The sequence below is a fragment of the Pseudomonas sp. SED1 genome (assembly GCF_034044025.1).
In the GTDB taxonomy this organism is placed as follows: Bacteria; Pseudomonadota; Gammaproteobacteria; order Pseudomonadales; family Pseudomonadaceae; genus Aquipseudomonas.
Genome location: NZ_JAXCIS010000021.1, coordinates 1 through 49,022 on the forward strand (window position 1 = coordinate 1; position 49,022 = coordinate 49,022).

39 protein-coding genes and 1 pseudogene are annotated in these 49,022 nt (G+C 61.8%); 8 read left to right on the top strand and 32 right to left on the bottom strand.

Translation table 11 applies throughout. From position 1 onward, the window contains the following. Positions 1 to 27: 27 nt before the first annotated feature. From SNL23_RS02655 to SNL23_RS02685, 7 genes are all read right to left on the bottom strand, one after another. The gene (locus tag SNL23_RS02655) at positions 28 to 1,038 is read right to left on the bottom strand and encodes a Gfo/Idh/MocA family protein (RefSeq protein ID WP_167663850.1); all 1,011 of its coding nucleotides are present in this window, start codon (positions 1,036 to 1,038) and stop codon (positions 28 to 30) included. Positions 1,039 to 1,057: 19 nt separating this feature from the next. Then, on the bottom strand, positions 1,058 to 2,989 hold the full coding sequence (gene iolD / locus SNL23_RS02660; RefSeq protein WP_318301530.1) for a 3D-(3,5/4)-trihydroxycyclohexane-1,2-dione acylhydrolase (decyclizing): 1,932 nt from the start codon (positions 2,987 to 2,989) through the stop codon (positions 1,058 to 1,060). Positions 2,990 to 2,999: 10 nt separating this feature from the next. Next, a complete protein-coding gene (locus tag SNL23_RS02665) occupies positions 3,000 to 3,815 on the bottom strand; it encodes a TIM barrel protein (RefSeq protein WP_318301531.1) in 816 nt (271 codons plus the stop codon). A gap of 28 nt (positions 3,816 to 3,843) precedes the next feature. Further along, the gene (locus SNL23_RS02670) at positions 3,844 to 5,346 is read right to left on the bottom strand and encodes a CoA-acylating methylmalonate-semialdehyde dehydrogenase (protein ID WP_318301532.1); all 1,503 of its coding nucleotides are present in this window, start codon (positions 5,344 to 5,346) and stop codon (positions 3,844 to 3,846) included. 25 nt (positions 5,347 to 5,371) lie between these two features. After that, positions 5,372 to 6,166 carry a 5-deoxy-glucuronate isomerase gene (gene iolB / locus SNL23_RS02675; protein WP_167663854.1) on the bottom strand — a complete coding sequence of 265 codons (795 nt, stop codon included), beginning with the start codon at positions 6,164 to 6,166 and terminating at the stop codon, positions 5,372 to 5,374. Beyond that, positions 6,163 to 7,056, bottom strand: coding sequence for a myo-inosose-2 dehydratase (iolE, locus tag SNL23_RS02680; protein WP_318301533.1), 894 nt, complete (start codon positions 7,054 to 7,056; stop codon positions 6,163 to 6,165). The genes iolB and iolE overlap by 4 nt, the downstream gene beginning before the upstream one ends. 156 nt (positions 7,057 to 7,212) lie before the next feature. After that, a complete protein-coding gene (locus SNL23_RS02685; protein WP_318301534.1) occupies positions 7,213 to 9,150 on the bottom strand; it encodes a bifunctional 5-dehydro-2-deoxygluconokinase/5-dehydro-2-deoxyphosphogluconate aldolase in 1,938 nt (645 codons plus the stop codon). Between the two features lie 303 nt (positions 9,151 to 9,453). Here SNL23_RS02685 and SNL23_RS02690 point away from each other — a divergent pair, with 303 nt between their 5' ends. After that, positions 9,454 to 10,350 (top strand): MurR/RpiR family transcriptional regulator, encoded by an 897-nt coding sequence (locus SNL23_RS02690; RefSeq protein WP_076016234.1) that lies wholly within the window; start codon positions 9,454 to 9,456, stop codon positions 10,348 to 10,350. Positions 10,351 to 10,449: 99 nt separating this feature from the next. Here SNL23_RS02690 and SNL23_RS02695 read toward each other — a convergent pair whose 3' ends face one another. From SNL23_RS02695 to SNL23_RS02745, 11 genes and pseudogenes are all read right to left on the bottom strand, one after another. Then, a complete protein-coding gene (locus SNL23_RS02695) occupies positions 10,450 to 12,153 on the bottom strand; it encodes an AMP-binding protein (protein ID WP_318301535.1) in 1,704 nt (567 codons plus the stop codon). 31 nt (positions 12,154 to 12,184) lie between these two features. Next, positions 12,185 to 13,483 (bottom strand): acetyl-CoA C-acetyltransferase, encoded by a 1,299-nt coding sequence (locus tag SNL23_RS02700; RefSeq protein ID WP_167663858.1) that lies wholly within the window; start codon positions 13,481 to 13,483, stop codon positions 12,185 to 12,187. Continuing rightward, positions 13,480 to 14,370, bottom strand: a complete 891-nt coding sequence (locus SNL23_RS02705; RefSeq protein ID WP_318301536.1) for a MaoC/PaaZ C-terminal domain-containing protein — start codon at positions 14,368 to 14,370, stop codon at positions 13,480 to 13,482. Before SNL23_RS02705 ends, SNL23_RS02700 begins: the two co-directional genes overlap by 4 nt. 3 nt (positions 14,371 to 14,373) lie before the next feature. Beyond that, a complete protein-coding gene (locus SNL23_RS02710; protein ID WP_318301537.1) occupies positions 14,374 to 15,717 on the bottom strand; it encodes a 3-oxoacyl-ACP reductase in 1,344 nt (447 codons plus the stop codon). 23 nt (positions 15,718 to 15,740) lie between these two features. Next, a pseudogene (locus SNL23_RS02715) lies at positions 15,741 to 15,827 on the bottom strand (outer membrane lipoprotein carrier protein LolA); the annotation flags it as partial. A gap of 18 nt (positions 15,828 to 15,845) precedes the next feature. Beyond that, a complete protein-coding gene (locus SNL23_RS02720; protein WP_318301538.1) occupies positions 15,846 to 18,383 on the bottom strand; it encodes an acyl-CoA dehydrogenase in 2,538 nt (845 codons plus the stop codon). A gap of 260 nt (positions 18,384 to 18,643) precedes the next feature. Then, entirely contained in the window at positions 18,644 to 20,089 is a 1,446-nt protein-coding gene (locus tag SNL23_RS02725; RefSeq protein ID WP_076016240.1) for an outer membrane protein transport protein, read from the bottom strand. Positions 20,090 to 20,432: 343 nt separating this feature from the next. After that, entirely contained in the window at positions 20,433 to 20,918 is a 486-nt protein-coding gene (gene praB, locus SNL23_RS02730) for an alkane oxidation protein activator PraB (protein WP_076016241.1), read from the bottom strand. A gap of 131 nt (positions 20,919 to 21,049) precedes the next feature. Next, positions 21,050 to 21,544, bottom strand: coding sequence for an alkane oxidation protein activator PraA (gene praA / locus SNL23_RS02735; RefSeq protein ID WP_017479886.1), 495 nt, complete (start codon positions 21,542 to 21,544; stop codon positions 21,050 to 21,052). A 147-nt stretch (positions 21,545 to 21,691) separates the two neighbouring features. After that, positions 21,692 to 22,972: an alkane 1-monooxygenase gene (locus SNL23_RS02740; RefSeq protein ID WP_167663862.1), complete on the bottom strand. Its 1,281-nt coding sequence runs from the start codon at positions 22,970 to 22,972 to the stop codon at positions 21,692 to 21,694. A gap of 317 nt (positions 22,973 to 23,289) precedes the next feature. Next, positions 23,290 to 24,288 carry an alpha/beta fold hydrolase gene (locus tag SNL23_RS02745; protein ID WP_318301539.1) on the bottom strand — a complete coding sequence of 333 codons (999 nt, stop codon included), beginning with the start codon at positions 24,286 to 24,288 and terminating at the stop codon, positions 23,290 to 23,292. A gap of 303 nt (positions 24,289 to 24,591) precedes the next feature. On the opposite strand from SNL23_RS02745, the gene SNL23_RS02750 reads away from it, so the two are divergent. From SNL23_RS02750 to SNL23_RS02760, 3 genes are read left to right on the top strand one after another with little or no spacing between them, the layout of a single operon-like run. Then, positions 24,592 to 26,127, top strand: a complete 1,536-nt coding sequence (locus SNL23_RS02750) for a flavin-containing monooxygenase (protein ID WP_318301540.1) — start codon at positions 24,592 to 24,594, stop codon at positions 26,125 to 26,127. Further along, the gene (locus tag SNL23_RS02755; protein WP_318301541.1) at positions 26,124 to 27,023 is read left to right on the top strand and encodes an SDR family NAD(P)-dependent oxidoreductase; all 900 of its coding nucleotides are present in this window, start codon (positions 26,124 to 26,126) and stop codon (positions 27,021 to 27,023) included. The genes SNL23_RS02750 and SNL23_RS02755 overlap by 4 nt, the downstream gene beginning before the upstream one ends. Before the next feature lie 15 nt (positions 27,024 to 27,038). Then, positions 27,039 to 27,881, top strand: a complete 843-nt coding sequence (locus tag SNL23_RS02760; RefSeq protein WP_076016246.1) for a metal-dependent hydrolase — start codon at positions 27,039 to 27,041, stop codon at positions 27,879 to 27,881. Positions 27,882 to 27,887: 6 nt separating this feature from the next. Here SNL23_RS02760 and SNL23_RS02765 read toward each other — a convergent pair whose 3' ends face one another. Both SNL23_RS02765 and SNL23_RS02770 read right to left on the bottom strand, forming a co-directional pair. Beyond that, positions 27,888 to 28,526, bottom strand: coding sequence for a ribonuclease T2 (locus tag SNL23_RS02765; protein WP_318301542.1), 639 nt, complete (start codon positions 28,524 to 28,526; stop codon positions 27,888 to 27,890). A 36-nt stretch (positions 28,527 to 28,562) separates the two neighbouring features. Beyond that, positions 28,563 to 29,543 (bottom strand): Gfo/Idh/MocA family protein, encoded by a 981-nt coding sequence (locus SNL23_RS02770; RefSeq protein WP_318301543.1) that lies wholly within the window; start codon positions 29,541 to 29,543, stop codon positions 28,563 to 28,565. 141 nt (positions 29,544 to 29,684) lie between these two features. Here SNL23_RS02770 and SNL23_RS02775 point away from each other — a divergent pair, with 141 nt between their 5' ends. Continuing rightward, the gene (locus SNL23_RS02775; RefSeq protein ID WP_076016249.1) at positions 29,685 to 30,047 is read left to right on the top strand and encodes an NUDIX hydrolase; all 363 of its coding nucleotides are present in this window, start codon (positions 29,685 to 29,687) and stop codon (positions 30,045 to 30,047) included. Here SNL23_RS02775 and SNL23_RS02780 read toward each other — a convergent pair. The 9 genes from SNL23_RS02780 to SNL23_RS02820 all read right to left on the bottom strand — a co-directional run bounded on the left by SNL23_RS02780 (position 30,044) and on the right by SNL23_RS02820 (position 42,620). After that, a complete protein-coding gene (locus SNL23_RS02780) occupies positions 30,044 to 30,757 on the bottom strand; it encodes a transporter substrate-binding domain-containing protein (protein ID WP_318301544.1) in 714 nt (237 codons plus the stop codon). The two genes, SNL23_RS02775 and SNL23_RS02780, sit on opposite strands and share 4 nt — an antisense overlap. Next, positions 30,750 to 33,401: an aconitate hydratase AcnA gene (gene acnA, locus SNL23_RS02785; protein WP_318301545.1), complete on the bottom strand. Its 2,652-nt coding sequence runs from the start codon at positions 33,399 to 33,401 to the stop codon at positions 30,750 to 30,752. Before acnA ends, SNL23_RS02780 begins: the two co-directional genes overlap by 8 nt. A gap of 147 nt (positions 33,402 to 33,548) precedes the next feature. Continuing rightward, on the bottom strand, positions 33,549 to 34,745 hold the full coding sequence (gene rocD, locus SNL23_RS02790; protein WP_318301546.1) for an ornithine--oxo-acid transaminase: 1,197 nt from the start codon (positions 34,743 to 34,745) through the stop codon (positions 33,549 to 33,551). A gap of 164 nt (positions 34,746 to 34,909) precedes the next feature. Next, positions 34,910 to 36,028, bottom strand: coding sequence for a succinylglutamate desuccinylase/aspartoacylase family protein (locus SNL23_RS02795; RefSeq protein WP_318301547.1), 1,119 nt, complete (start codon positions 36,026 to 36,028; stop codon positions 34,910 to 34,912). 207 nt (positions 36,029 to 36,235) lie between these two features. After that, positions 36,236 to 37,489 (bottom strand): OprD family porin, encoded by a 1,254-nt coding sequence (locus SNL23_RS02800; protein WP_318301548.1) that lies wholly within the window; start codon positions 37,487 to 37,489, stop codon positions 36,236 to 36,238. 112 nt (positions 37,490 to 37,601) lie between these two features. Then, positions 37,602 to 39,245 (bottom strand): ABC transporter ATP-binding protein, encoded by a 1,644-nt coding sequence (locus SNL23_RS02805; protein ID WP_318301549.1) that lies wholly within the window; start codon positions 39,243 to 39,245, stop codon positions 37,602 to 37,604. Then, a complete protein-coding gene (locus SNL23_RS02810) occupies positions 39,242 to 40,120 on the bottom strand; it encodes an ABC transporter permease (protein WP_076016256.1) in 879 nt (292 codons plus the stop codon). Before SNL23_RS02810 ends, SNL23_RS02805 begins: the two co-directional genes overlap by 4 nt. Beyond that, the gene (locus SNL23_RS02815) at positions 40,117 to 41,058 is read right to left on the bottom strand and encodes an ABC transporter permease (RefSeq protein WP_003208135.1); all 942 of its coding nucleotides are present in this window, start codon (positions 41,056 to 41,058) and stop codon (positions 40,117 to 40,119) included. Before SNL23_RS02815 ends, SNL23_RS02810 begins: the two co-directional genes overlap by 4 nt. 2 nt (positions 41,059 to 41,060) lie before the next feature. Continuing rightward, on the bottom strand, positions 41,061 to 42,620 hold the full coding sequence (locus SNL23_RS02820) for an ABC transporter substrate-binding protein (protein WP_076016257.1): 1,560 nt from the start codon (positions 42,618 to 42,620) through the stop codon (positions 41,061 to 41,063). Positions 42,621 to 43,009: 389 nt separating this feature from the next. Here SNL23_RS02820 and SNL23_RS02825 point away from each other — a divergent pair, with 389 nt between their 5' ends. Further along, positions 43,010 to 43,924, top strand: a complete 915-nt coding sequence (locus SNL23_RS02825) for a LysR substrate-binding domain-containing protein (RefSeq protein ID WP_076016258.1) — start codon at positions 43,010 to 43,012, stop codon at positions 43,922 to 43,924. Between the two features lie 26 nt (positions 43,925 to 43,950). Then, entirely contained in the window at positions 43,951 to 45,381 is a 1,431-nt protein-coding gene (locus SNL23_RS02830) for a serine hydrolase domain-containing protein (protein ID WP_318301550.1), read from the top strand. A 52-nt stretch (positions 45,382 to 45,433) separates the two neighbouring features. Here SNL23_RS02830 and nadE read toward each other — a convergent pair whose 3' ends face one another. The 3 genes from nadE to SNL23_RS02845 are packed head-to-tail and all read right to left on the bottom strand — an operon-like array spanning position 45,434 to position 48,132. Beyond that, positions 45,434 to 46,246, bottom strand: coding sequence for an ammonia-dependent NAD(+) synthetase (gene nadE / locus SNL23_RS02835; protein ID WP_318301551.1), 813 nt, complete (start codon positions 46,244 to 46,246; stop codon positions 45,434 to 45,436). Between the two features lies 1 nt (position 46,247). After that, positions 46,248 to 47,474: a nicotinate phosphoribosyltransferase gene (gene pncB, locus SNL23_RS02840; protein ID WP_076016261.1), complete on the bottom strand. Its 1,227-nt coding sequence runs from the start codon at positions 47,472 to 47,474 to the stop codon at positions 46,248 to 46,250. A gap of 10 nt (positions 47,475 to 47,484) precedes the next feature. Then, on the bottom strand, positions 47,485 to 48,132 hold the full coding sequence (locus SNL23_RS02845; protein ID WP_318301552.1) for a nicotinamidase: 648 nt from the start codon (positions 48,130 to 48,132) through the stop codon (positions 47,485 to 47,487). Positions 48,133 to 48,279: 147 nt separating this feature from the next. On the opposite strand from SNL23_RS02845, the gene SNL23_RS02850 reads away from it, so the two are divergent. Beyond that, positions 48,280 to 48,987, top strand: a complete 708-nt coding sequence (locus tag SNL23_RS02850; protein WP_318301553.1) for an NUDIX hydrolase — start codon at positions 48,280 to 48,282, stop codon at positions 48,985 to 48,987. Positions 48,988 to 49,022 lie beyond the last annotated feature (35 nt).

Genomic DNA, 49,022 nt, shown 5'->3' on the forward strand with positions numbered 1-49,022 from the left:
ACTGCGTTCCATCAGTGAGGGTTGTGGTTAGCCGTAGAAATGCGGACGCTCTGGCAGCCCCACTTTCACAATCTGCCCACTGTTCTGCGCCTCAATGCACGCATCCGCCGCCACCGCCGCCGCAAAACCATCCCACGCCGACGGCCCACCCACTTGCCCTGCCCTTACGCCGTCGATAAACGCCTGCAACTCAACGTCATACGCCGCGATAAACCGGTCTTTCCAATCCATCAGGATCGCGTTGGACAGCTTGGCCCCGCTGCGCATCTGCACCTGGGACGGCTCCGGCAATTTCGCAATACCGGTCTCCCCCACCACTTCGCACTGAATGTCGTAGCCGTACTGGCAGTTCACAAACACTTCCACATCGATGCGCGTGCCCTTCGCGGTTTCCAGCAGCACGATCTGCGGGTCACGCAGATGGGCCAATGCCTTGCTCGATTTACGCGGGAACACCACTTGCACCGACACATAGTCATCGGCCAGCAACCAGCGCAACACATCCAGCTCGTGGATCAAGGTGTCGGTGATCGCCATGTCGGTCTTGTAGTTCTCACCCACCGTCGGGTTGCGGTGAGCGCAGTGCAGCATCAACGGCTCGCCGATCTGGCCGCTGTCGATCACGGCTTTCAAGGCGCGATAGCCCTGGTCGTACGGGCGCATGAAACCCACCTGCACCAGGCGCTTGCCGTGGGCCACTTCGGCCTCGACGATCTTGCGGCAGCCTTCGGCAGTCACCGCCAGCGGCTTCTCGCAGAACACCGGTTTGCCGGCGGCAATCGCCGCCAACACAAATTCTTCGTGGCTCGGGCCCCAGGAGGTCACCAGCACTGCCTCGACTTGCGGCGAGTTGATCAGCGCGTGGCCGTCCGGATACACCTCGGCGGTGAGTTTCAGGTCGGAGACGACCTTGGCAGCCTGCTCAAGGTTGATGTCGGTCACGGCCACTACCTGGCTGTTGAGCAAGGTCTGGCTGCAACGACGAATGTGATCCTGGCCAATGGCGCCAGTACCGATAACACCCAACTTCAAAGACATGCAAACACTCCTCTTGTTATTAGTACTGCCGGGCCTTGGCCAAGCGTTCATTGAGTTGTTTGGCCACCGCGTCGGTGCGCTCGCTGGTGGACACCTGCGCCACACCGACTCGCCACCACGACAGGTATTTGTGGATCATGGTTTTCGGCAGGACCTTGATATCAATCAGCGTCGACACCGTTTGCGTGCGCGCATCGGCCAGCGCCGCCTGCAGCTGCTCCACGGTGTTGACCTTGTAGGTCTTGCAGCCATAGGCCGCCGCGCTCATGGCGAAGTCCACCGGCACAAAACCGCCGTCGAGCTTGCCGGTCTCGGGATTGCGGAAGCGGAACTCGGTGCCGAAGCTGTCCATGCCGTGTTCCATCTGCAGGTTGTTGATGCAGCCGAAGGTCATGTTGTCCAGCAGCACCACGTTGATCTTGCGCCGCTCCTGGATCGAGGTGGCCAGCTCCGAGTGCAGCATCATGTAGGAGCCGTCGCCCACCAGTGCGTACACCTCGCGCTCCGGCTCGGCCAGCTTGACGCCTAACGCGGCGTTGACCTCGTAACCCATGCACGAATAGCCATATTCGACGTGGTAAGTGTTCACGCCCTTGCTACGCCAGCTGCGCTGCAAGTCACCGGGCAAGCTACCGGCGGCGGCGACGATGATCGCGTCGTCGGCCAGGGTTTCGTTGAGCACACCGAGTACGCGGCTTTGGGTCAGGCAGGAACCGGTCAGCTCGATGAATTCACGCAGCACCGCCGGGTCCATGTGGTCATTGATTTCCGGGACGAAGTTTTCAGTCTGGTATTCGGCCTGGTAGATGCGATCGACCTCGACGTCCAATTGCGCCTTGGCATCCCGTGGTTGATCGCCCCAGCTGGAACGGTAGTCGCCCAAGGCTTCAGCCAGTGCTTCCAGGCCAACCTTGGCATCCGCCAGCAACTGCACGCCATCGAGTTTCAGTGCGTCGCACGGGCTGATATTGAGGTTGAGAAACTGCACCTCGGGATGCTTGAACAGTGACTTCGACGAGGTGGTGAAATCGGTATAGCGCGTGCCGATACCAATGATCAGGTCGGCCTCCGGTGCCAGCAGGTTCGCCGCCAGGCAGCCGGTTTCACCGAGGCCGCCGAGGTTCAGCGGATGGCTTGAAACCACCGCACTCTTGCCCGCCTGGGTTTCCGCGAAAGGAATGTCGAAGCGCTCGGCAAAGGCTTGCAGCGCGACATTCGCGCCGGAGTATTTGACCCCGCCGCCACACACGATCAGCGGCTTGCGCTTGCCCTTGAACGCCGCCACGGCATCCCCCAGCATCGCTTCGGTCGCCGGGCGACGGTCGATACGGTGCACGCGTTTTTGCAGGAAGTAATCCGGGTAATCCCAGGCTTCACCCTGCACGTCCTGCGGCAACGCCAGGGTCACGGCGCCGGTTTCCGCCGGGTCGGTGAGCACGCGCATGGCGTGAATCGCCGCCGTCATCAGCTGTTCCGGGCGGTTGATGCGGTCCCAGTATTTGCTGACCGCACGAAACGCGTCGTTGGTGCTGATGCTCAAGTCGTGGAACTGCTCGATCTGTTGCAGTACCGGATCGGGCTGGCGACTGGCGTAGACATCACCGGGCAACAGCAGCAGCGGAATCCGGTTGGCCGTCGCGGTCGCCGCAGCGGTCAACATATTCGCCGCGCCCGGCCCTACCGAAGAGCTGCACGCGTAGATCTTGCGGCGCAGGTGCTGCTTGGCAAAACCAATCGCCGCGTGGGCCATGCCTTGCTCGTTGCGGCCCTGATGCACCACCAGGTCGCCGCTGTCCTGCTCCAGGGCCTGGCCCAGGCCCAGCACATTACCGTGACCGAAAATCGTGAAGATACCGGCGACAAACTTGCTCTGCACACCGTCGACTTCGATGTACTGGTTATCCAGAAACTTCACCAGGGCCTGGGCCATGGTCAATCGGGTTGTGGTCATGGAGTGCCCCTTATCGTTTCTGCAGGTGGGCGATACTCGCCCCCAACGCCTGCTTGATATCTGCCAGGCCGTGCACGCTTTCGGCGAACGGTTCGAACGACAGGTAACCGCTGTAGCCGGTGCTGAGCAGAGTGTCGATCTGCGCGGCATTGCCCAGGATATCGCCCTCGCCCACCAGCACACGGTGACCGTCGCGAATCGAATTCAGCGGTGCGTCGGCATCTTCCACACCGGAGATGTGCACCAGCCCGGTCAGTTCGGGAAAGAACTCATGTTCGCTGGCCAGGTGGTGGTGGAAGGTGTCGTGCACCACGCGGAACACATCCAGCCCGCCGATGGCCTTGATCGCATCCACTGCCACGCGCTTGCGGCGCAGGGAGCATTCTTCGAACCCCAGAGGTTCGACAAAACCGAGAATCCCGTATTCCCGCAGGATCGGCGCCAGTTCGCTCAATGCAGTGCGCAAACCGGCTGCACGCTGGGCTTCGTTGCGCGGGTCGGCACGGTCGTTCAACGGGCACATCACCAACGCCTGCGCACCGCATTCGCGGGCATAGGCGGCCAGCTTGATCGCCTGGGCGCGGCGCTCGTCATTCCACACATCGAACGGGTACAGCGCGTTGATCGACAGCACGGTGATGCCGTGTACCGCGCACAGCTCGCGCACGCGGCTGGCGGGGGTGCCGTCTTCAATCTCGATGCCCTTGAGGTCGTTACGGATCTCGATGGCGTCGCATTTCAGGGTCACCGCCAGCTGGATAAAGTCCGACAGGGAAAGGCTGGGGGCGACCATGCGGTTCAGGGCAAAACGTAGAGGCGACTTCATTATTGTTGTGCTCCACACTCGAAAAAATTTACTTGGCGGTTGGCATGCTGAATTCAGGGCCCTTGGCGATGCTGTCGGGCCAGCGTTGCATCACGCTTTTGTAGCGGCTGTAAAAACGAATGCCTTCTTCACCGTAGGCATGGTGGTCGCCGAACAGCGAGCGCTTCCAGCCACCAAAGGAATGCCAGGCCATCGGCACCGGAATCGGCACGTTGATGCCGACCATGCCAACCTTGATGGTGCGGGCAAAGGCGCGGGCGATGCCGCCGTCGCTGGTGAAACACGACACGCCGTTGCCGAACTCATGGGCGTTGATCAAGGCCACGGCGCTGGCAAAATCCGCCACCCGCACAATGCCCAGCACCGGCCCGAAGATCTCTTGCTGGTAGATGCTCATCTCGGTGGTGACGTTATCGAACAAGGTCGCGCCGACGAAGAAGCCGCCCTCCGCGCCCGGTACCTTGAAGCCGCGGCCATCGACGATCAGCTTCGCGCCCTGGGCCACGCCCTGGTCGATAAAACCTTCGACCTTGGCCTTGTGCTCGGCGGTAACCAGCGGCCCCATTTCACTGTCTTTCTGCATGCCGTTGCCGACCTTCAACTGATCGATACGCGGCAGCAGTTTTTCGATCAACTGGTCACCGACATCACCCACCACCACGGCAATCGAGATTGCCATGCAGCGCTCGCCGGCCGAGCCGTAAGCCGCGCCGATCAAGGCGTCAGCCGCCTGATCCAGGTCGGCGTCCGGCATCACGATCATATGGTTCTTCGCGCCGCCCAACGCCTGCACACGCTTGCCGCGCTGAGTGGCCTGCTGGTGGATGTACTCGGCAATCGGCGTGGAGCCAACAAACGAAATCGCCTCGATGTCCGGGTGCTGCAACAGGCCGTCAACCGCGCTCTTGTCGCCCTGCACCACGTTGAACACACCGTCGGGCAGCCCGGCTTCGGTCAACAGTCGGGCCATCAGCAAACTGGCGGACGGGTCGCGCTCGGACGGCTTGAGGATGAAGCAGTTACCGGTGGCCAGCGCGATCGGGATCATCCACAGCGGCACCATCACCGGGAAGTTGAACGGCGTGATGCCGGCGCAAACGCCCAACGGCTGGCGCAGGTTCCAGTTGTCGATGCCGCCGCCAATGTTGTCGCTGAAATCGGTTTTCAAAAGATTAGGCGCGCCACAGGCGTACTCGACGATCTCGATACCACGGGTGACTTCGCCCTTGGCGTCGGAGAACACCTTGCCGTGTTCGCGGCTGATGATTTCCGCCAGTTCGTCATGGTGCTGGTCGAGCAATTCCTTGAACTTGAACAGCACCCGCGAACGGCGCAGGGACGATTGCTCGGACCACGCCGGGAAGGCTTTCAGCGCCGACGCGACGGCTTCATCGACAGTCTTCTGGCTGGCCAACCCGACGCGGGCCTGGACTTCACCGGTGGCCGGGTTGAACACATTGCTGAAGCGCTCGCTGGCGCTGTCCTGCACCTGGCCGTTGATGTAATGGCCGATTACCGGGGCGTTGCTCATTGTTCTTGTTCTCCGTCGAAAGTGCTTAAAGATCCAGCAGCCAGCTGTGCTGCGGGTCGTTATGGAAGTGCCAGGCGCGCTTGGGGCCGGCCATCACGTTCAGGTAGTAAGACTCGTAGCCATACGGCACGCTGACCGGGTGATACCCCTTGGGCACCACCACCAGATCGCTGTTTTCCACGGCCATGGCCTGGTCGATGCTGCGGTCGTCGGTGTAGACCCGCTGGAACACAAAGCCCTGGGGCGGGTTGATCTGGTGGTAATAGGTTTCTTCGAGAAAGCTCTGGTGCGGCAAGTCGTCGGTGTCGTGCTTGTGGGGCGGGTAGCTCGACGAGTGACCGGAGGGCGTGCGCACTTCCACTACCAGCAGCGAATGAGCGGGCTCGCTGTCGGGCAGGATGTCGCACACATAGCGGGTGTTGGCGCCCTTGCCGCGTACGCTGCGCTTGCATTGTTCGGGGCGAATCAGACGGGGTGCCAGGCCTGCATCGGTTGAGCCGGGAGCGGCGCAGACGGCGATCTGCACGTCGCTCAACGCGGTGACCTGGGCGTCGGTGCCCGGTGGCAGGTAGGCGGCGAAGGGAGATTTATCTTCGAAGACCGAGTGGCGATCACCGAGGTTTTCCCAGTTGAAGCCTTCGCCCTGGATATTCACCCGGCCGCTGAGCAGTACCAGGCACAGCTCTTTATCACCGGCCGTCACGGGCAAAGTTTCGCCCAGGCTCAGACGGTAGGCGGCGAAGCCCACATATTCCAGGCGCCCTTCTTCCAGGGCGACCATGGTTTGCCCGCGTTTGCTGCTTTTGACCAACAGGCTCATTGTCCAATCCTCTCATTGAGAAGCGCGCGCAGCGTGTCGTAGCCCTTCTTCGCATAGATGTAGCTCGGCGCCACGGCGGGATCCTGTTCCGCCTCCACCACCAGCCAGCCCTTGTAATTGGCGGCGAGCAGCACGTCCAGCAATGCGGCGAAGTCGATATCACCGTCACCGGGCACGGTGAAGGTGCCGTTGACGATGCAGTCCGGGAAGCTCCACATCTGGTTGCGCGCCAGTTGCACCACCGGCTTGCGCACGTCCTTGAAGTGCACGTGGCAGATGCGGTCGATGTGTTTGCGCAGCACCTCGATGGGTTCGCCACCGCCCATGTAGCAATGGCCCGAGTCGAACAGCAGGCCGACTTCCGGGCCGGTGCGGCGCATCAGTTGGTCGATGTCTTCCGGGGATTCGACGTAGGCGCCCATATGGTGGTGGTACGCCAGGCGCACGCCCTGGGACAGGGTGAAGCGCGCCAGTTCGGTGAGTTTGTCGGCGTACTCCTGCCAGGCCTGTTCGCTGTGGAAACGCGGGCGCTCCATCAGGCGTACCGGCGAACCCTGGATCGAATCGGCGACTTCGCCGTACACCAACACGTTGGCGCCGTTTTCGCGCAGCAGTTCGACGTGGCTGGCGATGGCCTCGATTTCTTCCGCCACCGAGCGCCGAGCCAGGCGGCTGGAGTACCAGCCGGAGACCAGCGCGAGGTCATACGGGCGCAAGACATCGCCAACGCCTTTGGCGTCCTTGGGGAATTTGCCGTTGAGTTCGAAACCTTCGTAGCCGATGTCCTTGCCTTCGCTGAGGGCTGTGCTCAACGGCGTTTCGCCGCCCAGGGCCGGCAGGTCGTCGTTGCTCCAGGAGATCGGGTTGATGCCAATTCGGATAGCGGGCATGGCTGCACCTATTATTGTTTTTCAGATAACGTGAAATCGGGCTTTCTGTAGGAGCGAGCTTGCTCGCGAAAAACCTGAGGACGCCGCGTTCATCCAGAATGCCAGCGTCATCGTTAACGACCTTCGCGAGCAAGCTCGCTCCCACAGTGGAATCAATTAACCGCGGGCGCTGCGCCAGGCATTAATCAGCTGTTCAAATATGCCCTGGGCTTGTTGAATCAACCCCTCATCGTCAATCTCCCCCGCCAGCCAGGCACGGCTTGGCTCCTGGAAGATCGTGCGACCCACGGCGAAACCGCGGCAGGTCTGGCTCTGGCTGGCTTGCTGGAAGCCATCGGCCAGGCATTCGGCGGAAGCGTTCAGGCCCAGCAGTACCACGCCCCGGCAGTAGGGATCGCGTTCCTGGATCAGTTCGTCGAGCTTTTTCCAGTCTGCGGCCGACTGCGCCTCGATCTTCCACCACGCCGGGTAGATACCCAGGTTGTACAGGCGCTTGAGGCTGCGGTAGAGCACGTCGGGATAGGTGGACGGATGATCCTTGGGCGGCACGATTTCCAGCAGCAACTCATGCCCGCTGACCAGGGACGCTTGATACAGGGCCTTGAGTTGAGCTTCCTGTTCCAGGCGCAGCAGCGGCTCGTCGTCGGGGTGGAATTGCACCAGGCACTTGATGATTTGCTCTTGGGGCCAGGCAATCAGGTTGCTGCCCACCGAGCGGCCGTGTTCAAAGGCCAGCGGTCGTGAGTTCTGGACTTCAACGGGACGGGCGATCCACCAGCCGCGACCGCTGGCGGCGTTCAGCGCGTCCTGGCCGAAGCGTTGATCGGCCAGAATCCCGACGTCAGCCCCGATGCCCTGCTCCGCCAGTTTGCTTTCAACCCGTTCCACGGCCTGGATAAACAGTTGCTTGAGGGCGCTGATGCGCGCCGGGTCCTGGCCGCCTTTTTGGGCCAGTTCCACCAACTGCCAGCGATGATCGAAGGCAAACACAAACAGCTGCTTCCAGGCTTTGCGCGGCACGCTGACCCGGTGCAGGCGTTGCAGCACCGCGTCCTGGTCCGGACGGGTAATCGGCACCGGGCTGTTGAACAGGTAATCGAGTTCGGCGCGGGTCGGCATCGCCGGTGCGCAGGCATGGCGCGACACCACCAGACCGCCGCAGGCATTGGCCAGCTGGGAGCAGCGCTCGTCGCTGGCGTCTTCAAGCCAGCCACTGAGGAAGCCGGACATAAAGGCATCACCGGCGCCCAGGACGTTGAGCACTTCCACCCGTACGCCAGGGTAGATCGCGCCATCTTCGAGGCGGGCCGGGATGTCGCCGTGGATCACCGTGCAGCCCTGCGGGCCAAGCTTGACCACCAGGGTTGCGGAAGTCAGGCCACGCACCGTGCGCAGTGCAGTGAGCAAATCTTCACTGCCACCGGCAATCAGGAATTCTTCTTCGGTGCCGACGATCAGGTCAAAACGCGGGAGGATTTTCTGCACATGCTGGCTGACATTCTGGTCGGCGACAAAACGGGTTTCACCGTCGGCCTTACCGGCCAGGCCCCAGAGTACCGGGCGGTAGTCGATGTCGAGCACGCGTTTGACGTTGTGTTTCTCGGCGTAGTCCAGGGCCTGGACGCTGGCCTTGTACACGCCGTCGGTGGAGAAGTGAGTGCCGGTGATCAGCAGCGCCTTGCTGGAAGCGATGAACGCTTCGCTGATGTCTTCGGCGCGCAGGGCCATGTCGGCGCAGTTCTCGCGATAGAACACCAGGGGGAAGGTTTCGCGGTCCTTGAGACCCAGCAGCACCAGGGCGGTGAGGCGTTCCGGGTCGACCTTGATGCCGCTGACATCGCAACCTTCACGGGCCAGGGACTCCAGCAGAAAACGCCCCATATGGTCGTCCCCTACCCGGCTCAACATCGCCGACTTGAGCCCCAGCCGCGCGGTGCCGAACGCGATGTTGGCGGAGGAACCGCCGAGGTACTTGGCGAAGCTTGAGACATCCTCCAGCCGTGCACCCACTTGTTGTGCGTAAAGGTCGACGCCCAGGCGTCCCAGGCAAATCAGATCCAATTGACGCCCACTGGCAAAACGAGTCTGGCCCATGCTGGCTCCTGTTATTTTTATCAGCCTGCGTGTGCCGTCGTGGTGGCGGCATACGCTCTTGGTGCAAGCAGACTAGAACGTCTGGCGACGCCAATCAATATTTATTCTATAAATATTTTTTGTGGAATATATTTTCCAATAAGCCACCATTGGCGTGTTCCAGCCACGGTGCATCGTTTCAGCTGCACCGAGGGCCGGGATGCCGAGGTATTTTTTTGCGCCTACCCTGTAGACTTGCGCACATCGACTTATTGTCTGGGGCGACTCAACGCGCCCTATAAGAACAAGCCAGAAGGATTCCCTATGTCCCAGAGCGCCCCGGAAGACGCACTCGCCAGCCCGCCGCTGAACGCCGAGCGGTTGTTGCAGCTGATCACCGATGAGTACGAGAGCCTGCCGCGCCAGCTCAAGCGCATCGCCAGCTACATGAGCCAGCAGAGCGACCGGATCATGGTCGACCGCATCAGCGACATTGCCCGGGAATGCGAAGTGCACCCATCGGCCATCGTGCGGTTTTCCCAGCGTTTCGGGTTCAGTGGCTTCAGTGAGATGCAGGCGTTGTTCCGCGAGGCCTACACCCACAAGACCACGCCGGTGCAGAACTACCAGCAGCGCATCCGCAGCATGATCGCCAACAAGTCACAGAAAGCCAGCGGCGGCGACCTGGCGCGTGAGTGCGTGAATGCCACGCTGTCGGGGATCGAACGCCTGGGGCTGGAACTGGATGACGTGGCCTTCGACAAGGCCGTGGACCTGGTGGTGAATGCCGACAATATCTACGTGGTGGGCGTGCGCCGCTCGTTCGCCGTGGCGGATTACCTGGTGTACAACCTGCAGCACACCAACAAGCGGATTCATTTGGTGTCGGGGTTGGGCGGCAGCTACCGCGAGCAGATGCGCAGCGTGCGGGCGAATGACTTGGTGATTGCCATCAGCTTTACGCCCTATGGCAAGGAAACCCAGCACTGCCTGCGGATTGCCCAGCACCATCAGGCCAAGACGCTGATTATCACCGACAGCAACCTGTCGCCCCTGGCCAAGCGGGCGAGCACGGTGTTGCTGGTGAATGAAGGCTCGTCGTTTGCGTTCAGGTCACTGAGCGCGACGCTGTGCCTGTGCCAGGCATTGTTTATTGCCGTGGCGTATCGGCTGGAATTGAAGGTCGATGAGATACATGAGCAGGTGGGATTCGACGACTGACGGCGATCATGTAGGAGCTGGCTTGCCTGCGATGGCGGTGGATCAGTGCCAGATGTACAGGCTGACACACCGTCATCGCTGGCAAGCCAGCTCCTACATTTAGCGCAGTGCCCGGCGCAGCACCTTGCCCACCGTCGTCTTGGGCAATTCTTGCGTACGAAACTCCACAAACCGCGGCACCTTGTACCCCGTCAGGTATTCCCGGCAATGCGCCAGAATCTGCTCCTGGGTCAAGCTTTGGTCCTTGCGCACCACGATGATTTTCACCCGTTCGCCGGTCACGCCATCCTCAACCCCGATCGCCGCGACTTCCGCCACGCCGGGATGCAGCGCCACCACGTCTTCGATCTCGTTGGGGTACACGTTAAACCCGGACACCAGGATCATGTCTTTCTTGCGGTCCACCAGGCGGATGAAGCCCTGCTCATTCATCACCCCGATGTCGCCGGTGGACAACCACCCTTCGGCATCCAGCACCTCGGCCGTTTCCGCCGGGCGCTTCCAGTAACCCTGCATCACCTGCGGCCCGCGTACTTGCAGTTCGCCCTGCTCGCCCAGCTCCGCCAGTTCACCGTCCTCACGAACAAACCGCACCCAAGTCGACGGCAACGGCACGCCGATGCTGCCGGTGAATTCCATCTCGCGCATGCGTGAGATGTCGATGGGGCTGATGCTCACTACCGGCGAGCACTCGGTGAGGCCGTAGCCTTCGATGATCGGCAAGCCGGTGACTTCCTTCCAGCGCTTGGCCACGGCGGTGTGGGTGGCCATGCCGCCGGCAATCACCATGCGCAAATCGGAAAAGTCCCGGGCGCAGAACTCCTTGTTTTCCAGCAGGCCATTGAACAGCGTGTTCACCCCGGCAATCCCGTTGAAACGTTCCTTGCGCAGGATCATCTGCACCCGTTTCACGTCCCGCGGGTTGGCGATCAGGATGTTGCGCCCGCCCAGGCACATGAACATCAGGCAGTTCACCGTCAGGGAAAAGATGTGGTAGAGCGGCAGCAGCGTGACGTTGGTTTCCTGCTGGTTCTGGTCGAGTTGATCACCGACCCACGCCTTGGCCTGCAACAGGTTGGCGATAATATTGCGATGGCTGAGCATCACGCCCTTGGCATCGCCGGTGGTGCCGCCGGTGTATTGCAGGAAGGCCAGGTCTTCGCGATTCATCGGCACCGCGAGATGGGTCTGCCCGCGTCCCTGCTTCAGCACCTGGTTGAAGCGCACCGCCCCCGGCAGGTTGAAGCGCGGAACCTGCTTCTGCACGCTGCGCAGGATGAAGTTCATCGCCGCGCCCTTGAAGGTGCCGAGCAGATCGCCGATGGCGGCAATCACCACACGCTTGACGGTACTTGCCGCGACCACTTTCTCTAAGGTGTGGGCGAAGTTTTCGAAGATCACAAGGGTCTCCGCTCCGCTGTCCTTGAGCAAATGCTGCAGCTCTCGGGCGGTGTAGAGCGGGTTGACGTTGACCACCACGGCGCCCGCGAGGATCGTGCCCAGCAGGCAGATCGGGTATTGCAAGCAGTTGGGCATCATCAGCGCCACCCGATCGCCCTTCTTCACGCCCTGGGCTTGCAGCCACGCGGCAAAGGCGATGCCCTGTACCTCCCAGTCGCCGTAGGTCATCTCGGTGCCGATGCTGACGTAGGCCACGCGCTCGCGAAATTTGTGCAGGTGCTCCAGGAACACCTCGCGCAACGACGGGTATTCCTCGATGCCTGCATCAATGTCTGCCGGTACGCCGGGCAGGTAAGCGTTCAACCAGAGGCGTTCGGTCTGTTCCAGGCTTACAGCGTTCATGGCAGTCTCCTTGTTGTTTTTATGGTGGGAACTACTTTTCGACAATAGCGGTAATGCCCAGCCCGCCCGCCGCGCAGATCGAAATCAAGCCACGCCCGCCGCCCCGCTGGTGAATGGCCTTGGCCAATGCCGCGAGCTGCCGGCCACCAGTGGCAGCGAATGGGTGACCGCAGCCGAGGGAGCCGCCGTTGACGTTCATTTTGGCGCGGTCGATGCTGCCCAGCGGCGCGTCGAGGCCCAGGCGGTCGCGGCAGTAATCCGGGTCTTCCCAGGCCTTGAGGGTGCACAGCACCTGGGCGGCGAAGGCTTCATGGATCTCGAACAGGTCGAAGTCGGCAAACGTCAGGCCTTCGCGCTTGAGCATGCGTGGCACGGCATAGGCCGGGGCCATCAGCAGGCCTTCGGTGCCGTCGACGAAATTCACCGCTGCGGTTTCGCCGGTTCTCAAATAGGCCAAAACCGGCAAGCCGCGTTCGGCGGCCCATTCCTCGCTGGCCAGCAACACCACTGAGGCGCCATCGGTCAGGGGCGTGGAGTTACCGGCGGTGAGTGTGCCGTTCTGGCGATCGTAGGCCGGGGACAGGCCGGCGAGTTTCTCCAGGCTGGTGTCGGCCCGCAGGTTGTTGTCCCGGGCCAGGCCGCGATACGGGCTGATCAAATCATCGAAGAAACCCTGCTTGTACGCCGCGTCCAGCCGCTGGTGGCTGGTGAGCGTCAGTTCGTCCTGGGCCAGGCGCTTGATCTGCCAACGCTTGGCCATTTCTTCGCAGTGTTCACCCATGGACAGGCCAGTGCGCGGCTCGCCATTGCGTGGCAACAGCGGCTTGAAGAACATCGACGGGCGCACGCTCATCAGTGCCTTCAACTTGGCGCCGGTACCCTTGGCGCGGTTGGCTGAAAGCAAGGTCCGACGCAGGGATTCGTTGATGCCGATGGGCGCATCGGACGTCGTGTCGGAACCACCGGCAATGCCCACTTCGATCTGCCCAAGGGCGATCTTGTTCGCCACCAGCAACGCGGCCTCCAGGCCGGTGCCACAGGCTTGTTGCAGGTCGTACGCCGGGGTTTCCGGAGACAGCGTGGTGGACAGCAGGCTTTCCCGGGCCAGGTTGAAATCCCGGGAATGCTTGATCACCGCACCGGCGGCAAACTCGCCCAGGCGCAGGCCGTGAAGGTTGTAGCGATCCACCAGGCCTTGCAGGGCAGCGACCAGCAAATCCTGGTTGCTGTCATGGGCATACACGGTATTGGAACGAGCGAACGGAATACGGTTGCCGCCGATAATCGCCACGCGGCGGGTCGGGGCCGGGTTGAAGCTGTAGTCACTCATCGAGGGTTCTCATTCCAGATAAACAGCCCACGCATATGGGGTTTGTCACCGGCGAAATTGCGCACTTCAAACTCACGACGCGCGCCGGTTGGCGGGACGTTCCACAAGGCGACCTGGCCGGGCAGGAAGATCGGCAACTTGAAGTCGCAGTGGGCTTCGGCCTGCTCCAACCCACCCGGCGGTTGCTGGGCGGCCAGTGCGCGGCCAAGGGTCCACATGCCGTGGGCGATGGCCCGGCGAAAGCCGAAGAGTTTGGCGCCGATCACCGAGGTATGAATCGGATTGAAATCCCCCGAGACCTTGGCGAAACGCCGCCCGAGGTCGGCCGGCAGCACCCAGCGTTGGGTGCGTAGCAAACCTTCCTCCTGCAACGACAGCACATCGTCCCACGGTTCGCCGACCGGGGCTTTTACGTCACGGCGCAGGTACAGGCTGTCGCTCTCCCACACCAGGGTGCCCGCACTGTAGGCGCGGGTGGCGATGCTAAGGGCCTGGCCCTTGGGATGGGCGACCCAGCGCTCGCAATACACCTCCAGCCGCAGGGCCTGGCCCGCGTCCAGGCGTTGATGCTGACGGATGCGATTGGCCAAATGCACCATGCCGCTGGCCGGGTACGGGAAGCTCGGCCGGGTCAGCAGCATCAGGTGCAGCGGGAACGCCAGCACATGGGGATAGGACAGCGGCACGCCTTGCTCACGGCGGAAACCACAGGCCCGGCCGTAGGCCGCAATCCCCTGGGCAGACAGCTCAACGGCCGACCGTACCAGGCGGTCTTTCGGTAACGTCGGCGTACCTTCCACCTTGGGTTTGCGCAGGGCCAATACCCCGTCCAGCAACAGCCGCGAGCGTGATGGCGGCGGGTCGATAATTTGTGTCACATAGTCCATAGGTCAGGCTCCCAACAGGCTTTGGCCGCAGACCCGCACCACCTGGCCATTGACCCCGCCGGAAGCCGGATGCGCCAGCCAGGCGATGGTTTCCGCCACGTCGATGGGTTGCCCGCCCTGAGACATCGAATTCATCCGCCGCCCCGCTTCGCGAATCATCAGCGGGATCTTCGCGGTCATCTGGGTTTCGATAAAACCGGGAGCCACCGCATTCACGGTCACTTGCTGCGCCGCTGCTTGCGGTGCCAGGCCTTGCACCAGGCCAATCACACCGGCCTTGGACGTGGCGTAGTTGCTTTGCCCGAGGTTGCCCGCAATGCCGGAAATCGACGAGACACACACGATCCGCCCACCCGGCTTCAGGCCCTGGCTTTCCAGCAGCGCCGTGCTCAGGTGCAAAGGTGCTTCCAGGTTCACCGCCAGTACGCTGCGCCACGCGGATTCGGTCATCTTGGCGATGGTCTTGTCGCGGGTGATCCCGGCGTTGTGCACCACCACGTCGAATGCGCCGTGTTGGCTGATATGGGCTTGCAGTTGCTGCGCGGCGTCGGTGGCGGTGATGTCCAGCGCCAGTGCGCTGCCACCGACACTGCTGGCCGCCTGTTGCAGGGATTCCCGGGCTTGGGGCACATCCACGCAGACCACCTGCGCCCCGTCACGAGCCAGCACCTGGGCGATTGCCAGGCCAATGCCACGGGACGCGCCGGTGACCAGGGCACGGCGGCCGCTGAGAGGTTTGTCCCAGTTGATGTCGGCTTGGGTGTCGACTGGTTTCTCAAGGCGCACCACCTGCCCCGAGACATAGGCCGAGCGCCGCGACAGGAAGAACCGCAGGCTGCTTTCAAGCGCACCTTCGGCACCCGGGGCGACGTAGATCAACTGCACGGTGATCGCCCGGCGCAGCTCCTTGGCCAGTGAGCGCACCAGGCCTTCGAGGGCGCGTTGGGCGATGGCCTGGGGCAAGTCCTTGCACAACTCCGGCGCGGTGCCGAGCACCACCACCCGGGCGTGTTGGCCCAGGCGCTTGGCATTGGCGTGGAAGAATGCGTAGAGCTCGTCCAGTTGCTTGAGGTCGGCGATGTCGCTGGCGTCGAACACCGCGCCCTGGACTTTGACCGTAGAGGGCGCCTTGAGCGTCGCGGCAGTGGCGGGCACCGTGTCGGTGGCGCTGAAGATGCGCTGGATTTCAGCAGCCAGGCGCCCTGCCCCGGCGACGATCACCGGGTTGGCCAGGCCTTGTTGGCCGCTGCGATGACGTTGCAGCGCCAGGGGTTGCGGCAGGCCCGCGGTTCGGGCCAGCCAGCGGCCCCAAGGCGAATTGACGAACGAGAGGTAGCTGTCACTCATAAAAGGATCCTGTCGTAATTCTCTGTAGGAGCGAGCTTGCTCGCGAAAAACCGGAGAGCGCCGTTGGGTGTCAGGTTTCCCGCGTTATCGTTAACGACCTTCGCGAGCAAGCTCGCTCCTACAGTGGGTCAGTTGACCGGCGCGTTTTCGCTTTGGTTGGCGCGGCGTTTGGCGGTCGGTTTGGCGGCCTGTTCCAGTGCCTGTTGGCGCTGTTGCAAGGCTTCCAGCAAGCCGAAGTCTTGCGGGAAGTCGTCCACCTGGATCGCGTGATCGCCGTATTCCACATAACGCGCCAGCAAGCTGTCTTCGTCGTCGCTGATCAGGTCCAGTGCCCGTGCCTTGACTCGCCACGGCGTAAACGCCACACCGGAAATCGGCATCGGTTCGATCAGGCCTTGCTTGATCGCACCCTTGAGCCGCGCCTCGATCAGTTCCACTTGTGGCAACAGACGGAAGCCCAGTTCGCCATACGCGAGCTTGTCGATTTCCGGACGCGGAATGTAGGAATTGCCCAGCAAGCGGTCGCGGGTTTCCCCCGGCACTTGCACCAGCTCCGCCACTTGCGCCAGCAGGCGATCCGACGGTTTGCGCAGGGGAATGCCAAACGGGAAGGTCAAGCCACGCACCACCGCCGCTGCGGCTTTCGACGGATAGTTGTCGAGCACTTCAGCCAGGGCTTCATGGGCCCGCAGCAACGCGTCCTGGGCCGCCCAATGCACCAGCGGCAGATCTGCCTGGGGCCGGCCATCATCTTCAAAGCGCTTGAGCACGCAGGACAGGATGTACAGCTGGGACAGAATGTCTCCCAGCCGCCCAGTGATACTTTCCTTGCGCTTGAGGGCACCGCCCAGCACGCCCATGGAAATGTCCGAGATCAACGCCAGTACCACCGACAACCGATTGGCCTGGCGGTAGTAGGACGCCAGCGCGGGATCGGTTTTGCCAGGCACGGAAATCAACCGCCCGCCCGTCAGCGAATGCACCGCTGCACGTACGGTATTGGCCAGCACAAAGCTCAGATGCCCGAACATCGCGCTGTCGAAATCCACCAGGGCCTTGCGCCGGTCGGTGTTGCGCGCCGCTTCCATCTCGCGGAACACATAGGGATGGCAACGAATCAGGCCCTGGCCGTAGATGATCAGGCAGCGGGTCATGATGTTCGCGCCTTCCACCGTGATGGCGATGGGGCTTTGCTGGTAAGCCCGGGCGAGAAAGTTGTTGGGCCCCATGCAGATGCCCTTGCCGGCCACGATGTCCATGCCGTCGTTGACGATGATCCGCGCTCGCTCAGTAACGTGGTATTTGGCGATGGCCGAGATCACCGACGGCTTTTCACCGGCATCCAGCGACGCCACCGAGACCTTGCGCACAGCGTCGCAGGCATACAGATGCCCGGCCATGCGTGCCAGGGGCGCTTGCACGCCTTCGAACTTGCCGATGGGCAGGCCGAATTGTTTGCGCATCGCCGCATAAGCGGTGGTGCCGCGTACGGCCACCTTGCCCAGGCCGACGTTGGCCGACGGCAGCGAAATCGCCCGGCCAGCCGCCAGGCATTCCATCAACATGCGCCAGCCATTGCCGACTTGTTCGCGGCCACCGATTACCCATTCCAGCGGAATAAATACATCCTTGCCGGTGGTTGGGCCGTTCTGGAACACGGCGTTGAGTGGCCAGTGACGCCGGCCGCTGTTCACGCCCGGATGGGAAGTCGGGATCAGCGCACAGGTGATGCCCAGGGAGCCGGGCTGGCCGAGCAAACCCTCAGGATCTTCAGCACGAAATGCCAGGCCGAGCACGGTGGCGATTGGGCCGAGGGTGATGTAGCGCTTGTCCCAGGTCACGCGGAAACCCAGCACTTCCTCACCTTCGTGCAGGCCTTTGCAGACGATGCCCAGGTCTGGAATTGCCCCGGCGTCAGAGCCGGCATACGGGCTGGTCAGGGCGAAACACGGGATGTCTTCGCCACGGGCCAGGCGTGGCAGGTAATAGTTGCGCTGGGCGTCGGTGCCGTAGTGCAGCAGCAGTTCTGCCGGGCCCAGGGAGTTGGGCACCATCACCGAAATCGCCGCCGCCGAGCAACGGGTCGAGAGCTTCATTACCACTTGCGAATGCGCATAGTGGGAGAAGCCTTTGCCGCCATATTGCTTGGGAATGATCATGCCGAGGAAGCCGGCATCCTTGGTGTACTGCCAGCCTTCGGGGGACATGTCTTGCCAGACCTGGGTGGTTTCCCAGTCGTTGGACATGTCGCACAGGGTCTCCACTTCGTTGTCGAGGAAGGCCTGTTCTTCAGCGCTGAGGCTCGCCGGTGCGGCTTGCAGCAGGCGCTCCCAGCGCGGTTTGCCGCTGAACAGCTCGGCGTCCCACCACACGGTGCCGGATTCGATAGCAGCGCGCTCGGTGTCGGACATCGCCGGCATGATGCTGCGGAAAAGGCCCAGGGCCTTGCTGGTCAACAGCGCGCGGCGCAGGGGTTTGATCGTCAGTAGCAACGCGGGCAATACCACCAGCAACGCCACCACGCTGGCGCCGAAACCGGCCACCACGCTGAACAGGTAACCGACCACCAGCCAGACCAGGCCGGCACCCAGCCAGAAGGTGGCAGCGGCTTGTCGATATGCCAGGGCAATCGCTGCTGCGAGTCCCGCCAATAACCAGATAACCATGGGGATACCTCTACTCAATTCAGGGTACGGCAAACGCCCGGGCAGATCGGAATGACCTGTGACGTAAAGCCACACTACAAACTTGAAAAGATAAATTCAAATTTTGTTTTGAAATTTTTATTTAATGCTTGGACGAAAAAATAGCGGCTGAACAAAGTCAGCCTTGCAGGTTAAGCGCAAGGAATCGAAATCGGACGACAGCGTGGAGCCGGGCAGCAAGATGCGCTGGCTGCCCTTCTCCACGACTGCCCTCGACAATCTTAGAACTTATAGGTTGCCGACAAGCTGACCACATCCCCTGAGGATTCAGCCTCGCCATCCAACTGCGCCCCACCGAGACGATCAACGTTCTTGGTCTTCAGGTTGACCTTCTGCACGAATTGGTGCGAGTACGCGGCATCCACCGACAGGCCAGGAACCGCCTTGATGTCATAACCGGCACCAAAGGCCAGGAAGTAACGGTCACCGTCCGGAATGCGCGGGTCCCGGGTAGAGTTGCGGGTAGGTGTCTGGTCGTAAGCCACACCAGCGCGCAGGGTGAGTTCGTCGGTGGCTTTGTAGTCGCCGCCAATCGAGGTCATCCAGGCGTTTTTGTAGTTGTAGGGAATGGCAACAATGGTGGTGCCTTGGGACTTGAGCGTCAGGTCCTGGAAGGAAGACCATTCAGTCCAGGTGGCACTCACCCCCAACGTCCAGCGGTCGTTGAACTGGTGAACCCAGTCAATCGACGCGGTCGCCGGGATATCCAGTTGGGTACTGGCGTGGGCACCGTCCGGGAACAGCTTGAGACCCGGGTAGGCGATTTCAACCAGGGTTTCGCCGTTTGGACCGATCGGATTGGTCATCGCGTTACGGCCGATGGCATCGGTGTAGATATTGTATTTGCCGGTCATCTTGTTTTTGATCTTGGCGTGATAGTTCAAGCCAAGTGTGTCTTGCAGCGTCGGCTTCCAAACCACGCCACCAAACCAGCCCACAGAGATGTTATCGACTTTCACACGCATCAGGGAATGCCCCAGCCCCGTGGGGAAACCCGAGCCTCCCAGCCCAGGAGAAACATCCGCAGCGGCCAGCAAATCAATGTTCTGGCTGACGAACCCTTGACTGCGCTGGACGATGGCACCACCACCGACCGAGAACTGATCATTCACCTTGAACGACAGGGAGCCGGTCAGACCAATGGTCTCGATTTTGGTATCGACCGCGAAATCCCGCAGTTTTGAATCTTCGTTCCAGGTGGTTTTCATACCCTGCGGTACGACTTGGCTGAGACCAAAGGCGAAACGGTCGCCCATGGGAATCACCAGAAAGCCGGTTGGCAGCCAAGCAGTGAAGCCGCCTTGCCCGCCATTATTATTGTTAAGGGCCGGGTCGCCTGTATTGCCCAGGTCATCCAGTACGGGCGTATTGGTCACCGGGTTGCCCGCGTAGTCATAGGCCTGGCCGCTGTATTTGATCTTGACCCGAGCGTAGTCAACGGTCTGTTGCGCGATGGTTGAATCGATAAAGGCCATGGCTGCCGGGTTGTTGTACGCGGCACTGGGGTCATTTTTGAACAGTGAACCGCCACCAAACGCACGACCCCATCCAGGCGCGCCGTAGGTCGGTGTGGAGAACCCACCCGCCTGGACTTGCCCCGCGGTCATCAAGCCCCCCAACAGGGCCAGTCCCAGTAACGTGTGAGCGTGTTGTTTCTTATTGTTCATGCGGCACTCCTTATTATTATTTACACCCGGCCCCTGCCGGTGGGTCGTATAACCACAGAACGTCTTTCAAAGAACGCCTGTCCTGGAACGGTGTATCGGTATTCAGGGATTGCGGGTGAGCGAACCGGTCAGCGTGGCGTTCAACGACACCAGGGTGCAGTGGCCATTCATGGCTTGACGGGTTGCGCTCAACACGTGGGTCCTGTTCTCCCCGACGGACTCAGACCACAGGTCATCGGGGCGTGAAAGTATCCAACCGGCTCCACCGGTGGTTTCCCCAACCGGTGCCTCACACGAGGCACCGGTCTTTGAACGGGGTAATCAGCCCTTTACGGAGTCGCGCTTACGGGTTAACGGTCAGCGTTGGGGCAACAACACTCAGCGAAACCACGGTGCAGTTGCCGGTCAGCGCCTGATTGGCTGCCGACAGCGTTTTGGTGCCTGGCGTCCAGGTCACAGCGATGGTGGTTGGGCCGCAGTTGGTGGCCGGGATCGAGGTGATCTTGTAGCCGACGTTGGTGACGCTACCGGTGGTACCCGTTGCAGCTGTCAGTACCCAAGGCAGGTTGGTCAGCGTTGGCAGGCCACACAGACCGCCACCGGTCAGGGATGCGCCATTGATCGAGGCCACGCCACCGCTAACGTTGCCGGTAAAGGTGATGCCGCAGGTCACGGCGGCACCGAAGGACGAAGGCGACTTCACGACGATGGTGCCGGCGCTGGTCGAGAACGGACCATCCGGTGAGATGGAGGCCGCACTTGCCATGGAAGCTGCGCCGAAGCACATTGCGAAAGAAGTTGCACAAACGAGGGTTTTCAAGCTTTTCATTGTTTTTCCTCACATGTTATGGCGAGTCGTTTCGCCAGGGGTAATGGCCATGATCGAGAGGTCACGGTGAATCTGCAGAACTTCCCTTTCCAGCCAAATTTCAATTCAATTACCGCTACAACGCCTAACTGTTACTCAACAACTTTGAAAGTCGGCGGCATCTTGATCGACACCGTTTTAATCGTGCAGTCTTCGCCGATAGGCACATTGGCAGCCTCTAACTTGCCCGTGGCGTTATCCCACGTGCCATCGGCGGTAGAAGGCCCGCATTTTCCGCCCAAGCCAAAGGCGTGCACATCCACGGCGATCTTCGACATCGAGCCGCTCTTGGTATCTTTCGCCACCAATACCCACGGCAAGTTGATCGCTTCCACCCGGCTGCACTTGAGGCCGCCGTCGAACTCGACTTTATCGACGTTCACAGACGAGCCATCCGCCGCCACCTTGCCGGCGACCTTGATGGTGCAGTCCGCGCTGATCAGCGCGCCCTTGGAAAAGCTGATGGGGCCCTGAGCAGTAAACGCGCTGCCGGCGGGTTCGATACGGGCGGCCTGGGCCTGGTGGTAAACGATCAGGCCCAGGGCGGCCAATACAATGTGCGTGGTGAACTTGGCAGGATTTTGCATGGTGTACGTCCTTCCCTTAATTTTATTTTTGTTCGGGTCAAACAACTTTCTTGCAACTAAGCCGTACTCGAAACCGGTAAAGCCTGGGCGATGAAAACCTGCGCGATACACAGATCCCGAGTACGTCCTACGACTGACCGCTTTACGTTAGAAGGGTTTGGTGGTGTTGCTGTACTTCTCCATGTACTTCAAACGTTGTGAAGGTTGAAGATTGGTCAGGGTAATATCCCCGGCATAATGATTAAGGACTCGGTGGTCCATGCGTCGTCGCCACAAGTACGGCACGTAAGCCCAGACAATCATGCTGGCATAGCCGTATGGCAGTTGCGGCGATTCATCAAAGTGACGCAGGGATTGATAACTTCTGGTTGGATTGGCGTGATGGTCGGAGTGCCGCTGCAGTTGGAACAGAAAGATATTGGTCACAATCCGATTGCTGTTCCACGAATGCCGGGGCGAGCAGCGTTCATAACGCCCGTTCGGCAACTTCTGGCGCTTCAGGCCGTAGTGTTCAACGTAGTTAACCACTTCCAGCAGCGAGAAGCCGTAGATGCCCTGGATGATCAGGAACGGAATCACTGCCGCACCGAGCCAGGCGATCATCGCGCCCCACAACACCACGCTGTACATCCAGGCGCTGAGCACGGCGTTCTTCCAGTGCCAGGCCGGCAGGCCGAGTTTGCGCAGGCGTTCACGTTCCAGGTTCCATGCCGAGCGGGCGCTGAACCAGACCGAGCGCGGCAGGAAGGCCCAGAAGCTCTCCCCCAACCGCGAACTGGCCGGATCTTCCGGGGTGGCAACGCGTACGTGGTGGCCACGGTTGTGTTCGGTATAGAAATGCCCGTAGAAGGTCGGTGCCAGGGTGATCTTGGCCAGGATGACTTCCAGCAGGCGCGGTTTGTGCCCCAGCTCATGGGCGGTGTTGATGGCGATGCCGGTGGCGGCGCCAGTGGACATCGCCATGCCCAGGTAGGTGAACCAGCTGATTTCGCCGTGCAGTTGGGTGCGGGCCGTGATGTATGCGGCAGTTTTAGCCAGCCAGCTCGACGGGTCCAGCGCAGCGGTGGCGTGCAGCAGACCGCCGCTGATGATCCAGTCGATCCCGCCTGCCGCCAGCCACCCGGTGACCAGCACCGAGGCGATGACAAACAGCACGCCGGTGTAGACGATCCAGCGGTAGTAGCTTTGGGATTCGAGGTTGCTGACGGCGGATTCCGGCGGGTTGCTGACATCTTCACCCAGCAGGCCGTCGATCAATGGGATCAGGCCGAAGATCACCAGAACGCCAACCCACCACAGTTGTTGCACACCGGTGGTGATGGCCAGGGCGCCTGAGAGCAAAGGGGTTGCCAGGGGCATGATGCCGAGCCACCAAAGGTGGCGCTTGGCGTCGGTCCAGACGTTCGGGGCAGCCAGGGTCTGATTCATGGCAACCTCCGTACGAGGCGGGTGGGCAGGGAGCAAAAATCAACACTGAACAGGTACACGGAGCGATGACCGCTCCGAGAATTCAACCATGCGATAAAAGGCGTTTTTTTCATTATTTTATTCGCTCTTAGGCATTTCAAAAATTATTTCAAATTAGACATTGAAATATTTTTTTAAATAAATAGCGCGGAATCGTTAGGTCGTCAACTAAATTCTTGAACCCTTATGAACGTGACCGGGCAGTCTCTTTTTCAGCCGATTGGTCAGGTGTCTAGGGCAAGCATTGACGGGGTCGAACCGCGACTTCAGCCGCACAATTATTTACTCACCACGGCAAACGACGGATGCACCACCGTGGCGCTTTCCGGGGGCCGGACACGCTTGGCCACCTGCTCGACCACTGCCGCCACACGCTCTGTAGCGGTGATCGGCAGCATATGCCCACGCCCTTCCACCAACCGCAGCTTCAGGCCCGGCACCAGGCTGGCCAGGGCCTGGCCGTGTTTGCGGAAGTTCAACACCTTGTCTTGCGCGCCATAGATCAGCCCGATGGGCAGCGTCAGTCGCGGGTAGCGCTTGACCATGTCCGGCAGGAACTCGTTGACCAGGTTGATCTCGGTGGAGGCGGCATAGAAGTTGTCGGGGCGCATGCCCAGCAAGCCACCGCCGCGAGTGGCGAAGTCTTCCGGGGCGGGGTCGGGGGCGAACACGCCTTTGACCACCGAGCCTTTGGTCAGCAGGCCGATGGGCATGGTCAGGGTGTGCGACATGAAGCGTCGCAGCCATCCCGGACGTATCGCCAACGACATAAACACCAGCGGCAGCAAGCGCTGGGGATGGGTGAGCGGCGCCACCAGGATCAATCCGGACACCGCGTGGGGATGGTCCAGCGCCAGGGCCAGGGAAATCGCCCCGCCAAGGGAATGCCCCAGCACCAGCGGTTTATCCAGGTCCAGGGTCTTGATAAAGCTGGCGACTTGCCGGGCCTGGCCGGGCAGGTCGGCGGCCGTCCCGGCACGCCGGGTGGAATAGCCCGAACCCGGACGATCCAGGGTGATCACCCGAAAGTGCTCACTCAATTGCGCAGACAAGGCATACGTCAGGTTGCGACTGCTGCCCATCAGCCCGTGGATCATCACCAACGGCGGGCCCTTGCCCTCGTCTACATAATGAAAGCGCTCGCCATTGATCTCCAGAAAGCGCCCGTTGATCGGAACAGCCGCTTCTATACGCCGTGTCATCCGGGCACTGAAGCCCCACAACACTACGCTTAACCCTACAAACACACCCGCAGCGACAACCCACTCGACAGCCATAGCTCGGTCCTCTGCATCCCTGCGTTGCTGGCGGCCCGACCGGTATTGGTCAAGACCTCAGCCATCGTCCACACCCTGGACCTAACTGCGTGCGTAAAAGCCCTCGTCCGTCGGATAAGTCGCACTTGAGGAACTGGGTCGTAGCCTAGACGAAATTTTCAGGTAGATTATTTAAAATCTTTTTTAAAATAATAAATTCAATTTTTCTTTGCAATGGTGTTCTATCTAAAAGCCAAAACAAAAACAAGGAGCACATCCGATGTCGAAACCCGTAAGGCGCCACTGGCCCACGAGGGACAGCCTATGAATGCCCATGACACCGTCGACATCGCCGTCATCGGTTCCGGATTTGCCGGGCTGTGCATGGCGATCAAACTCAAGGAAGCCGGGTTCAACGACTTCTTTATTGCCGAGCAGGCCGATGCCCTCGGCGGCACCTGGCGGGACAACCACTACCCTGGCTGCGCCTGCGACGTGCAATCCCATGTCTATTCGTTTTCCTTTGCGCCCAACCCGGACTGGACGCGGCAATTCGCGCCCCAGGCGGAGATCCGCGCCTACCTGGAACAGTGCGCCCAACGCTTCGAGCTGGCGCCGTTCCTGCGCTTTGGCATGGGGCTGGAGAAGGCAGTGTTTGATGAGGCGCAACAGCGCTGGAGCCTGAGTTTCAGCAATGGCCGCCAGGTCAGCGCGCGGGTGCTGGTGTCCGGGATGGGTGGCTTGTCGCGCCCGGCGCTGCCGGACATTCCCGGCCTGGACAGCTTCAAGGGCAAGCGCTTCCACTCCCAGCAGTGGGACCACGACTATTCGTTGAAGGGCAAACGCGTGGCGGTGATCGGCACCGGCGCCAGTGCCATTCAGTTCGTGCCGCAGATCGCGCCGCAGGTGGCCCACCTGGACCTGTTCCAGCGCACCCCGCCGTGGATCATGCCCAAACCCGACCGGCCGATTTCACGCGTCGAGCGCTGGGCCTTCAAGCATCTGCCCTTCACTCAGCGCCTGGTGCGCGGTGCGTACTATTGGGCGCTGGAAGGCCGCGTCGTGGGCTTCGCCCTGCACCCGCGCCTGATGAAAATGGTGCAGAAAATCGCCGTGCGCCACCTGCACAAACAAGTGGCCCGCCCTTCCCTGCGCAAGACCCTGACGCCGGACTACACCATCGGCTGCAAGCGCGTGCTGATCTCCAACGACTACTACCCGGCACTGTCGCGCAGCAATGTGCAGGTGGTGACCGACAACGTGCTGCGCATCGAGGCCGATGGGGTGATCACCGCCGACGGCATCAAGCACCCGGCCGATTGCATCATCTTCGGCACCGGCTTCCAGGCCACCGATCCCCTGCCCCGGGACTGCATCATCGGCCGCCACGGCATCGACCTGATGGACACCTGGCAAGACGGCGCCCACGCGTACCTGGGTACCACAGTGCCGGGCTACCCGAACCTGTTCCTGATCGTCGGCCCCAACACCGGGCTGGGGCATAACTCGATGATTTTGATGATCGAGGCCCAGGTCACCTACATCCTCGATGCCTTGCGCCAAATGCAGCGCCATCGCATCGCCACGGTGGACGTCAAGCCCGTGGTCGAACTCGCCTACAACGCCAGGCTGCAGGACCGACTCAAAGGCACCATCTGGACCACCGGCGGCTGCAAGAGCTGGTACCTGGACCCGCGCACCGGCAAGAACACCACGCTGTGGCCCGGTTCCACCTGGCGTTTCAAGCAGGTCACCCGGCATTTCGCCCTCAAGGACTACGTCGCCAGCCTGGTGCCGGTGCCGTCCACCCCGCGCCCGGCCGCAAATCCCCACCCCACCGCAGAAGGGAGCCTGTCATGAAGTCATTCAACGGCCGCGTGGCAGCCATCACCGGCGCGGCGTCAGGCATGGGCCGCGCGTTGGCCCTGGCATTGGCGCGTGAAGGCTGCCACCTGGCGCTGGCGGATAAAAACAGCCAGGGCCTGGAGCAGACCGTCGCGCTGATCAAGGCCCAGGTGCTTGCGCCAGTGCTGGTGACCTCGCAGGTGCTGGACGTTTCCGACCGCCAGGCGGTGGAGGACTGGGCGGCCCGCTGCGCCGCGGAACATGGCCAGATCAATATGATCTTCAACAACGCGGGCGTCGCGCTGTCCAGCACTGTCGAAGGCGTGGATTACACCGACCTGGAGTGGATCGTCGGGATCAACTTCTGGGGCGTGGTCTACGGCACCAAGGCCTTCTTGCCTTACCTCAAGGCCAGCGGCGACGGCCATGTGATCAACACCTCCAGCGTGTTCGGCCTGTTCGCCCAGCCGGGCATGAGCGGCTACAACGCCACCAAGTTCGCCGTGCGCGGCTTTACCGAATCCTTGCGCCAGGAACTCGACCTGCAAAAAAGCGGGGTCTCGGCCACCTGCGTGCACCCCGGCGGGATCCGCACCGACATCTGCCGCAGTAGCCGAATCGACGCCAACATGACCGGCTTTCTGATCCACAGCGAACAGCAGGCCCGAGCCGACTTTGAAAAGCTGTTCATCACCGACGCCGACCAGGCCGCCAAAGTGATCCTGAACGGCGTACGCAAAAACAAACGCCGCGTGCTGATCGGCCGCGACGCCTACTTCCTGGACCTGCTCGCCCGCTGCCTGCCGGCCGCCTATCAAGCGCTGGTGGTGTTCGCCAGCAAACGCATGGCGCCCAAACATCGCAGTGCGCCCTCGCCCGTCCTTGAAACCAACGAAGAGCACCGTCTCTGAACTGGAGTACCGACCATGCTGCCGATTCGCCGCGACCTCCGTTTTGCCCTGCCGGCCGAACGCATCAAGAACTGGCATGAACAAGGCCCGTTCATCACGCACTTTTTCAACGCGCTGTCGTTGCTGTTTCCACAGGGCGAACTGTTCTTCATGGACAGCGTGCGCCACTATCGCCAGCGCATCGAAGACCCGGAACTGAAGAAGGAAATCCAGGGTTTCATCGGCCAGGAAGCCATGCACAGCCGCGAGCACGTGGCCTATAACGACCTGCTGCAAGCCGCCGGGCTGCCCGCGCATACTCTGGATCGCCGGCTGAAGATGATCCTCGACGCGCAAAAGAAATACATGCCCGCCTCGTTCAACCTGGCGGTGACCATTGCCCTGGAGCATTACACCGCGATGCTCGCGGAAATTCTCCTCAGCGACCCGTCGCGGTTCGGTGATTCGGTCAAGGGTTATCAGCAGATGTGGTACTGGCATGCCCTGGAAGAAACCGAGCACAAGGCGGTGGCCTTTGATGTGTGGAACAGCGTGATCAAGCCAGGGCCCCTGCGTTATTTGCTACGCACCGGCACCATGCTGACCACCACGCTGCTGTTCTGGGTGGTGATCTTTGATTTCCACCTGCGCCTGCTGTTTGCCGACCGGCGTTCAGGCGGGCATTTGAAGGGCTTCTGGCGGATGCTCAAGTTTCTCTATGGGCCCAAGGGTGTGTTTCCGCGTATGGCGTTGCCCTGGTTGCATTACTTCAAGCCCGGGTTTCATCCCTGGGACCACGACAACCGGGCGCGCCTGGCGGGCATTGACCAATTGGTGGAAGAGATCGAGCAGACCCATAAAAGTTATGGGCCCGCCTGAGTCCGCTTAACGCTGGGTCGGGATACGAATGTCGCCATCCCGGCACTGGCTTTTGAAGCTGCGCGGGCAGCCGGCGAATGCCAGGTCCTTGGTCAGGCACACCCGCACTTCGGTCAACACTGCGCCCTTGCAGATCACTGCAAGGCCATGGTTGCCCATGGCTGGGTTGCTCTCGCGAAACAGCGCTTCGATGTCCCGCGCAGCGAGGCCGCTGGGGACATTGAAGGGTTCCAGTTGCTGCGGGATCTTGACCACGCCCAGCGCCGCGTCGGTCTTGTCCAGATAGGCTGATGCCTCAAGCCCGCTGCAGGTGCCGTGCTTGGCCCACTCGTGCTTGAGCAGCTTGGGCGACGGGAACAACGTCTTGCCCCGGGCATAGTCGGCATCCGACAAGCGCGACTGCGGCGCACAGGACGCCGGCCAGCCACCCTTCGCGTATTGCGGCCACAGCCCATGCAGCACAAACCCGTAGCCCTTGCCCGAACATTGCTGATCGTCCGGGTGCGTCAGGCAGAAGGTCGGCGACCAGGACAACGACAGCACGTAAAAATCAAACTCCCCGGCCTGCCCCTGGGCCCGCGGCGCTGCCGTCGCGGCACTTGCCAGTACCCACCACAACACAATCCAGGCTGCTTTGATTTTCATCCGTTCATTCCTTAAAAACAGAAAATTGAAGCACTGCTAGACCGCCAGGTTGGGGTTACGTTGTAGCACCCGGTCCATGACCCGATCGGTCTTCAACGCCTCGATCGCCAGCGCCGGGTGTTTGCTCTCGCCGCGAATATGCGCGTTCATCCCGAGTACGTGATGCCACTGGATATGCGCATGATTGGGCACCTCCAGCGCTTCGCTGGTCTCGCCCTCAAGCCGCAACGGCGCCTCATCGAACACCGAGAACGTGATGCGGCCGTTGCTGCCGATCATCTCCACCAAGTCCTCGCGACGGTCCGCGACAAAGTTCCAGCAGCCCATGCCCAACGCGCCCGAGGCGAACGTCCAGCAGGCGGTGACGGCATCTTCGGCGGCATAACGCCCGGCCTGGCGCGCGGTAAACCCGGCCACATCGACGATATCCCCGACCAGGTACTGGAACAGGTCAAAACCGTGGCTGGCCAAGTCGGCAAAATACCCGCCGCCGGCAATCAGCGGGTCGGTGCGCCAGTTGGCACTGCTGGCATCGTCTTCAGACGGCGGCTTGCACAAGGTCCAGGTCAGATGGCGCAACTCGCCGATGCGCCCGTCCTGTAGCCAGTCCCGCACCTGCTGGAAGCGCGGCAGGGAACGCCGGTAATAGGAGACAAACAGGTGCAGCCCGGCCTGCTCGAAGGTGCGTTGCATCAACGCGCTTTGCTCGGCATTCAGCGACATCGGCTTTTCGACGCAGCAATGCTTGCCCGCAGCGGCCACCATCAGGCTGTATTCGAGGTGGCTGTCGGGCGGCGTGGCGATGTAGACCGCGTCCACTTCCGGGTCGTCAATCAGCGCCTGGGCGTCGGTGTAGAACCGGGCAATGCCATGGCGTGCCGCATAATCGCGCACAGCTTCCTCGCGGCGCCCCATCACGGCCACCAGCGCCGAACCTGGCGCTTTGTAGAAGGCGGGTCCACTCTTGAGTTCAGTGACACTGCCACAGCCGATCATGCCCCAGCGTACGGTGTTCATCTGCATCTCCTTCAGGTGAGGTTTTTTCGATGGGGCAGTATCGGTGTTTTCCGGCCCCCTCTCCAGCCTGCCGGATAAAGACTGAGCATGACAATTGCATTACACTTTTATGACAATCATCTCACTGCGGGGGCACAGACGATGAAAATAAGGGCCACGGTGATTTGCGAGCACGACGGGCACATCCTGTTCGTGCGTAAAGCCCGATCGAAATGGGCACTGCCCGGCGGCAAGGTCGAGCGCGACGAGCGGCCAGTGGGCGCGGCCGCGCGGGAACTGGAAGAGGAAACCGGGCTGAACGTCGACGGTTTGCTGTTGTTGCAGGAACTGAAGGCCAGCGACACGCTGCACCACGTGTTCGAGGCGTCGGTGGTGAATATCGACGAAGCCCGGCCGCTGAGTGAAATCAAGGAATGCCAGTGGCATCCCTTCACCCAGATGAAAGACCTGGACACCACCCAGGCCACCCAGAAAATCGTCAAATCCTTCCTGCGCCGTCTCTAAGGCGCCGCCAGCTCCGGGCTTTGCCCACTGCGCGACAACGCCTGTTTTACCAAGCCATTGGCTTTCTGCCGTTCGACAAAGGATTTGACGAACGCGGCAGCGGCTGCGTGCGCCACCGGTACCGCGACGGCCTGGCTGATGCTCATGAAGTCATCGTCCAGCAGGCGCCAACGCCCGTCGACCCGGGTTCGCAGGTAATCCCGAACCCCGGCTGCCGCATTCAACCCTTGCTCGATAAACAGGTCCACCGCCCCCGCCGAGGTGGGCGCGCGTACCAGTTCGGCGTGTTGCACCGTGCGGCTCAGGTACAGGTCATACGCGGCGCCCTGGCCGACGGCAATGCGCTGGCCGGGAGCATCGAGTTGCGCAACGCTGCTTAAAGGAGAATTAACCGCCACCAGGTACGTGCCCTTGATGATGACGTAGGGCGCGCTGAAGGCGATTTCCTGCTCGCGCACCGGCTCGATGGCCAGGAACGCCACGCGCCAGATGTCGTCAGCCAGCGCGGCGAAGACCTTGCCTGCGGCTTCAAACGTGACTAATTCAAGCCGCACACCCAACTCATCGGCCAGGGCCGTGGCCAATGCCACCGACACGCCCTGGGGCTCGCCGCCTTCACCGCGCTGGGCCAGCACCGGGTTGCCGAAGTTGATGGCCGCCCTGAGCACGCCCTCGGGGGCCAGTTGTTGCAGTACCTGCGGGTCAATCATTACGCGCTCCTTGAACAGTTCTTTGCACGGTCTTGCGAATCACAAAGGGCAAGACGCCGCCGTGTTCAAGGTAACCAAGCTCTTGCTGCGAGTCGAGGCGCAAGGTCAGCGCGGTGCGCGCTGTTTCACCAGCGGCACGCTCAATCAGCAAAGTAATCGGGTTCTCGCCGACCCGCAGGTGATCCAGGCCAAGGAAGTTCAGGGATTCACTGCCATCAAGGTTCAAGTCCTGCACCGATGCGCCCTCATCGAACACCAGCGGCAACACGCCCATGCCGATCAGGTTGCTGCGATGAATCCGTTCGATACTGCGGGCCACCACCACCTTGATCCCCAGCAGGGTCAGGACCTTCGCCGCCCAATCGCGGCTGGAGCCGGCGCCGTAATTGATCCCCGCAAACAACACCGTCGGCGTGCCGGCATAGCTTTGCGCGGCGAGGTACAGCGGCAGGTAGTCGCTGTGGTCGGCATTCCAGGCCCAGACGCCCTGGCGCGGGGGCTGATCGCTGGACAGCAGGTTACTCAGGCGCGGGTTGGTAAACGCGCCGCGCACCATCACTTCGTGGTTACTGCGGCGGGTCGAATACTGGTTGAAGTCCGCCAGCGCTTCACCGCGCTCACGCAGCCAGTGCCCGGCCAGGCTGTCGGCGGGAATGCTGCCCGCCGGGGAGATATGGTCAGTGGTGACATTATCCCCCAGCACCACCAAGGCCCGGGCGTTGCTGATGGACAACGACGAAGCCGGCGCCGGCGTTACTCCGGCGAGGTAGTGCGGGCGGCGCAGGTAAGTGGAGTCCGGGTGCCAGGCAAACTGCACACTGCCGTCGGCTTCCAGCGCCTGCCAATGGTGAGTGCCTTGCCACAGCAATTCCTGGCGCTGCCGGAACAGCGCCGGGCGCACCACCTGCGCCACTTGCGCAGCCACCTCGGCTTCGCTGGGCATCAGCTCATGGAGGAACACCGGTTGGCCCTGGGCATCCCTCGCCAGGGGCTGGGCCGACAGGTCAATGTCGATGCTGCCGGCAATCGCATAGGCCACGCACAACGCGGGCGATGCGAGGTAACCGGCGGGGACTTTAGGATTGACCCGGCCTTCGAAATTGCGATTGCCGGAGAGCACCACCACCCCCTTCAAGCCCTGCTGGGCGAAGGTTTCCACATGGCTTTCAAGGCTGCCGGAATTGCCGATGCAGGTCATGCAGCCAAAGCCCGCCAGGTCGAAACCCAGCGCGGCAAAATCCTCCAGCAAACCGGCGGCCTCAAGGTAGTCGGCCACCACCCGCGAGCCCGGGGACAGCGACGTCTTGACCCACGGCTTGCGTGTCAGCCCACGGGCGCGGGCGTTGCGGGCGAAGAGCCCGGCCTGCACCATCTGCGCCGGGTTGGCGGTGTTGGTGCAGCTGGTAATCGCGGACATGACCACCGCGCCATGGGTGATGGGCACCTGGAACGACGGCTCGAAGAAATCCTGTGGGTCAGCGCTCACGTGCTGATGAAACGAGGCGCCAGCGTCGGCCAACGACTGGCGCTGATGGGGCTGATGTGGCCCGGCGACGCTTGGTTCCACCTGCGCCAGATCCAGCTCGATCAACTCATCGAACATCGGCTCGGGAACGTCTTCCCGGCGCCATAGCGATTGCGCCGACATGTAGGCCGACACCTTGTTGATCAAGGCTTGCGGGCGCGCACTCAGGTTCAGGTACGCCAGCGTCTCGTCATCAAACGGGAAAAACACCACGGTGGCGCCGTATTCCGGGGCCATGTTCGCCACCGTGCCCCGCGCTGCCCAACTCAGGGACGGCAAGCCCGGCCCGGTGAACTCGACAAACTTGCCGACCATGCTGCGCCGACGCAGCAACTCGGTCACCGTCAACGCCAGGTCAGTGGCCGTCACCCCGTCGCGCAACGCGTTGGTGACACGAATGCCCACCACCAGCGGATAAGGAATCGGCACCGGCTCACCGAGCATCGCCGCCTGCCCTTCCAGCCCGCCGACGCCCCAGCCCAGCACACCGATGGCATTGATCATCGGTGTGTGGCTGTCGGTGGCAACCATGCAGTCCGGATGCAACAGCACATGGCCGTCACGCGGCGCGCTTTCCCACACCACCTGGGCGATGGACTCCATGTTCATCTGGTGAATGATGCCGGTGCCCGGCGGAATCACCTTGAAGTTGTCGAGGCTGGCCTGGGCCCACTTGATAAAGCGGTAGCGCTCGCTGTTGCGGCGAAAGTCGATGTCCAGGTTGGCGTCTACCGCGCCGGCCTCGGCGTAGTGCTCGACGATCACCGAATGGTCGATGGTCAGCACCGCCGGGATCGACGGGTTCACCGCCCGGGGATCACCGCCCAGCTCGGCCACTACGTCGCGCATCCCGGCGAAATCCGCCAGGGCCGGCAAGCAGGTGGTGTCGTGGAACATCAGCCGATTGGGCTGGAATGGCACCTCGCAATCCGGCCCGTCGCCGATGGCCCTTGCCAATACCTGGGGCAGTGATAACGGGGCACAACGGGCGGTGTTTTCCAGGAGGATGCGCAGGGAATACGGCAGCCCCTGCAGTTGTGTCGGGGTTAGCATCTGGTGCAGGTCGATGTAGGCGAAGCGCTGCTGGTCGACATTCAAGTGATTTAGAAAATCAGTCATGCGAAACACTCAAATCTGGGTAAGTCGTAGCAGCTGTCGAGCGAAGCGAGGCTGCGTCCGGCGGCGAAGCGGTCGTGAACCCGGCGAGGACTTCGTCCTCGAACGCAGCCTCGCTTCGCTCGACAGCTGCTACGTAAAAGGGCGTGGTCAGGCAAGCTGTTTGAACACCCGCTCGATACGCTCGAGGCCCCAGTCCAGCTCTTGGCGGGTAATGGACAATGGCGGTGCAATGCGCAGCACGTTTTCGTGGGTTTCCTTGGTCAGCAGACCTTCGGCAAGCAGCGCTTCGCAGATCGGCCGGGCATCGCGGTCCAGCTCCACACCCACCCACAAGCCACGCCCGCGTATCTCGCGAATGGCCGGCGAGTTCATTGCCTTCAGGCGCTCCACCAGGTACTGGCCCAGTTGTGCGCTGTTATCGATCAAACACTCCTCTTCCAGCACCTTCAACGCTTCAAGGCCGATAGCCGCCGCCAGCGGGTTGCCGCCGAAGGTCGAGCCGTGGCTGCCGGCGTCAAACAGATCCATGATCGAGTGATCAGCCACGAACGCCGACACCGGCATGATCCCGCCGCCCAGGGCTTTGCCAAGGATCAACGCGTCGGGGCGAATGCCTTCGTGCTGGAAGGCAAACCATTTGCCGGTGCGGCCCAGGCCAGACTGGATCTCATCGAGGATCAGCAAGGTGTTGGTCTCGTCGCACAGCTGGCGCAGTTCCCGCAGAAAGCCGGCGGGCGGCACGCGAATGCCGGCCTCGCCCTGGATCGGCTCGATCAGCACCGCGCAGGTGTCGGCGGTAATGGCCTGGCGAAAGCTCTCGATGTCACCGAAACGGGCCTCGGTGAAGCCGTTGCAGAATGGGCCGAAGTCAGCTTTGTAGTCAGCCTCCGAGGAGAAGCCGACGATGGTCGAAGTGCGGCCGTGGAAGTTGTTGTCGGCCACCACGATGTTTGCCTGATTGGCCGGGACGCCCTTGATTCGGTAGCCCCAGCGTCGGGCCGCCTTGATCGCGGTTTCCACGGCTTCGGCGCCGCTGTTCATCGGCAGGGCCGAGTCGAAACCAGTGATGCGGCACAGGGTCTTGAGGAAGTTACCCAAGGGCTCGCTGTAGAACGCCCGCGACACCACGCTGATCTTGTCGATTTGCGCCACGGCGGCGGCGCGGATGCGTGGGTGGACGTGGCCGTGACTGACGGCGGAATAGGCCGACATCATGTCCAGGTAGCGCTTGCCATCATCACCAATGGCCCATACGCCCTCGCCCTTGACGATCACCACCGGCAAGGGGGAATAGTTGTGGGCGCAGAATTGGTTTTCGAGGGTGATTGCCGGGTTGGGGTGCATGAGGGATGTCCTGCCAAATAAATAATAAATGAACAACAAAGATCCAATGTGGGAGCGGGCTTGCTCGCGAATACGGTGGGTCAGTCAGCACATGCATTGACTGGCACACCGCATTCGCGAGCAAGCCCGCTCCCACATTTTGCCCCTATTCCATAGCGGGCAAATCAGGCGCTGAGTAACTTGCCGCTGCGAATCGGCGTAGCCCCGGATACCCGGCCCAGCGGATCGCCCGGTTTCACAAAGCGCACGTCGCGGCGCATGTACAGCACGCCCGTGTTATGGCTGACAACAGTCGTGGTCTGCCCACTGTGGGGATCAACAATATCGAACAACGCCTGCCCCGCCTCGATCCGGCTGCCCACCGCCGCGCGGTGCACCAGCACCCCGGCACTCGGCGCGTAGAACTGTTCGCTGCCGGCCAGCGGCGTCGCGGGGTTACGCAGGGCCGGCAATGGCCGTGGCGTACCTTCAATGGCGCCCAAATGCGTCAGGTAATCAATAATTGCCGTGGCGTCATGTTCAGCCAATTCATAAGACACATCGCGCTGGCCGCGATGCTCGACGGTCACCGCCACGCTGCTGTCCGGAATCGGAAACCGATCACCAAGCCGCTCGCGCAGGTTGACCCACAGCAGGTACAGCGCCTCATCGAACGAATTGGCCTGGGAATCGGTGGCCAGCAACGAGGCTTCAGAGCCGATGTAACGCGCCAGCGGCTCCACGGTCGCCCACACCGCTTCGCCGGTGTACACATGCATCGCCGCTTCGCGGGAGCAGTGCAGGTCCAGCACGATATCGGCGTCGTGGGCCAGCAGCATCAGGGTGCGTTGCAGCGACTGGAATTCGTCCAGCGGCCGGGAGTCCTGCAGGCACTCGCCCCAGGCCTGGCGGATCAGTTGGCGGTTGGCGTCGATGTCCGGCCCCAGCAGGTGCTCGATCTTGTCGGCGATCGCCTGGTACGGCACCGGGAAGCCCCGATTGTAGTTGCGCCCGCTGGCCAGTTCGAAACGCCCGCTTGGCGCGCCCATGATGTATTGGCTGAGCCCAGCCGGGTTGGCCACGGCCACCAGCACGATTTCTGCATTCAGGCGGTTGGCATTTTCCAGTTCCGCCAGTTGCCGACGCAGTTGCGCGGCAACCAGCAGTGCCGGGGTTTCGTCGGCATGCAGCGCCGCCTGGATATAGATTTTTCGCCCTGCACCCACTGCACCGTAATGCTCACTGTCCACGTGCCTGTGGGTACCTTGTGTCGCTTGCAGCAAGGGGTGTGATTTAAGTTTCATAAACCGGGAATCTCGATATTCGAGTGATGAACGCTGAAGAAATATTAACGAGCCGGCGTGATCGTCTGTAAGGGCGGCCCACACTATCTTGATCTGGTAATCCGATCAGTGCGGGAGCGGGCTTGCTCGCGAAAACGGAGTGCCAGTCGCCGAATGCATTGACTGATCCACCACCTTCGCGAGCAAGCCCACTCCCACAAGAGCCTGTTACCAGAGCGCCAGGGTGTAACCCAACATCACGCGGTTTTCGTTAACGTCGTTGAAGTAGTTACCTTTGCTCATTGCGTTGCGCCAGCGCATCGACACGCCCTTGAACGGCCCGTTCTGCACCACGTAGCCCAGGTCCAGGTCGCGCTCCCACTCGCGGCCTTCGCGGTTGAAGCCGAGCACCTCGGCCGAATCACCCTTGGCGTACTTGATGCCAACCAGCAGGCCCGGCAGGCCGAGGTCGGCGAAGTTGTAGTCGTAGCGGGCGTGCCAGGCGCGCTCCTTGGTCTGGGTGAAGTTGCTGAACTGGTACTCGGTGAACAGGTAGCTGATGGAGCCATCCAGGTAGGTAAACGGCGTGGTGCCGTATTGCTGCTGGAAGCCGCCGCCGATGCTGTGGCCGCCGTACTGATAGGTCAGGCGGCTACTCAAGGCGCTGTTGTCGACCTTGCCTGCCAGGCCCGCACCGTCCTTGTCGGACTTGAAGTAGCGCACGTCGGTTTTCAGGGTGCCCGGCCCCAGGCCGAAGTTGTTCTTGAAGCCCACGTATTGCTGCTGGTAGATGCTGTCCAGCGCCGCGAAGTGGTAGCTGAGCAAGGTGTTGGGGGTCAGCGAATAGTCGCCACCGGCAAAGCGAAACTGGTCGCTCAGGGCGGTGCTCTTGTAGACCTTGCTCACCGTGGTCAGCTTCATGTCTTCATAGTTGGTGGAGTCACGGTCCTTGGCCTGGTCGATCTGCCCGAGGGTGATTTTCAGGTTGCTGATGTCGTTGGACACCAGCTGGGTGCCGCTGAAGGACTGCGGGAACAAACGGCTGGTGTTGGGTTGCAGGATCGGAAGGTCCGGTACCAGGTAGCCCACACGCAGCTCGCTTTTGGCGAAGCGGGCCTTGGCGGTCACCCCAAGCTTGGAGTACTCGTCGGAGACGTTTTTGTCGCTGTCACGCTGCAGCAAACCGGTGCCGGACAGCCCCGGGCTGGAGTCGAGTTTCACCCCCAGCATGCCCGTCAGGTCCAGGCCAAAGCCCACGGTGCCTTCGGTGAAACCGGACTTGATGCCGAGAATAAAACCTTGGGCCCACTCGGCGCGCATCGACTGGGAGGCCGCTTCCCGGTAGTCACGGTTGAAGTAGTAGTTCTTCAGTTCCAGCGTACCGCTGCTGTCCTTGATGAAGTCCGCATGGGCCAGTGACGGGACCAGCCCGCTGCTGACGACGCCGACGCCGGTGATCAGTTGAGTCAGGGATTTTTTCATTTTTTTAGCTCCTGGCAGTGTGGTGGGGGTTGGTGTTTTTATTGTTCTTCGGGCATGGCTTCGCCGTTCGCGCAAATCAGCGATATGCGCGGCGGGTGATGCCTGTCCTGGGTTACAGCGCTAGCGGTACGGGGCCCTGGCGGATGCGGTAGCCACCGTTTTCAAGTTTCTCCAAAGGGCTGGCAGCGGCCAGCAGCTTGCGGGTGTAAGGGTGTTGCGGGCTGTCGAAGATCTGGTCGCGGGCGCCCATTTCCACCACCCGGCCCTCGCTCATCACGGCTACCCGGTGGGCGATGCGTTCCACCGCTGCCAGGTCGTGGGAGATAAACAGGCAGGCAAAGCCGTACTGCGCCTGCAGGCGTTCGAACAGCTCAAGAATCTGCTTCTGGATGGTCATGTCCAACGCCGAGATCGGCTCATCGGCAATCACCAGTCGCGGGTGCCGCACCAGCGCCCGGCCGATGGCCACGCGTTGACGCTGGCCACCGGACAACTGGTGCGGAAAGCGCTCGACAAACTGCTCCGCCAAGCCGATGTCCACCAGGGTTTTCGCCACCCGCTCACGACGCTGCGCGGGCGTCATACCGGGCACATGGCGCAGGGGTTCGGCGAGGATGTCACCGATCTTCATCCGCGGGTCGAGGGACGAATACGGGTCCTGGAAAATCATTTGGCATTGCAGGCGATGGTCGCGGTTGCCGGCCTTGAGAATGTCCACACCCTCAAACTCGATGGCGCCGGAACACGGGCTGTTCAGCCCGACAATCGCCCGGCCCAGAGTGGTCTTACCCGAGCCGCTGCCGCCCACCAACGCCAGGGTTTCCCCCGGTGCGATGGACAGGTTGGCCGAATGCACCACGCGCTTGAACTGGCTGCGGCCCCAGAGGCTGCGGGGCCCCGGGTGCTCAATGCACACGTCCTTGACCGTCAGCAACGGCCGGTCGGCCTTGGGCAATGGCGCCAGGGTGCCGCGCCGAGGCAGGGCATCCAGCAGTTGCCGGGTGTACTCGGCCTTGGGCGCCAGCAGGATCTGTTCGATAGTGCCCTGCTCCACTGCGCGGCCTTCGCGCATCACCACCACTTTGTCGGCGTAGCGAGCCACCAGTGACAGGTCGTGGCTGATAAACAGGATCGCCGTGCCCTGCTCGCGGGTCAGGTCGAGCATCAGCTTCAACACGTCCAGTTGCGCCAGGCAATCCAGGGCCGTGGTGGGCTCGTCGGCAATCAGCAAGGCCGGGCGCAGCAGCATCACCGAGGCGAGCATGATGCGTTGGCGCATGCCGCCGGAGAACTCGTGGGGAAACGCCGCCAGGCATCGTTCGGCGTCCTTGATGCCGATATGCCCGAGCATTTCCAGGCTGCGCTCACGGATCTGCGCGTCCGTCAGCTTGGTGTGCAGGCGCAACCCTTCGGCCATTTGCTCGCCGATGCTCATGGACGGGTTGAGGGACACCATGGGTTCCTGGAACACCATGCCGATCTTCGCCCCACGCAACTGGCGCAGTTGCTCAGGCGCAAGGCTGCCCAGGTCATGGCCCTGGAAGCGCACCTGGCCGCTGCATTGCTCAAGCGGCGGTGGCAGCAGGCCGATAGCGGCGCGGGCGGCCATGGTCTTGCCGCTGCCGGACTCGCCCACCAGCGCCACGATTTCGCCGGGGGCGATGGTGAAGCTCAGGTCGTTGACCGCCAGCGGGCCGTTGGCCCCCACGCGGATTTTCAGCCGGTCGACTGCCAGAAGGATGTCAGTCATGGTCATTTACTCATCCGTGGGTCGAGACGATCGCGCAAGGCATCGCCACACAGGTTGAACGCCAGCAACGCCATGGCGATGCAGACACCGGGAAACAGCCCCAGCCAACTGGCCGTGGCGATATACGGCCGGCTGGCGGCGAGCATGTTGCCCCAGGTGGCAGCCGGCGGCGGTACGCCCAGGCCGAGGAAACTCAGGGAGCTTTCCGCCAGGATCGCCCAGCCGAACATGCTGGTAGCCAGCACGCACACCGGCGCCACGCAGTTCGGCGCGATGTGCCGCAGCATGGTGTACAGCTCGGAGTTGCCGATCACCCGCGAGGCTTCGACAAACTCCTTCTCCCGCAATGACAGCACCGTGCCGCGCACCACCCGCACCACCGATGGCGTGTAGGCCAGGCTCAAGGCGAAGACGATGCCGTACAGGCTCGGGCCGATGATTGCCATCAAGCCCAGGGCCAGCAGGATTCCGGGAAACGCCAGCAAGGCATCGTTGACCATCATCAGGCCACGGTCGACCCAACCCCGCAGGAACCCGGCCAGCAGGCCAAGCACCGTGCCGGCAGTAATCGCCAGCGTCACCGTCAACACACTCACCCACAGGCTGGTGTGCGCGCCAATCATCAAGCGGCTCAGCACGTCGCGGCCGTATTCGTCGGTGCCCAGCCAGTGCGCGGCGGTGGGCGCCTGCAAGCGCGCCAACAGGTTCAGGGCCAATGGGTCATGGGGCGTCCAGACCAGGCCCAGCAAGGCCATGATCAACAACAAGGCCAGCAGCAGCGCGCCGATCAACGCGTTCAGCGGCGGAACACGCCAGGCCCTGGGGACACGCGCCGGTGCCGGCAACAGCACCTCGGGTGCGGCAGGTAGAGGCTTATTCATAACTTAACCCTGGGGTCGAAGAGCGGGTACAGCAGGTCCACCAACAGGTTGACCAGCACATAGACAAAGGTCACCAGCAGCAGGCAGCCTTGCAGCACCGGGTAGTCCCGGGCGTAGATAGCGTCGACCATCAGCCGGCCGATGCCTGGCAGGGTGAACACGGTTTCGAGCACCGCGATACCGCTGAGCAGGTTGCCGAGGATCAGGCCGATCAGGGTCAGGGTCGGCGCAAACGAGTTGCGCAGTGCATGGCGCCATAACACCGCCCGCTCCGACAACCCCTTGGCCCGGGCGTGTGTGATGTACTCCAGGCGCAGCACTTCGATTGCACTGGCGCGGGCCATGCGGGTGATCGCACCGAGTTCCACCAATGTCAGAGTGACGATCGGCAGCACGATAAAACTCAAGGCTTGCCACGGCGATTGGCCGAACGACACGTAACCCACCACCGGCAGCCAGCCGAGCTTGATGCCGAACGCGTAGAGCAACAGCAATCCCAGCCAGAAGCTCGGGATCGACAGCAACAAAGTGGCGGTAGATACCACGCCAAAGTCCAGGGAACTGTTCTGTTTCCACGCCGAGAGCAAGCCCGCCGGGACCGCAATCAACGCCGCGAGCAACACCGATACCAGTACGATCCCGGCACTCACCTGGAAGCGGTCAAGAATCAGCGGCAACACCGCTTCGTTGGTGGTGATGGAATGCCCGAGGTCACCGCTGAGCACTGCCTTGAGCCAGATCACAAACTGCAGCGGCAGCGGCTGGTCCAGGCCCAGGGACGCGCGGGCGACCTCCAGGCTGTGGGCATCGGCCATGTCGCCGAGCATCAGCAGCGCCGGGTCACCGGGCACCAGGCGGATGATCGCGAACACCATCAGCGAGATCAGCAGCAAGGTCGGGATCGACATCGCCAGCCGTTGGAAGATGAAACGCAACATCCTCAGTTACTCCCGGTCGCAGGCACGCTGACGGTCCACAAGCGCGGCTTGGACACCGGCCAGGTGCGCAGGCCTTTCACGTAATCACGGCTGGCTGCAATCGCATTGCCGTTGTACATCGGGATCATCGGCACGTCCTTGAGCATCTGCTGATGCAGTTGGTCGAACAAGGCCTGGCGCTTGGTGATATCGCCTTCACGCTGGGCTTCACGCAGCCATTCCTGAGCTTGGGGGTTGTCCCAGACCTTGCGCGCTTCCTTGTCCTTGTTGCCGGTCATCGAGTCGAAACTCAGGGCCGGGTCGAGGCGTTCGGAGTACGGGAAAGCCATCATCTGGTAGTTACCGGTCTGGTAGCGCTCCAACTGAGTGCCCCACTCCAGGGTTTCCAGTTCCAGGTTGAGGCCGCTGGCCTTGGCCATGGCTTGCACGAACACGCCCATGTCGAAGATCGCGGCGTAACGTTTGTTGACGATCAGCTTGATCGGCTGGCCTTTATAGCCGGCTTCCCGCAGCAGCTGTGCGGTCTTGGCCGGGTCGAAATCGAAGCCCTGATTCTCGACGGCCTGATGGTAGTGGCTACCGCTGGCGACCATCGAGTTGTTGGCCTGGGAACGGCCACCGGTCAGGGCGGCGACGATTTGTGCGGAGTCCAGCGAGTGGGCGATGGCCTGGCGCAGGCGCACATCTTTCAGTAAGGGGTCGCGGGTCTGGAACAGCAATGCGTTGACCGACATGGTGCCGCTGGAGGTGACCTTGATGCCCGGGTTGGCGGCCAGTTCGGTGGCGTCCAGGGGTGTAACGTCAATCAGCAGGTCGACGTTCTTCGACAGCAACGCCGCCTTGGCCGCCGCCGGGTCGGGGATCACCAGCAGGCGTACACGGTCGAGGGTCGTGGTTTTATTGCCGGTGTAGCCATCCGGTTCTTTCTCGTCACGCGGGGTGTAGTCGGCGTTGCGCAGCAGGTCGATGTATTGACCGGGTTTCCATTCGCCCAAGCGGAACGGGCCGGTGCCGATGGGCGCTTTCCATTGGCCATCGACCACCGAGTCGGGGTGCAGTATGCCGCTGCCACCGCACTCCGGCAACGCGGTGCTGGTGAGGAACAGGCCGTTAGGCTTGTCCAGAGTGAACACCACGGTGAGTGGATCCGGGGCGCTCATGTCGACAATCTTGGCGCCGCCATGGCCGTCGAATTCCGGGGCGCAGCGCCATTGGGTTTTCGGGTCCAGGTAGTGCTTCCAGGTCCATAACACTTCGGCAGAGGTCAACGGCGCACCGTTCTGGAACTTGACTCCGCTGCGCAGATGGAAGGTGTAGCGCAGGCCATCGTCGGACACCTGCACGTCCTTGGCCAGCAGCGGGCCGACGGTGGCATCCTCACGGAAGGCCACCAGTCCTTCGGTAATGTGCAGGATGACGGCGTCGGAGTTGGTGTCACGGTTGACGCCTGGCTCGGTGCTGCGAATGTCAGCGTTCAACGCGACTCTCAACAGATTCTCGGCGTGGGCAGTGCCCATCAGCGCGGCGGACAAGGCGCCAGCCAGGATTAAAGTCTTGTTCATGATAAATGCACCTTGAATGATCCTTACGCTTGGGTTCGGACGCTGGCAGGACCCAAAAAGAGGCACGGCCGAACACCTGAATAGTTGTTGTTGTTTTAGTCGCTGATAACGGTTTGCGAATGTTCCTGGACCGATCTTATTCGCCACCCAATGAGCTTGAGAAGAACGCTCCGAGTGATCGGGCTCGGTTTATCCGATCATCAACCGTCCATGTGCCGCCCTGGGCTTACCGTACCGAGAAACCAGGGCCTGTAGCGGGAAAAAATGCGATTTCAATGATCAGAAATAATGATCGTGATCGTGCATACCGATCTGTGCGCACCTATAGTCATCAGATAAGCTGGCTGGCATTCAATGGTTTAAATGCAGCACTGACTGAGCCGACTGTCATGACCCTCACCCATCTTCGTGCGTTCTGCTCCGTGGTTGAAAAAGGCAGCTTCCGTTCTGCCGCACGCCAGCTGGATGTGGCGCAAAGCACCCTGACCCAATCGATCCAGACCCTGGAAAAGGAACTCGGGGTGGTGCTGCTGCAACGCTCCAACCAGGGCATCAACCTGACCCCCGCCGGCGAGGTGTTCCTGGCCCGTGCCCGCTCCATCACCCTCGACTGCGAACGCGCCCTGCTCGACCTGCAACCCTGGAAAGGCGAACCCGAAGGCCATATTGCCCTGGGCGTGACCTCCGAACCCTTGGCCGAATTGCTGCTGCCCGTGCTGAGCAACTTCACCCAGCGCTTCCCGCGCATGCAGGTACACGTAGCCAGCGGAACCACCAAGGGCCTGGTGGAAAAAGTCCGCGATGGCCGCCTGGATTTCGTGCTGTGCCCGCTGGCGCCGAACGTTGCTGATATCGACCTGGCCATCGACCGACTCTACAGCTCCAACGCCGGCATTATTGCGCGCAAGGGCCACCCGCAAGCCCAGGCAAAATCCGTGCAAGCCCTTACCGACTGCCAGTGGATCAGCGTGCGGCCGGCCGGCGTGGTGGGCGGTGCGGAAAACCGCTTGATCGAACTGTTCCGCACCCAAGGCCTGGCGCCGCCGAAGATCGCGATCACCACCGATTCGTTGCTGGAAACCCTGCACATCGTCTCGGAAACCGATTACCTGACCATCGAGCCGCGCATGCTGCCGGGGATGAAGCTGTTTTCCAGCGCCCTGACCACCATCGCCATCGAAGAACCGCTGGCGACGCGCGATGTGTGCCTGATCAGCCGCCGTTCATCACCGCTCACCAGCGTCAGCCAGGAGCTGACCAGCATGCTGATTTCCTATTCGCGGCTGGTGCACCGCAGCCGTTGACTCCCCTCTCCCCCACGAGCCTGTTTATGCCCATGTCCTACGATGGTTTGTCCCGCGCCAGCGCCAGCAGCGTCGGCGTTGACCCCGAGCACCTGATTGCCTTTCTCGATGAAGTGAAAGCCGCCGGCCTCGACCTGCAAGGCCTGATGCTGCACCGCCATGGCCACGTGGTCGCCGAAGGCTGGAGCTGGCCGGTGGACCCCAACGAGCCGCGGGTACTGCACTCGGTGGCCAAAAGCTTCACGGCGTGTGCCATTGGCCTGGCGCTGGATGAAGGCTTGTTGAAGCTGGATGACCGGCTGGTGGAGTTCTTTCCCGAGTTTCTGCCGGCGGATGCCGACCCGCGCCTGGCAGACATGACCGTGGAGCACCTGCTGAGCATGCGCACCGGCCACGCCGCCAACACCTCGGGCGCAGTATGGCGCGGCATCGAGACCAGCTGGATTGCCGAGTTCTTCAAAATCCCGCTGGCCTATGCGCCGGGTACCACCTACGTCTATACGAGTGCGGCCAGCTACATGCTGTCGGCGCTGATCAACAAGGTCACCGGGCAAACCTTGCACGCGTACCTCAAGCCCCGGCTGTTTGTGCCGCTGGACATCCACAATGAAAGCTGGGACATCGGCCCCGATGGCGTGAACCCCGGCGGCAATGGCTTGAAGGCACCGACCTCGGCGATGCTCAAGCTCGGTGTGCTGCATGCACAAGGTGGCGTGTGGCACGGCCACCAGGTTCTGCCAGCGGCCTGGGTTGCAGCGGCCACTCGCCCACAAGGCGGGCCGGACAGCCGCTACGGTTATCACTGGATGATGAAACCGGCACACGCCTTCAGCGCGGTCGGGGTGTTTGTGCAGATGGCGATGGTGTTCCGCGAGTACGGTGCAACGCTGGTGGTGATCGGCGGGATGAAGAATTCGGCGGAGCTGATTCCGTTTGTCGAGCGGCATTTTCCGGCGGCGTTTGGTGGTGATTGCAGCGTCGACCCAGAAGTAGATGCGCGGTTGGAGCAACGCCTGGCGAACATGGCGCAGCGGCCTGAACTGCTTTCAGTGTGCGCAGCGCCGTTGGATTTCACGGGTGTGTATCAAGTGGAACCTAACAGACTGGATGTGCAGCAAGTGGCGTTTGCCGTTGAGGGCGATGTGCTGCGCTTCCAACTGACCGACAGCACGGCCAGCCATACCCTTGAGGTGGGGATTGATTACTGGATCAGCGGCACCACCAGCATGCCGGGCCGGGCGCTGCACCACGGTTATGAATTCAAGGATGCGCAGCTCGTTGCCGGCTCGCGCTGGCTGGATGCCAGGACACTGGAGATGACCTGGATCTACCCGCAGACGGCGTTTCGCGACCGGGTAGTGTGTGAGTTTGACGGTGACCGCGTGAGTGTTGCGCGTACGGTCAACGTCAACAGTACCGGGAAGGAACAGGAAGTCTTGAGGGGTATGAAGATCTAATGCAGGAGCTGGTTTGCCGGCTCCTGCATTTTGATGTTCGTCGCTCCGGGCATTATGGAACGATAGGCAGCGCCCGCTTGTGAGCGGTCTTGAAGTAGGCGTTCTCGACAATCGTCCTCACCCGCTCACTCACCGCCTCACCCATCAGATAGCTGTCAATCTCGTCATAGCTGCAGCCATAGGCCAGCTCATCCAGCTTGCCCGGGGCCAGCTCTTCCAGGTCGGCGGTCGGCGCTTTCGTCACCAAGTGCGGTGGCCCGCCGAGGGCGCCGGCCAGCAGGCGCACCTGGGTCTTGGTCAGGGCGGACAGCGGTGCCAGGTCGCAGGCGCCGTCACCGAACTTGGTAAAAAAACCCATCAACGCCTCTGCGCCGTGGTCGGTGCCCACCACCAGGCCGTTATACAAATTCGCCACGGCGTACTGCGCCATCATCCGCGCCCGGGCCTTGACGTTGCCCTTGATAAAGTCGATGCGTTCAGCGCTGGCCTGCCCGGCAGACAGGCTGCCCATCAGCCCGTCGACGCAGGCGGCAATGTTCAGCGTCTCGATCTGGTCCGGCGCGATAAAGTCCAGGGAGGCCTGGGCGTCGCGTTCGTCCGTCTGGGTTTTATAGGGCAGGCGCATGGCGATAAACCGCGCCTCGTAGTCCTCGTTGCGCAGTTGCTCCGCCGCCAGTTGGCACAGGCGCCCGGCGGTCAGTGAGTCGACGCCGCCGCTGATGCCCAGCACCAACGCGTGGCAGCCGGACCGGCGCAACGTGCGCTTGATGAAGTCGATACGCCGTTGCAGCTCAGCGCCCTCGCCACCCTTGCCGAGCAGCCGGTTGATATTCAGTGCGTGTGCGATACGTGCCTGTGTGTGCATGTCACACCCCCAATTGCGGATTGACGTTGCTGACGTTGAACACCTGCGCCGCGTACTGCAGGAACGAGGCGTCTTCGCAGACGTTCTTGATCGGGTCATCGGAGAACTTCACCACCGGCTCGCCATGCACCCGCACCAGTTTCATCACGATGCTCAGCGGTTCTACGCCGTCCACATCGCAGGCCAGGCTGGTGCCCATGCCGAAGCCGAATTTGGCCTTGCCCCGCACGTGCCGCAGGATCGGCAGGCATTTTTCGAAGTTCAGGCCGTCGGAGAACATCAGGTCCTTGGTCATCGGGTCGATGCCCAGCTCCTTGTAGCGGGCCAGCACCTTGTCGGCCCACACGATCGGGTCACCGGAGTCCTGGCGCAAACCGTCGTACAGCTTGGCGAAGTACAGGTCGAAATCCTTGAGGAAAAAGTCGGTGCTGATGCAGTCGGTCAGGGCGATGCCCAACCGGCCACGGTATTCGCGCACCCAGTTTTCCAGCGCCGCGTTCTGGCTTTCCCGCAGCCGGCCCAGTTGCTGGTGCACCATCAGCCATTGGTGAGCCATGGTGCCGATCAGCGGCAAGTCGAATTCGTAGGCCAGGTGCGCGTTGCTGGTGCCGATGAACTGGCCGGGAAAGTCACGGCGCATGATGTCGACCACTTCGCGCTGGGCCTTGAACGACAGCCGGCGGCGGGTGGAAAAGTCCGAGACGCGCAGGTCGGCCAGTTCGTCGCGGGTGAGGTTTTTCTCCAGCCAGTCGAACTTCTGATAAAGCTTGCGGGTGACGTCTTCGAGGGTCACGTCGGGGTATTTGTCGCGGTTGCGCAGCTCGCTGACCAGGGCCAATACCGGCTGTTCGAACATGATGCAGTGCAGCATCGGGCCAACCACGCGAATGTTCAGTTGGCCGTCGATTTCACTGACGTGGATATACCGCAGGTTGAAGCGGAACAGGCCCAGGAAACGCTCGAAATCCGGGGTCAGGTACTCACGGCGCTGGTTGAACAGAAAGCGCAGCTCGCCTTCGCGCATGCTGAGGCCGGCGAGTTTTTCCAGCTCGACCCGCAGCTCGGGAATCAGGTGCCCGAGTTTCTCTTTGGAGCGGACGATGAACTGGTATTCCACATCGACATTCGGGTGCTGGTGCAGCACGGCCTGCATCATGGTGAAGGTGTAGTAGTCGGTGTCCAGCAAACCCTGGATCACACTGTTTTCGTAGTCGTATGCACTTTCCATGAGGTACTCCTTAACGCGCGGCCATCGCGGCCAGTTCTTCCCGATTGCGGGTAATCACAACACCGACTTGTTGCAGATGGTTGACCGCCTGCACGCCGCCGTCCTCGCTGATGCCACGGCACGCCGGCAGGTGCAGGATCACTTCGAAGCCGGCCTTGAGCAGTTGCAAGGCGGTGGTCTTGACGCAGTAATCCAGGGCCAGGCCGCCGACGATCACCCGCTGGACGCCCTGGGCATTGAGGTATTCGATGACGCCGGTGGAGAGTTTGTCGTGGAGGTCGTGGTAGCAGGCGCCGTAGGGGTGCAGGTCGGGCTCGACGCCTTTCCAGATGAAGTAGTCGTAGTCATAGGGCGTGGTCAGTTCGTCCAGCAAGGTGAAGCCCTCGGTGCCCGGTACGCAGTGGGCGACCCAGGTGACGTCGGCGTGCACCAGCCCGGTGGGTTGCAGCATCTCGCTGTGGTGTTGCACCACCCAGGGCGCGTGCGGGGTGTGGGCGTCCTTGCTGCCGACCCGGCGCCCGGCGAGGCTGGCCATGTAATTGAGCTCGGCGCCGATCTCGTCACCGCCGGCGACCGGCAATTCATTGGGGCACAGTGGCGTGAAGCTCTTCTGGGCGTCGACGTCGAATGAGGCGATAGCGTTTTTAGAGACGGTCATGTGCGTGTTCTCCTGTGGCCCGGATACAAACGTACACGTCATGTACTTTCATAGCAAGAAACATTTATTTACCTAGCCTGGATCGAGTACACGACATCGCCGTTTGATCCGTTAGACTGTGCCCTACCGCTGCCAACAGGACCCGACATGCCAGACCACGCCCCCACCCTTAGCACTTACCTGCATACCGTCGACTTGTGCGTGCTGTTCTATTGCCGTGCCTCCGGGGAGTTGAAGATCTTGCTCAACCAGCGCGAAGCCGAGCCCTTCGCCGGGCACTGGGCGTTACCGGGCGTGGTAGTGAATGGCGGCGTGCAAGATCTGAGCCTTCAGGATGCCGTGGAGCGGTTGCGGGCCAGTGACAAAGTCGGACTGGCGCTGGCCTGGTATGAGCAAGTGGGGACGGTGGGCGATGCGTTTCGCGATCCGCGGTGCTGGTCGTCGTCAACCTATTACCTGGCGATTGTGGCTGACGAGGTGACGCTGGCTGGGCATCAGCGGTGGTTCTCGCTGGATGCGGTGGCGGCAGGCGCGGTCAAGTTGCCGTTCGATCACAACGCGATTGTGGCGGCGGTACAGGAAAGGCTGTTTTCCAAGTCGCTGTACAGCAGCTTGCCGTTGATGTTTTTAGGCAATGAGTTCAGTGCACCGGAGGCGACCACGATCTTTTCGCTGGTGCTGGCGCGGCCGGTGCTGAAGACCAGTATTCGCCAGCGGTTGCTGAAGTTGACTGAGGCCGGCTTTTTGCGGGAGACGGGGCGCAAGAAGCATGGCGAGGGCGGACGGCCGCAGGCGACAGTGGAGAACCTGAAGCCTGGGGCGGTGTACTTCTTTGATCGCAGTTTTGCCGAATAAGACCAAGCACCCTTCCCTGGGCAATGAAGATCAAA

What these genes read in the sequence shown, in the direction of transcription:
- SNL23_RS02740 (WP_167663862.1), bottom strand. Translation starts at nt 22,972, where the DNA reads ATGAATCAGACCCTGGCTGCCCCGAACGTCTGGACCGACGCCAAGCGC.
- SNL23_RS02805 (WP_318301549.1), bottom strand. Translation starts at nt 39,245, where the DNA reads ATGACCATGACTGACATCCTTCTGGCAGTCGACCGGCTGAAAATCCGC.
- SNL23_RS02755 (WP_318301541.1), top strand. Translation starts at nt 26,124, where the DNA reads ATGAAGTCATTCAACGGCCGCGTGGCAGCCATCACCGGCGCGGCGTCA.
- SNL23_RS02745 (WP_318301539.1), bottom strand. Translation starts at nt 24,288, where the DNA reads ATGGCTGTCGAGTGGGTTGTCGCTGCGGGTGTGTTTGTAGGGTTAAGC.
- SNL23_RS02665 (WP_318301531.1), bottom strand. Translation starts at nt 3,815, where the DNA reads ATGAAGTCGCCTCTACGTTTTGCCCTGAACCGCATGGTCGCCCCCAGC.
- SNL23_RS02830 (WP_318301550.1), top strand. Translation starts at nt 43,951, where the DNA reads ATGCCCATGTCCTACGATGGTTTGTCCCGCGCCAGCGCCAGCAGCGTC.
- SNL23_RS02700 (WP_167663858.1), bottom strand. Translation starts at nt 13,483, where the DNA reads ATGAGTGACTACAGCTTCAACCCGGCCCCGACCCGCCGCGTGGCGATT.
- SNL23_RS02685 (WP_318301534.1), bottom strand. Translation starts at nt 9,150, where the DNA reads ATGGGCCAGACTCGTTTTGCCAGTGGGCGTCAATTGGATCTGATTTGC.
- SNL23_RS02850 (WP_318301553.1), top strand. Translation starts at nt 48,280, where the DNA reads ATGCCAGACCACGCCCCCACCCTTAGCACTTACCTGCATACCGTCGAC.
- SNL23_RS02760 (WP_076016246.1), top strand. Translation starts at nt 27,039, where the DNA reads ATGCTGCCGATTCGCCGCGACCTCCGTTTTGCCCTGCCGGCCGAACGC.
- SNL23_RS02775 (WP_076016249.1), top strand. Translation starts at nt 29,685, where the DNA reads ATGAAAATAAGGGCCACGGTGATTTGCGAGCACGACGGGCACATCCTG.
- SNL23_RS02820 (WP_076016257.1), bottom strand. Translation starts at nt 42,620, where the DNA reads ATGAACAAGACTTTAATCCTGGCTGGCGCCTTGTCCGCCGCGCTGATG.
- SNL23_RS02695 (WP_318301535.1), bottom strand. Translation starts at nt 12,153, where the DNA reads ATGAACGCTGTAAGCCTGGAACAGACCGAACGCCTCTGGTTGAACGCT.
- SNL23_RS02765 (WP_318301542.1), bottom strand. Translation starts at nt 28,526, where the DNA reads ATGAAAATCAAAGCAGCCTGGATTGTGTTGTGGTGGGTACTGGCAAGT.
- iolE (WP_318301533.1), bottom strand. Translation starts at nt 7,056, where the DNA reads ATGCCCGCTATCCGAATTGGCATCAACCCGATCTCCTGGAGCAACGAC.
- SNL23_RS02780 (WP_318301544.1), bottom strand. Translation starts at nt 30,757, where the DNA reads ATGATTGACCCGCAGGTACTGCAACAACTGGCCCCCGAGGGCGTGCTC.
- SNL23_RS02710 (WP_318301537.1), bottom strand. Translation starts at nt 15,717, where the DNA reads ATGAGTGACAGCTACCTCTCGTTCGTCAATTCGCCTTGGGGCCGCTGG.
- pncB (WP_076016261.1), bottom strand. Translation starts at nt 47,474, where the DNA reads ATGGAAAGTGCATACGACTACGAAAACAGTGTGATCCAGGGTTTGCTG.
- SNL23_RS02725 (WP_076016240.1), bottom strand. Translation starts at nt 20,089, where the DNA reads ATGAACAATAAGAAACAACACGCTCACACGTTACTGGGACTGGCCCTG.
- praA (WP_017479886.1), bottom strand. Translation starts at nt 21,544, where the DNA reads ATGCAAAATCCTGCCAAGTTCACCACGCACATTGTATTGGCCGCCCTG.
- SNL23_RS02810 (WP_076016256.1), bottom strand. Translation starts at nt 40,120, where the DNA reads ATGAATAAGCCTCTACCTGCCGCACCCGAGGTGCTGTTGCCGGCACCG.
- iolB (WP_167663854.1), bottom strand. Translation starts at nt 6,166, where the DNA reads ATGAGCCTGTTGGTCAAAAGCAGCAAACGCGGGCAAACCATGGTCGCC.
- SNL23_RS02825 (WP_076016258.1), top strand. Translation starts at nt 43,010, where the DNA reads ATGACCCTCACCCATCTTCGTGCGTTCTGCTCCGTGGTTGAAAAAGGC.
- SNL23_RS02720 (WP_318301538.1), bottom strand. Translation starts at nt 18,383, where the DNA reads ATGGTTATCTGGTTATTGGCGGGACTCGCAGCAGCGATTGCCCTGGCA.
- nadE (WP_318301551.1), bottom strand. Translation starts at nt 46,246, where the DNA reads ATGCACACACAGGCACGTATCGCACACGCACTGAATATCAACCGGCTG.
- SNL23_RS02770 (WP_318301543.1), bottom strand. Translation starts at nt 29,543, where the DNA reads ATGAACACCGTACGCTGGGGCATGATCGGCTGTGGCAGTGTCACTGAA.
- SNL23_RS02690 (WP_076016234.1), top strand. Translation starts at nt 9,454, where the DNA reads ATGTCCCAGAGCGCCCCGGAAGACGCACTCGCCAGCCCGCCGCTGAAC.
- acnA (WP_318301545.1), bottom strand. Translation starts at nt 33,401, where the DNA reads ATGACTGATTTTCTAAATCACTTGAATGTCGACCAGCAGCGCTTCGCC.
- SNL23_RS02800 (WP_318301548.1), bottom strand. Translation starts at nt 37,489, where the DNA reads ATGAAAAAATCCCTGACTCAACTGATCACCGGCGTCGGCGTCGTCAGC.
- SNL23_RS02705 (WP_318301536.1), bottom strand. Translation starts at nt 14,370, where the DNA reads ATGGACTATGTGACACAAATTATCGACCCGCCGCCATCACGCTCGCGG.
- iolD (WP_318301530.1), bottom strand. Translation starts at nt 2,989, where the DNA reads ATGACCACAACCCGATTGACCATGGCCCAGGCCCTGGTGAAGTTTCTG.
- SNL23_RS02795 (WP_318301547.1), bottom strand. Translation starts at nt 36,028, where the DNA reads ATGAAACTTAAATCACACCCCTTGCTGCAAGCGACACAAGGTACCCAC.
- praB (WP_076016241.1), bottom strand. Translation starts at nt 20,918, where the DNA reads ATGAAAAGCTTGAAAACCCTCGTTTGTGCAACTTCTTTCGCAATGTGC.
- SNL23_RS02815 (WP_003208135.1), bottom strand. Translation starts at nt 41,058, where the DNA reads ATGTTGCGTTTCATCTTCCAACGGCTGGCGATGTCGATCCCGACCTTG.
- SNL23_RS02750 (WP_318301540.1), top strand. Translation starts at nt 24,592, where the DNA reads ATGAATGCCCATGACACCGTCGACATCGCCGTCATCGGTTCCGGATTT.
- rocD (WP_318301546.1), bottom strand. Translation starts at nt 34,745, where the DNA reads ATGCACCCCAACCCGGCAATCACCCTCGAAAACCAATTCTGCGCCCAC.
- SNL23_RS02670 (WP_318301532.1), bottom strand. Translation starts at nt 5,346, where the DNA reads ATGAGCAACGCCCCGGTAATCGGCCATTACATCAACGGCCAGGTGCAG.
- SNL23_RS02655 (WP_167663850.1), bottom strand. Translation starts at nt 1,038, where the DNA reads ATGTCTTTGAAGTTGGGTGTTATCGGTACTGGCGCCATTGGCCAGGAT.
- SNL23_RS02845 (WP_318301552.1), bottom strand. Translation starts at nt 48,132, where the DNA reads ATGACCGTCTCTAAAAACGCTATCGCCTCATTCGACGTCGACGCCCAG.